This is a genomic window from Levilactobacillus sp. LN180102, from assembly GCF_050106635.1.
GTDB lineage: Bacteria > Bacillota > Bacilli > Lactobacillales > Lactobacillaceae > Levilactobacillus > Levilactobacillus brevis.
The window spans coordinates 1-57,671 of record NZ_JBNIIX010000015.1 but is presented as its reverse complement, the minus strand read 5'-3'; the positions used below and the strand labels follow the sequence as shown (position 1 = coordinate 57,671).

Annotated in this window: 58 protein-coding genes (1 of these 58 running past the window's edge); 7 read left to right on the top strand and 51 right to left on the bottom strand. The window is 46.8% G+C overall.

Annotated features, from left to right (window positions below; genetic code table 11):
* Nucleotides 1-416: the 3' portion of an SDR family NAD(P)-dependent oxidoreductase gene (locus ACP4IT_RS09590; protein WP_011667914.1), read on the top strand. 379 nt of this gene lie to the left of the window's left edge; the window shows 416 of its 795 coding nt (coding positions 380-795); the start codon falls outside the window, past its left edge; the stop codon is at nucleotides 414-416.
* A gap of 238 nt (nucleotides 417-654) precedes the next feature.
* On the opposite strand, the gene ACP4IT_RS09585 is transcribed toward ACP4IT_RS09590, so the two are convergent.
* The 21 genes from ACP4IT_RS09585 to ACP4IT_RS09485 all read right to left on the bottom strand — a co-directional run bounded on the left by ACP4IT_RS09585 (nucleotide 655) and on the right by ACP4IT_RS09485 (nucleotide 21,576).
* The gene (locus ACP4IT_RS09585; RefSeq protein WP_156646923.1) at nucleotides 655-2,061 is read right to left on the bottom strand and encodes an APC family permease; all 1,407 of its coding nucleotides are present in this window, start codon (nucleotides 2,059-2,061) and stop codon (nucleotides 655-657) included.
* Nucleotides 2,062-2,253: 192 nt separating this feature from the next.
* Nucleotides 2,254-4,113: a SpaA isopeptide-forming pilin-related protein gene (locus tag ACP4IT_RS09580; RefSeq protein ID WP_426855584.1), complete on the bottom strand. Its 1,860-nt coding sequence runs from the start codon at nucleotides 4,111-4,113 to the stop codon at nucleotides 2,254-2,256.
* A 333-nt stretch (nucleotides 4,114-4,446) separates the two neighbouring features.
* Nucleotides 4,447-6,678, bottom strand: coding sequence for a lectin-like domain-containing protein (locus ACP4IT_RS09575; RefSeq protein WP_051464035.1), 2,232 nt, complete (start codon nucleotides 6,676-6,678; stop codon nucleotides 4,447-4,449).
* A gap of 239 nt (nucleotides 6,679-6,917) precedes the next feature.
* Nucleotides 6,918-7,559 carry a WxL domain-containing protein gene (locus ACP4IT_RS09570; protein ID WP_011667918.1) on the bottom strand — a complete coding sequence of 214 codons (642 nt, stop codon included), beginning with the start codon at nucleotides 7,557-7,559 and terminating at the stop codon, nucleotides 6,918-6,920.
* A 598-nt stretch (nucleotides 7,560-8,157) separates the two neighbouring features.
* Entirely contained in the window at nucleotides 8,158-8,787 is a 630-nt protein-coding gene (locus ACP4IT_RS09565) for a TIGR01906 family membrane protein (protein ID WP_011667919.1), read from the bottom strand.
* A complete protein-coding gene (locus tag ACP4IT_RS09560) occupies nucleotides 8,780-9,574 on the bottom strand; it encodes a TIGR01457 family HAD-type hydrolase (protein ID WP_011667920.1) in 795 nt (264 codons plus the stop codon). Before ACP4IT_RS09560 ends, ACP4IT_RS09565 begins: the two co-directional genes overlap by 8 nt.
* Before the next feature lie 12 nt (nucleotides 9,575-9,586).
* Nucleotides 9,587-10,258 carry a YutD family protein gene (locus ACP4IT_RS09555; protein WP_051464039.1) on the bottom strand — a complete coding sequence of 224 codons (672 nt, stop codon included), beginning with the start codon at nucleotides 10,256-10,258 and terminating at the stop codon, nucleotides 9,587-9,589.
* An 11-nt stretch (nucleotides 10,259-10,269) separates the two neighbouring features.
* Complete coding sequence (locus ACP4IT_RS09550; RefSeq protein WP_015473566.1) at nucleotides 10,270-11,655, bottom strand: bifunctional metallophosphatase/5'-nucleotidase; 1,386 nt, start codon at nucleotides 11,653-11,655, stop codon at nucleotides 10,270-10,272.
* Nucleotides 11,656-11,714: 59 nt separating this feature from the next.
* On the bottom strand, nucleotides 11,715-12,323 hold the full coding sequence (locus tag ACP4IT_RS09545; RefSeq protein WP_011667923.1) for a metallophosphoesterase family protein: 609 nt from the start codon (nucleotides 12,321-12,323) through the stop codon (nucleotides 11,715-11,717).
* 14 nt (nucleotides 12,324-12,337) lie between these two features.
* Nucleotides 12,338-13,186: an aldo/keto reductase gene (locus ACP4IT_RS09540; protein WP_024855090.1), complete on the bottom strand. Its 849-nt coding sequence runs from the start codon at nucleotides 13,184-13,186 to the stop codon at nucleotides 12,338-12,340.
* 122 nt (nucleotides 13,187-13,308) lie between these two features.
* Nucleotides 13,309-14,712: an amino acid permease gene (locus ACP4IT_RS09535; RefSeq protein WP_011667925.1), complete on the bottom strand. Its 1,404-nt coding sequence runs from the start codon at nucleotides 14,710-14,712 to the stop codon at nucleotides 13,309-13,311.
* A gap of 205 nt (nucleotides 14,713-14,917) precedes the next feature.
* Nucleotides 14,918-16,108, bottom strand: coding sequence for an acetate/propionate family kinase (locus tag ACP4IT_RS09530; RefSeq protein WP_011667926.1), 1,191 nt, complete (start codon nucleotides 16,106-16,108; stop codon nucleotides 14,918-14,920).
* 16 nt (nucleotides 16,109-16,124) lie between these two features.
* Nucleotides 16,125-17,147, bottom strand: a complete 1,023-nt coding sequence (locus ACP4IT_RS09525) for a class I SAM-dependent methyltransferase (protein WP_011667927.1) — start codon at nucleotides 17,145-17,147, stop codon at nucleotides 16,125-16,127.
* A gap of 95 nt (nucleotides 17,148-17,242) precedes the next feature.
* Nucleotides 17,243-17,395: a hypothetical protein gene (locus ACP4IT_RS09520; protein ID WP_011667928.1), complete on the bottom strand. Its 153-nt coding sequence runs from the start codon at nucleotides 17,393-17,395 to the stop codon at nucleotides 17,243-17,245.
* Nucleotides 17,396-17,436: 41 nt separating this feature from the next.
* Complete coding sequence (locus ACP4IT_RS09515; RefSeq protein WP_011667929.1) at nucleotides 17,437-17,859, bottom strand: prepilin-type N-terminal cleavage/methylation domain-containing protein; 423 nt, start codon at nucleotides 17,857-17,859, stop codon at nucleotides 17,437-17,439.
* Complete coding sequence (locus ACP4IT_RS09510) at nucleotides 17,856-18,068, bottom strand: hypothetical protein (RefSeq protein WP_226769752.1); 213 nt, start codon at nucleotides 18,066-18,068, stop codon at nucleotides 17,856-17,858. Before ACP4IT_RS09510 ends, ACP4IT_RS09515 begins: the two co-directional genes overlap by 4 nt.
* Nucleotides 18,040-18,489, bottom strand: a complete 450-nt coding sequence (locus ACP4IT_RS09505) for a hypothetical protein (protein WP_011667931.1) — start codon at nucleotides 18,487-18,489, stop codon at nucleotides 18,040-18,042. The genes ACP4IT_RS09510 and ACP4IT_RS09505 overlap by 29 nt, the downstream gene beginning before the upstream one ends.
* On the bottom strand, nucleotides 18,476-18,787 hold the full coding sequence (locus tag ACP4IT_RS09500; RefSeq protein WP_011667932.1) for a competence type IV pilus major pilin ComGC: 312 nt from the start codon (nucleotides 18,785-18,787) through the stop codon (nucleotides 18,476-18,478). Before ACP4IT_RS09500 ends, ACP4IT_RS09505 begins: the two co-directional genes overlap by 14 nt.
* On the bottom strand, nucleotides 18,780-19,838 hold the full coding sequence (locus ACP4IT_RS09495) for a type II secretion system F family protein (RefSeq protein ID WP_015473563.1): 1,059 nt from the start codon (nucleotides 19,836-19,838) through the stop codon (nucleotides 18,780-18,782). Before ACP4IT_RS09495 ends, ACP4IT_RS09500 begins: the two co-directional genes overlap by 8 nt.
* On the bottom strand, nucleotides 19,768-20,733 hold the full coding sequence (comGA, locus tag ACP4IT_RS09490; RefSeq protein WP_011667934.1) for a competence type IV pilus ATPase ComGA: 966 nt from the start codon (nucleotides 20,731-20,733) through the stop codon (nucleotides 19,768-19,770). Before comGA ends, ACP4IT_RS09495 begins: the two co-directional genes overlap by 71 nt.
* A gap of 105 nt (nucleotides 20,734-20,838) precedes the next feature.
* On the bottom strand, nucleotides 20,839-21,576 hold the full coding sequence (locus ACP4IT_RS09485) for a YebC/PmpR family DNA-binding transcriptional regulator (RefSeq protein ID WP_011667935.1): 738 nt from the start codon (nucleotides 21,574-21,576) through the stop codon (nucleotides 20,839-20,841).
* 278 nt (nucleotides 21,577-21,854) lie between these two features.
* On the opposite strand from ACP4IT_RS09485, the gene ACP4IT_RS09480 reads away from it, so the two are divergent.
* Together ACP4IT_RS09480 and ACP4IT_RS09475 are read left to right on the top strand one after the other, a co-directional pair.
* Nucleotides 21,855-23,333 carry an ABC transporter substrate-binding protein/permease gene (locus ACP4IT_RS09480; RefSeq protein WP_011667936.1) on the top strand — a complete coding sequence of 493 codons (1,479 nt, stop codon included), beginning with the start codon at nucleotides 21,855-21,857 and terminating at the stop codon, nucleotides 23,331-23,333.
* A complete protein-coding gene (locus ACP4IT_RS09475; protein WP_011667937.1) occupies nucleotides 23,326-24,066 on the top strand; it encodes an amino acid ABC transporter ATP-binding protein in 741 nt (246 codons plus the stop codon). The genes ACP4IT_RS09480 and ACP4IT_RS09475 overlap by 8 nt, the downstream gene beginning before the upstream one ends.
* Before the next feature lie 56 nt (nucleotides 24,067-24,122).
* Here ACP4IT_RS09475 and ACP4IT_RS09470 read toward each other — a convergent pair whose 3' ends face one another.
* On the bottom strand, nucleotides 24,123-24,950 hold the full coding sequence (locus tag ACP4IT_RS09470) for a hypothetical protein (RefSeq protein ID WP_426855576.1): 828 nt from the start codon (nucleotides 24,948-24,950) through the stop codon (nucleotides 24,123-24,125).
* A 148-nt stretch (nucleotides 24,951-25,098) separates the two neighbouring features.
* Nucleotides 25,099-26,100 (bottom strand): catabolite control protein A, encoded by a 1,002-nt coding sequence (ccpA, locus tag ACP4IT_RS09465; RefSeq protein WP_011667939.1) that lies wholly within the window; start codon nucleotides 26,098-26,100, stop codon nucleotides 25,099-25,101.
* Between the two features lie 194 nt (nucleotides 26,101-26,294).
* Between ccpA and ACP4IT_RS09460 the strand changes: the two genes are divergently transcribed.
* A complete protein-coding gene (locus ACP4IT_RS09460; protein WP_011667940.1) occupies nucleotides 26,295-27,392 on the top strand; it encodes an aminopeptidase P family protein in 1,098 nt (365 codons plus the stop codon).
* 83 nt (nucleotides 27,393-27,475) lie between these two features.
* On the opposite strand, the gene ACP4IT_RS09455 is transcribed toward ACP4IT_RS09460, so the two are convergent.
* The gene (locus tag ACP4IT_RS09455) at nucleotides 27,476-27,838 is read right to left on the bottom strand and encodes a hypothetical protein (RefSeq protein WP_011667941.1); all 363 of its coding nucleotides are present in this window, start codon (nucleotides 27,836-27,838) and stop codon (nucleotides 27,476-27,478) included.
* A gap of 21 nt (nucleotides 27,839-27,859) precedes the next feature.
* Complete coding sequence (locus tag ACP4IT_RS09450; protein ID WP_011667942.1) at nucleotides 27,860-28,264, bottom strand: DUF948 domain-containing protein; 405 nt, start codon at nucleotides 28,262-28,264, stop codon at nucleotides 27,860-27,862.
* 169 nt (nucleotides 28,265-28,433) lie between these two features.
* Between ACP4IT_RS09450 and ACP4IT_RS09445 the strand changes: the two genes are divergently transcribed.
* Complete coding sequence (locus tag ACP4IT_RS09445) at nucleotides 28,434-29,315, top strand: mechanosensitive ion channel family protein (protein ID WP_011667943.1); 882 nt, start codon at nucleotides 28,434-28,436, stop codon at nucleotides 29,313-29,315.
* Nucleotides 29,316-29,875: 560 nt separating this feature from the next.
* Here the strand turns inward: ACP4IT_RS09445 and ACP4IT_RS09440 are convergent.
* The 6 genes from ACP4IT_RS09440 to murI all read right to left on the bottom strand — a co-directional run bounded on the left by ACP4IT_RS09440 (nucleotide 29,876) and on the right by murI (nucleotide 32,962).
* Entirely contained in the window at nucleotides 29,876-30,172 is a 297-nt protein-coding gene (locus tag ACP4IT_RS09440; protein ID WP_011667945.1) for an ArsR/SmtB family transcription factor, read from the bottom strand.
* 13 nt (nucleotides 30,173-30,185) lie between these two features.
* A complete protein-coding gene (locus ACP4IT_RS09435; RefSeq protein ID WP_011667946.1) occupies nucleotides 30,186-30,344 on the bottom strand; it encodes a hypothetical protein in 159 nt (52 codons plus the stop codon).
* Nucleotides 30,345-30,499: 155 nt separating this feature from the next.
* A complete protein-coding gene (gene cbpB, locus ACP4IT_RS09430; RefSeq protein ID WP_156646910.1) occupies nucleotides 30,500-30,988 on the bottom strand; it encodes a cyclic-di-AMP-binding protein CbpB in 489 nt (162 codons plus the stop codon).
* 21 nt (nucleotides 30,989-31,009) lie between these two features.
* Nucleotides 31,010-31,528 (bottom strand): YfcE family phosphodiesterase, encoded by a 519-nt coding sequence (locus ACP4IT_RS09425; RefSeq protein ID WP_011667948.1) that lies wholly within the window; start codon nucleotides 31,526-31,528, stop codon nucleotides 31,010-31,012.
* A 2-nt stretch (nucleotides 31,529-31,530) separates the two neighbouring features.
* Nucleotides 31,531-32,130 carry an XTP/dITP diphosphatase gene (locus ACP4IT_RS09420; protein WP_024855093.1) on the bottom strand — a complete coding sequence of 200 codons (600 nt, stop codon included), beginning with the start codon at nucleotides 32,128-32,130 and terminating at the stop codon, nucleotides 31,531-31,533.
* Between the two features lies 1 nt (nucleotide 32,131).
* Nucleotides 32,132-32,962: a glutamate racemase gene (gene murI / locus ACP4IT_RS09415; protein ID WP_226769751.1), complete on the bottom strand. Its 831-nt coding sequence runs from the start codon at nucleotides 32,960-32,962 to the stop codon at nucleotides 32,132-32,134.
* Nucleotides 32,963-33,153: 191 nt separating this feature from the next.
* Between murI and ACP4IT_RS09410 the strand changes: the two genes are divergently transcribed.
* Complete coding sequence (locus tag ACP4IT_RS09410; RefSeq protein ID WP_011667951.1) at nucleotides 33,154-33,678, top strand: YslB family protein; 525 nt, start codon at nucleotides 33,154-33,156, stop codon at nucleotides 33,676-33,678.
* Nucleotides 33,679-33,764: 86 nt separating this feature from the next.
* Here ACP4IT_RS09410 and trxA read toward each other — a convergent pair whose 3' ends face one another.
* From trxA to rny, 20 genes are all read right to left on the bottom strand, one after another.
* A complete protein-coding gene (trxA, locus tag ACP4IT_RS09405; protein ID WP_011667952.1) occupies nucleotides 33,765-34,082 on the bottom strand; it encodes a thioredoxin in 318 nt (105 codons plus the stop codon).
* Between the two features lie 88 nt (nucleotides 34,083-34,170).
* Nucleotides 34,171-36,534 (bottom strand): endonuclease MutS2, encoded by a 2,364-nt coding sequence (locus tag ACP4IT_RS09400; RefSeq protein WP_011667953.1) that lies wholly within the window; start codon nucleotides 36,532-36,534, stop codon nucleotides 34,171-34,173.
* Between the two features lie 24 nt (nucleotides 36,535-36,558).
* Nucleotides 36,559-37,095, bottom strand: coding sequence for a CvpA family protein (locus ACP4IT_RS09395; RefSeq protein ID WP_082265227.1), 537 nt, complete (start codon nucleotides 37,093-37,095; stop codon nucleotides 36,559-36,561).
* A gap of 1 nt (nucleotide 37,096) precedes the next feature.
* On the bottom strand, nucleotides 37,097-37,366 hold the full coding sequence (locus ACP4IT_RS09390) for a cell division protein ZapA (protein WP_011667955.1): 270 nt from the start codon (nucleotides 37,364-37,366) through the stop codon (nucleotides 37,097-37,099).
* Nucleotides 37,367-37,510: 144 nt separating this feature from the next.
* Nucleotides 37,511-37,822, bottom strand: coding sequence for a DUF1292 domain-containing protein (locus ACP4IT_RS09385; RefSeq protein WP_011667956.1), 312 nt, complete (start codon nucleotides 37,820-37,822; stop codon nucleotides 37,511-37,513).
* A gap of 8 nt (nucleotides 37,823-37,830) precedes the next feature.
* The gene (gene ruvX, locus ACP4IT_RS09380) at nucleotides 37,831-38,268 is read right to left on the bottom strand and encodes a Holliday junction resolvase RuvX (RefSeq protein WP_011667957.1); all 438 of its coding nucleotides are present in this window, start codon (nucleotides 38,266-38,268) and stop codon (nucleotides 37,831-37,833) included.
* Nucleotides 38,265-38,537, bottom strand: a complete 273-nt coding sequence (locus tag ACP4IT_RS09375) for an IreB family regulatory phosphoprotein (protein WP_024525493.1) — start codon at nucleotides 38,535-38,537, stop codon at nucleotides 38,265-38,267. The genes ruvX and ACP4IT_RS09375 overlap by 4 nt, the downstream gene beginning before the upstream one ends.
* A 111-nt stretch (nucleotides 38,538-38,648) precedes the next feature.
* On the bottom strand, nucleotides 38,649-41,288 hold the full coding sequence (gene alaS, locus ACP4IT_RS09370; RefSeq protein WP_011667959.1) for an alanine--tRNA ligase: 2,640 nt from the start codon (nucleotides 41,286-41,288) through the stop codon (nucleotides 38,649-38,651).
* A 311-nt stretch (nucleotides 41,289-41,599) separates the two neighbouring features.
* Nucleotides 41,600-42,958 (bottom strand): DEAD/DEAH box helicase, encoded by a 1,359-nt coding sequence (locus ACP4IT_RS09365; RefSeq protein WP_011667960.1) that lies wholly within the window; start codon nucleotides 42,956-42,958, stop codon nucleotides 41,600-41,602.
* Nucleotides 42,955-43,920, bottom strand: coding sequence for a DHH family phosphoesterase (locus tag ACP4IT_RS09360; protein ID WP_024855096.1), 966 nt, complete (start codon nucleotides 43,918-43,920; stop codon nucleotides 42,955-42,957). Before ACP4IT_RS09360 ends, ACP4IT_RS09365 begins: the two co-directional genes overlap by 4 nt.
* A 96-nt stretch (nucleotides 43,921-44,016) precedes the next feature.
* Nucleotides 44,017-45,138 (bottom strand): DNA polymerase IV, encoded by a 1,122-nt coding sequence (gene dinB / locus ACP4IT_RS09355; RefSeq protein ID WP_082265226.1) that lies wholly within the window; start codon nucleotides 45,136-45,138, stop codon nucleotides 44,017-44,019.
* A gap of 118 nt (nucleotides 45,139-45,256) precedes the next feature.
* Nucleotides 45,257-45,682, bottom strand: coding sequence for a preprotein translocase subunit YajC (gene yajC / locus ACP4IT_RS09350; protein WP_021742886.1), 426 nt, complete (start codon nucleotides 45,680-45,682; stop codon nucleotides 45,257-45,259).
* Between the two features lie 71 nt (nucleotides 45,683-45,753).
* Nucleotides 45,754-46,899 carry a tRNA guanosine(34) transglycosylase Tgt gene (gene tgt, locus ACP4IT_RS09345; protein ID WP_024525496.1) on the bottom strand — a complete coding sequence of 382 codons (1,146 nt, stop codon included), beginning with the start codon at nucleotides 46,897-46,899 and terminating at the stop codon, nucleotides 45,754-45,756.
* Between the two features lie 19 nt (nucleotides 46,900-46,918).
* On the bottom strand, nucleotides 46,919-47,953 hold the full coding sequence (queA, locus tag ACP4IT_RS09340) for a tRNA preQ1(34) S-adenosylmethionine ribosyltransferase-isomerase QueA (protein WP_011667965.1): 1,035 nt from the start codon (nucleotides 47,951-47,953) through the stop codon (nucleotides 46,919-46,921).
* A 16-nt stretch (nucleotides 47,954-47,969) separates the two neighbouring features.
* Nucleotides 47,970-48,986: a Holliday junction branch migration DNA helicase RuvB gene (ruvB, locus tag ACP4IT_RS09335; protein WP_011667966.1), complete on the bottom strand. Its 1,017-nt coding sequence runs from the start codon at nucleotides 48,984-48,986 to the stop codon at nucleotides 47,970-47,972.
* Nucleotides 48,987-49,001: 15 nt separating this feature from the next.
* Nucleotides 49,002-49,610, bottom strand: a complete 609-nt coding sequence (gene ruvA, locus ACP4IT_RS09330; RefSeq protein ID WP_015473543.1) for a Holliday junction branch migration protein RuvA — start codon at nucleotides 49,608-49,610, stop codon at nucleotides 49,002-49,004.
* 141 nt (nucleotides 49,611-49,751) lie between these two features.
* Nucleotides 49,752-51,770, bottom strand: coding sequence for a DNA mismatch repair endonuclease MutL (gene mutL / locus ACP4IT_RS09325; RefSeq protein WP_024855099.1), 2,019 nt, complete (start codon nucleotides 51,768-51,770; stop codon nucleotides 49,752-49,754).
* A 21-nt stretch (nucleotides 51,771-51,791) separates the two neighbouring features.
* The gene (mutS, locus tag ACP4IT_RS09320; RefSeq protein WP_426855566.1) at nucleotides 51,792-54,470 is read right to left on the bottom strand and encodes a DNA mismatch repair protein MutS; all 2,679 of its coding nucleotides are present in this window, start codon (nucleotides 54,468-54,470) and stop codon (nucleotides 51,792-51,794) included.
* A 28-nt stretch (nucleotides 54,471-54,498) separates the two neighbouring features.
* Nucleotides 54,499-55,293, bottom strand: coding sequence for a TIGR00282 family metallophosphoesterase (locus ACP4IT_RS09315; protein WP_156646902.1), 795 nt, complete (start codon nucleotides 55,291-55,293; stop codon nucleotides 54,499-54,501).
* 131 nt (nucleotides 55,294-55,424) lie between these two features.
* On the bottom strand, nucleotides 55,425-56,984 hold the full coding sequence (rny, locus tag ACP4IT_RS09310; RefSeq protein ID WP_011667971.1) for a ribonuclease Y: 1,560 nt from the start codon (nucleotides 56,982-56,984) through the stop codon (nucleotides 55,425-55,427).
* 327 nt (nucleotides 56,985-57,311) lie between these two features.
* Here rny and ACP4IT_RS09305 point away from each other — a divergent pair, with 327 nt between their 5' ends.
* A complete protein-coding gene (locus ACP4IT_RS09305; protein ID WP_172757682.1) occupies nucleotides 57,312-57,464 on the top strand; it encodes a hypothetical protein in 153 nt (50 codons plus the stop codon).
* Nucleotides 57,465-57,671: the final 207 nt, after the last annotated feature.

The window sequence follows — 57,671 nt, the reverse complement described above, 5'->3', positions numbered from 1 at the left end:
AAATGCTAGCTCAAGACTTCGGTCGGATTATCTTTATCGCCAGTGAAGAAGCCATCATGCCTTCTGGTGAAATGCCACAATACAGTATGACCAAGTCCATGAACCTCTCCTTAGCTAAAAGCTTGTCAAAATTGACCGTTGCGACACACGTTACCGTGAATACCATCATGCCAGGATCCACCCTTACCGAGGGTGTTCAAGCTATGTTGACCACTATGTACGCTGACAGTGGTCTACCACGGGATCAATGGGAAGCTGATTTCATGAAAAACCATCGTTCACGCTCCCAAATTCAACGCTTGATTCGACCAGCTGAAATTGGTCGATTTACTGCCTTCGTGGCCAGCCCAGATGCTAGCTCCTTTTCCGGTGAGGCCTTACGTCTAGATGGTGGCTTGGTGCCAACAATTATGTAAGGCACTAGTCCTATAGCTAGTTTTTTCGGTTGACTTAGCTCGCCACTCATGCGATACTAGTCGAGGTGCCAAACCACGGTGAGGGTACGCGATCGGCGCGCAAGCGTTCCGAAGGTCGCCGCACCTCACCATTGCAGCATAACGGTCAAACGTTGTGCTGTTTTTTTGTGAATTTTTTTCTACATAATAAAACTAGGAGTGCCCCTCGTCATAGGGGTCACTCCTAGTTTTAATTTGACTATTCAGTTCGATTTTGCAGTTTAGAATGGCGCAAACCATAACCAAAGTAAACCCCAACTCCCACCAAGAGCCATAGCCCCACGGAAATCTTGGTCACGTTCGGCAACATAATAATAAAGTAAATGCTGGCTACCCCAGCCAAAATAGGTAGAAATGGGTACAATGGCATCTTAAAGCCATGATTTTCAATATCGGTTCGTCGCCGCAAGGGAATGACCCCAAAGGAAATAAAGGCAAACGCCAGCAATGTTCCCGCATTAATGAGCGAAGCCAATTCTGTCAGCGGCACCAGTCCCGCAAAGAACGCCTGCACAACCGTTGCAACAATAATGGCATTCTTGGGCACGGCACGCTTAAAACTAATCTCACCCATACGAGCTGGTAACAAGCCATCACGCCCCAACGCGTAAACCAGCCGAGAACCGCCAAAGAACATGGTAATCATCGACGTAAAAATACCGATTAATGCCCCAATGGTAATCAACTTATTCCATGTATTCAAGTGAATAAGTTGTAACGCATAGGCGGCCGGATCATCCACATTTAGTTGCCGATAATTAACAATCCCCGTCAGAACTAACGAAAAGGCGACGTATAAGATAACTGATACGACAACGGTTCCTAAAATACCCCGAACAACATTTTTCTCCGGTTCAATTGTTTCGGCTGAGTTAGCGGCTAGCGCATCAAACCCAATAAAAGCAAAGAAGACAGTTGCCGCGGCCGTTGAAATCCCACCTAGCCCCCACGGTGATGTTCGGAACTTTTGCGGATAAAATGGGACATAGTTCGCCGACTTAATGTAAAATACACCAACTACAATAAATAATATAATAATTGCAACTTTGATGACCACTGCCACATTCTCCACGCGTTTAGATAACGTCGTCCCGTGAACAATAATGAACGCCACAATGAGCACGATCAGCGTTGCTGATAAATTGATCACGCCACCTTCCATCGGCCCTGCCTGCAAAGCTCGCGGCAAGTTGAGACCAACAGCGTGTAAAATATTATTATTAAAATACGCTGCAAACCCGGTTGCTTCGGCGGACACCGCTAGAAAATATTCCAAAATCAAGGCCCATCCTAGAATCCAGCCCACAATTTCGCCATAAACGACAGAACCAAATGAATAGGCTGACCCAGCAACTGGCATCGCTGAGGAGAATTCAGCATATGCCATCCCAACAATTCCAGAAACCAGTGCGGCGAGTAAAAAGGCCACGGCCACGGCGAGACCAGCGTGCAAGGCCGCCTCATGCCCAGGAAGAATGAAAATTCCCGTCCCAATCACGGCACCAATTCCTAACGCTACCAAATCACGTGCACGCAGCGTCTTGGATAACCGAGCATCTGCTTTCAAATATGTTGCAATTGACTCTTTTTTAAATATGTCTTTCATAACCCACCCCTATAAGTAATCATTCTGCCACGAATCTTTTAACTGTAATCTAATTAAGTTGCCATTTCAACCCCATTTTATGGTTAATCCCCCTAATTAGCAAATAGCGTTGACCGTTTAAGACCATGAACCCCCAAATTCTCAAAAAAAATGACGCGCCCCATTAAAGGACGCGTCATTTCCTTTATGCAATTAATCTCGTCGTTTCAGCTCATACCAGCCATAGCCACCAATACCTACCAGGATGAGAAGTACCCCTCCAACGACTTGTAGATCTTGACTGGTTGTTCGTTGCTCACCGGTCTGTGGCAGGCTATGTCCACTAGCATAAACCGCACCATTACTGTGACCCATTCGATGTTCCGTTCCCGTGCTTGACGGCGTCATCCCGGTCGACATAGTCCCAGTTGGGGCACCTGTTCCCGTCGAAACCGAACCATTCGTAGTCGCTGTTACCACGTGTTTAGGTGTCACTCGGCTTGACGGTGCTACCTTTGGCTTAACGGTTGCTACCGGCGTGCTAGGCGTCTTAGGATGTCCCGGCTTGGTCGTAATAGGCGTACCTGGAGTCGTCGGATGCTTTGGCATCGTTGGTGGTACTGTTGATTTTATCGGCTTAGTTGGCTTTGCCGGTGGTGTCACACCAGGCTTGGTTGGAGGCGTGACACCCGGTTTTGTCGGCGGTACCGTGGTTCCTGGATTTTCGGGTTTCGTCGGTGGCGTGGTCCCCGGATTGCTAGGTTCCGTTGGATTCGTAGGGGTGCCAGGCTCCGTCGGCTCAGTTGGTGTGGTCGTTCCCGGATTACCCGGCTCCGTTGGATTCGTTGGATTTTCCGGTTCCGTTGGCGTTGTCGTCCCTGGGTTCTCTTTTAAGGGATCGTCTTGCGCCGTTACGCTCACCGCGGCCGTCTGATTAGCAACAATCGTAAATGTCACTGGCTTTTCGCTCACTTGATACCCACTGGGTGCAGCCGTTTCAATAAACTCATACGCACCTGGCTCTAATTTTTCATACGTAATTTTACCCTGTTCGTCTGTCTTTAATCCCGATGCAACGACCGTTCCATCGGCCTTTTTCAACGTGTAAATTGCACCCGCTAAGACCTTACCTTCTGGGTCAGTTTTGGTTAATACAACTGAACCAGTGGCCGTGTTTGGCTGCGTACCGCCACCAGTTGCACCACCGCCCCACGCAATATTAGAATCACTCTTTTGACCATTAAACGAAACAGAGTTTTCCCACCCATTTTGATCAAAATTCGTTGGTGTTGTGTCATAGGTTACTCGAGTAGCATTGGTCACACCGGGAACCGTGATGGTTAGTTGACTACCACTAACTGCTACACTAGGCGTTACATTTGACGATCCCACAAAGACGCCAGTTGGCATCAACTGCCCCCGTTCTGCAGTAGCCGAGCCCTCAACATACGTTTGGCCAGGTCCCATGGTATCAGTTAACACCACGTCATTTGCATCTTTACCGGCTTGTGTAGCATAAATCGTCCATCGTAATTTGGTCGGTCGCCCTTGCGCATCTGACTCAAGAATAATGCCTTGCTTTGCGATCTTATTACTCTGCGCATTATCCCCAGAACTTTCACCAGCTCTAACCGCGAAAGTCAAAGTACCGGCACGGTTGGTCGCTATTGTCCCCAACAAATCTGAAAATGTGATAATCCCGCTGGTTTCACCTGCCTTAATTGTGAAGATCCCAACCTCTCGACCAGCATCATCTACAATTGAAATTACCATATCATTAGCCGCATACATCCCACTTGGCAAAGAAACAACCGCCGTATCACCACTTCTTACTGGTATACCATCTCGAATCCCCCATGTATAACTCACCTTATAGCTTTGACCATTGGTTACTTGACCACCAGCAATCGGGTTCCCGTCAAAGTCAGTTACCTTGGCATCACTACCCGTTAACCCGATAATCGGAACCGTATCAGCTTGAGCCGATATACTTTGCGTCAGAAATCCTCCTGCTAACAAAAAAGTCAACGCGACAAGCAAGCTCCACAGAACTGTGCGCGTTTTTCGTCTCATGTTAACACCTCCTCCAAAAAACAAAACCGACAACTTACTTCCTAACGCTGCCCACACTATACGCGAAAATGATGGGCTGTCAGTAAATAACCCATTCGAATGGTTAATTTTAGCTAGTTCGTGCCCCAAACTAGCTAATTTCACGTTAAGTTCGTTTACAAGCGGATTCGTTGTGGTTCCACCGTTGAAGCGGCTTCGTTATTCTATAGTTAAGAAGCAATGGTCGTTCATTGATTCAAGACAAAAAGATGAAACCTAGTAGCCAACTAGATTTCATCCTTCATTGTGGTGCTTTCTATTCCGCTCAATACTTTTGTTTCGCCCTAGTCAAGGTTAGCTGGGAACATCATCAAGTGACCACGTTAATTCGCCTTGATAGTTTCCAGTCGTCGCGCCATCGTCGATTGAAAGAAACATCCCTGTTTGGTGGTCCCAATCATCGGTAACGCCATAAACATTATGGTTTTTCGCCTGTTTTTTAGTCGTTTCGTGCGTCACAATTGGCGTCATTTCTTTTTCAATTGGCGTTTTTCCTTCGCGAGTCGCATAAACGGGCTTGCCAAGTAAATGATCGCCCACCTCGTTAACAAAGGTCGCAGCTTTCACACTCAAGCGCCATTTAGAACCAGCGCCTCGTGTATCTTGCACAGACAATTCCCAACCATCACCACGTTTTAATTCCTGGCGTTGACCAGTCAGTTGTTTCGATTCAAACGACACGTCACTAGGCGCCGTTAATTCTAAACAGCCTGAACAAGAAATCGTCACTTCTTCTGCATTTGACCGTAACTCACCAGAGGTCGCGACAACTTCAATGACATTATCACCCTTTTGTAATTGGTTAGCCTGTAGCGTAACCTTAAACGTCCCATCTTCAGCCACTTTGATCGGTTCTTTTTGAACCTTACCGTTAATAGTTACGTGTACCCAAATTGGCTCATCGTGTGCAAGGGTAGCAGCACTATCTAAGTCAACTTGACCCGTAATAGTTGTCGCTTCATTGACGGGCAGTGAAAGATGTTGATCACTCGTGACCGTTAACGTTAATTCTTGACTGGGATTAATAACAAAGTCGGGTGTCGTTAACTCACCAATCATCACGTTAGACGTGTATTTACTAGTTGTGCTAGCGACCTCACGCCGATCGTCCACCGCAGCGGCGCGCCCCGTAAATCGAATACTAGCCGTGGCAACATCCTTATTTAGCTTCTCTGCCAAGAAGACATTAATTGATTGGTCTTGGCGATCATCAAGGGAAATGTTTTGCACTTGCCCATTACTATACGTGACTTCGGCCTTATCATAATCAATATCCGTAGGGAGCTTTAAGTAGCTTTGAATATTCGCCCAGTTAGCTTGTTGCCCATCTTGATAGTTGAACTGATAGGATAGCTCGAGCTTATCCTTGGCAAAGACTTCGTCCCCCGCTTTAACTTCCTTCTTTCGCGTAAGATTTTTTAGCGTTGTAGTTGTCTTACCATCGATAAGGTCTGGTGCTTTTTCGAAGACCACTAATTGATTGGAGGCAAACTTAGTAGTTGTCGTACCGGCAAGTCCCCAACGAGCTTTGCCATTTCTATCTGGATCAATCGTGTTAACATTAACATTAACTGTTTGTTCCCGACCATTAAGACGCTCTCCAGTCTTCGGATCCTTATCATCAAAAACATAAGTCATCTGACCGTACGAATTACCTTCATGATTAGCCGGTTGCCACTTTAATGTTAAATGTCGCCACTGACCGTTTGACAAGTAGTTACTATTGCTTTTATCACCAATCATCCCAACATGCTGTATGTGATAGTAGTAATGCATCACGTTTATTGGTGTATTTCCAGTCCAAAGAACCCCAGAGTCAACGTGCTGTATGAAACTAGCACTACTTCCGGGATGATTAGAAGCAATGTGGTCTCCAACCTTACTATTCTCAAATTCCAAATCAAACGAGTCCGCTTGACCTGCTGCACGCCCCCCGCTTTTAATGTTCTGATGTGTGTCGAACTCAAGTGCCCAGCTATTTTGAATACCTCGCTTTGCTAAGCCAGCGGCCTCTCCTTGTGTTCTAACGGTATCTGATGGCCAGACTCCTAAAGTTTCTCCTGGGACACTCCCTTTTTTATTCAATTCCGGCATTGCATTCACACCCCGCGCATCGTTGTGTATAGCAAATGCCATTCCTTCACCTGAGGCTGAGTACTGGTTCCCAAAATATAACCACATTGATGTCGTTTGCGGCTTAGTTAGCTCAAATTCGCTGCCATGCTTGGACCAAATAGAGGCATACTCGCTTTGATGCCGAGTCATTGAGACAACCTGCCCATTTGGAACACTTGGATTATTCCCGGAAACAATCTCGGCCTTACTTCTATTTTGGCTATCCGTTTTTTCTGTTGTCACAGCAGCATCTTCCCCATCCATTACAATCCCCATGGGGGCTGTTTCTAACGCCTTCTTATAATCGGCCTGATTAATACTCCCTGCATCCGCTGCCTGAGCAGTCATGCCACCAGTACCGACGGCCATCAAAATCGCCCCTGCACATATCCACTTCTTTAACACCTTCATCCCTCCGATAATTAGGTCATTTTATTTTCAAACGTTCGCGCCACTAGTCAATGACACCTCAACTTTTTTGATCAATTTCATTTGGTATAAGAATATTCATAAAGACGGTTTCATTCATCACATAACAAAGGGTCTGTAGCGTTTGCGACAAGCGCAAACCGGCAGGCCCAACGAGTCATTCTTCATCACAGGTTCACTGTGACCCAACGTTCTATGAACAACAATCTCCTCCTTATTTGTTACTGTGGCGCGTTGCTTAACTGCCAAGTCAGATTAGAAACATACGATCCTGGTAACTGACCAGCCGGAACTGACAACTTGAAATCACTCAAAGCGTACTCTGTATCCCAAATGCCCAGACCACCTTTGACTGGTGCAGACAAAACTAGTTGATTTTGTCCATCACCGCTCAAGGAAACTGCACTCATCGCTGGCTTAGGTGAAGCGTTATCTGCATTAGCCGGGGCTACCCCAGCCGCCGCAAATGATAGCTTCGCGCCATATAGCGAATTGTTGGTAGCCGAATCCGTAAATGCCGAATTCATTACCTGAACGTTCCAGCCACTGGCAATCCCATCGTTGGCCACTTCTAGATCGGAGTCTACTTTAGCCGCCTGAACGCTGAGATCCGTTGAGCCATTAGGCGTTGCATTACTCCCAAAGTCAATATTTGGCACCTTACTTAATGTCAGTGACGGGTTAGTCGTTGTAAATACCGTCGTTGCTTGACTGTCTTTAGGTGTCAACGTCGCACTAGGACTTGAAGAACCAGAACTTGAGGAACTACCTGCTGCTAATGCTGGTACTGCGGCCGCTAATCCTAAGCCTAATCCGACTACAGCTAAACTGCTTAACCAAATTTTTTTCATTTGGAGAGCCATAATCCACACTTCCTTAGTTAAATCTAGCCGTTAACAGGTTTATACACATTTGTTATCATACCGATTGACAACCTACCCCCACCACAAAATTTAAACCGTGCCGACCACTCTGTTCGTCAGCGTTCAAACTAACGTCACGTGGAGTAACCCTCCACTTGATTCACGAGTATCATACTCACTTCCGCCTTAAAAAACTAGTCAAAAGCCGGAGTTTCGTATCTATTCACTTAGTGATGGTAACCGCTCACAATTTATTTTTAATAGCCTTTTACCAACTGATTGATTGCGGGGGCCACTGATCATTCCCAAAAATCGTCACTCCTACTGGTGCCGATCAGCCCTAGAAACTCCTGAATTATCGTGCGGTCGCCACTGCTATTCTTAACAAATCATTCATACGCACAACTTAATGAGTTTAGTTAAATTATCATCCTCCCCATTATCTTTGGCCCTTTAATCAAACTAAATTTAAGATAACTGATTGCTCAAGAATCAACGTTTCTCCTTCGAAAATCTCCCCAGCCCGTTCTACCCCAAAACAAAAAAAACGTCATTCATTAATGAATGACGTGCCGTTAAATACTTATTGATGCCCTAATTAAGCTTGGTGAATCGCGTGTCTACCACGCCAATACAGCCAGCCTACACCCAGTTCAAATAGAACAAACGCTAAGATAAAGCAATGCAGAAAGAATGTATCCGGTAACGCGTTAATAATTGGGTCCAGATCCGGATCAAACAGCCAATCATTATTTCGGAACAGGACTTGATGAAAGGCAATGAAGAACCCATTAAAATTAATCGTCAACATCACACCCAAAAATACAGGAATGACCGCCGCCACTTGGGCCGGTCGAATCAGTCGCCATTCCTCACCCCGCTGATGTAGTTGCCGTAAGAACCAGCCAGCCGGAATGATCGACAACACTAACACGATATGATTAATCAAAAATAATCGTTTAACATCTTCAAAATGAATCATGCCGGTAAAAGAAGTTGGAAAGTTGGTCATATTTAACTCAGTCACCCACGGCAATTCCAAATAGCGTAGCAACTGGTAATAATTGTGCATAATCCTTGTCGGTGACATATTCACGAGGTGCGTAATCCCTAACCAGTGAATATCGAGTCGATATAGCCAGAATGCATTGATCGTTAAGGTTATCGTTAGCGTTAGTAATGCTAAAAATAACGCCGTGAAACCACTCCAACGGTTTAACCTAGTCACGTGGTCCCACCTCGAAATCCCATCGATCCAGCGCACTTACGGTGTAGGTCGGCTGAATCTTTTGCTGGGCAACTTGTTCAGGAGTCGAGACACCCGTATATGTCAACAACGTATCCACACCGGCATGAATGCCGGCAAGGATGTCGGTTTGATAATTATCCCCAACCATAATGGCTTGGTCCGCCGCTATTCCTAATTGGTGCAATGCATTTTCCAACAGAATCGGTTCAGGTTTACCAATAAAGATCGGGTCCGTTTGGGTAGCATACCGCACCAAATCAACCAGTGCACCCGCACCTGGCATTAGCCCCCGTGCCTTGGGAATATTAGAATCTGAATTCGTGCCAATGAAGGTTGAGCCACTGCGAATGGCAAGAATTGCCTTAGCAAATTTTTCATACGTCACATCACTATCTAGCCCAACCACAACGTATTCTGGATGTTCTTCATCCACCGTAAATCCTTTAGCCGCCAGCGCCTGATGCAGACCAATCTCGCCTACCACATAAACAGTTCGCTTACCGGTAGCCCCTGCACGTTGATCTAAATAATCAGCCGTTGCTAGACCAGCCGTATAAACATTATCCGTGGTGACGTGAATATCGTGATTGTCAGCTAGATTAGCCACCACATCAACCGGAAGTTTGGTCGTATTATTCGTTACGAATTTGAACGGAATTTGTGCAGCCTGTAGCCGTTCTACAAAAGCCTTCGCCTTAGGGTACCGTTTAGCCCCAGCATAAATGGTGCCATCCAAGTCGATTAAATAAGCTTGATACTTTTTCACTGCAACCGCTCCCTACTCTTCTTCCTTTTTTCGAATGGTAAAATGTCGCCGACCTTGACCACCCGTTGCGACGGTCACCGTCTTAGTTGCCGTTGACGTTGGCTTAACCGTCGTCCGCCGTTCTTCCGTGTATGGATGGGTCGTATTCCGCCGCCGATGCCGAGACCGCCGCCGATGGTTATTATTCGCATGACTGGGCTTGTCTCCGGCAGTATCCGCCTTAACTGCTGGTTGTGCAGCCGTTGCGGTTGTTTTTTCAACTTTAGGGCCATTGGTATTACGCCGACGTCGATTTCGCCGCGGTTTGGGTGCTGTTTTAACGTCTAAATTATGCAGGATAAAATAAGCACACCCAAAGTTACACATTTCATATAAATAATCCTGAACGGCTTCAATCTGATTTTGTTTCGCACCGGAACGCTCTTCGGCATAAAATCCCTTCAAGCGAAGTTGTTCAAATCCCCAGTCGCCAACAATATAATCGAATTTACTTAAAATCGTACTGAACCGGGCCGCAAACTCCGTAAAGTCAAAACCGTCACGTACATTAACGACCAATTCATAAGGGTGGTTATTAATCGTCAAATGTGTTTCATCCACCCGCACCACTTCAGCGGCTGGCTCGCGGGTTTCTTTTTGTTGGGCAACTAGTGCCTCCAAATCTTTGCGATCCACCGTCGTCATCCTCTCATTTGTTAAGTTAACGGATAGTGCCGCGCCAAGTACTGTGCGAACACTTCTCGTAATAAGTCGTCATATAAAATTTGGTTCTTACCAACAATCGAAATTGTCGGGAAAAACGGAATAAACAGGTAATGATCTACCATTGCAATGCGATATTGACGGGTAGGTGACAAGGGTTCACCGCGCCACGTAACTTGATGAGTTACCGCATCATAGGCCAGACCTAGGTAATTGAGTTCGCCAAAGATTTTACCGCGAAAGCCCATCCCTTTTTGTGGGAACCGACGTAAAAATAACCGAGCCAGCTCAAATTCTTGGACGAGCCGCCAAAGATCATAACCACTTAGTGTCACCGTCATTACGTGCATATTGTGCGGTAATAACTGATGCAGTTGATTTTGATTAACCACACCACTGGGCAAATCTTGTAGAAATAAGCCAGCGTTCAATATGGCTGCTTGCGTACCCGCATATTCCGCAATAGCATGCAGCCCTTCACGGACCAATCGGGGTTGTCCAGTGGGATCGGCTTCCATCGCTGTCGGTAAATTAGCGACTCGTTGCTCAGACAAGATGGATTCTCCCAGATCTTGTAAACTCGTAATCTCAGCAGTATCGCCATCCGCAACCGGTAACGTTGCCGTTTCCGTTACACTAGCCACCGCTGATTTCACCTGATGATCCGGTGTGATTGACAACTCAATCTTACCGATATACCGCCCAAATTTGCCAGCTGCTGCTAGTAAGCTTTGATGATCATGTTCTCCATGTGGCAATAAGTGATGCGTATGACTGCCGATGATTACCGTAACCTGTGGAAACCGCTTGGCTAGTAAGCGATCGACATCCAGCCCAAGATGGGACAAAAGCACACAGACATCGAACTGGCCAGCGAAGCGATGTAAGAGTGCCGCTAAGGTCGGTTGCACGTCTAAAATCTGCCACCCGGCCAACGGATAGGTTAGATGATACGGCGCCGTCAATCCCAGAACTAATAGCCGCGTCCCAGCCGCCGTTGTTAACAAGCGATGATCAATGGCCCAGTCTGGTAGTTCATGGGTGTCTGGTATGCGTAAGTTACCCAGGATCACTGGAAAATTCGCATGGTCGTACAGGTGGTCTAATTGCGCCCGCACAAACCCCAGTCCTTCATTATTCCCAATCGTGACACCATCATACCCAATTTGATTCATTAACTGGATATTTTGCTGGCCATTAGTCGCTTCACTAACTGGATGTACCCGGTCAACGTGATCACCCAGATCAAAGGTGTACACCGTTGCCCCATCGGCCATCACTTGTTGGCGCGTTGTTTTGAGATACCGCCGAATGCGCGGCCAATTTTCAAAATGCGAATGCAGGTCATTGGTGTGCAAGATTGTTATCCGTTCCATCATCTCATTCTCCTCTTAACACTGCTTTTAATCCTACGGCATCCAAACGGAACGGTCAAGCGCTATTGTTTTTCACGGAACTCCTGAGCCTTACCCGTGACCATCTGTTCAATTTCCGTTGGTGAAAACGGCGTACCAAATGGAACACTGGTAGTCAAGTACCGTTGTTCCGGTGTATCAACACCAACGTTAATATTTTCTTTAACCGGAACAGCATAGTGATGAATGTGCCCGTGCAAGTTAATAATCTGATTAACAATCCCCAACATCATCGGATAATGCGTTAAGTAATATTGCCGATGATCGTACTTAATCAATGCTCCCACATCATGAAAGGCAAATTTGGGTTGACCATGGTCACTAAAATTATGGGCCGCCAAGTATTTAAATAACGCTCGGCTATCATGATTGCCCTTAATCAATTCTAAATGACCATTCAGTTGCGATAAGACATTGAAGACCGCCTCATCGGACTTGATGGCTGGTTTCGTAAAATATAGGGCAATGTCGCCCAAGTGATAAACCGTGTCCGTTTCAGCCACACGGGCATTCCAGTTATCAATAATGGTTTGATTCATTTCATCAACACTGGCAAACGGTCGTGGTGCAAAGTCGCTATCACCTAATAAATCTTTGTGGAAAAAATGCGTATCTGATGTAAAGAATTGCATCTGCTGAGCCTCCTTTATAACGTGTCCAGTGGTTGTTTGGTCGTGGGTGCGGGGAAAGCTTGGTCTAACTGTGCCAATTCTTCCGCCGTTAAGGTTAACGCGCCAGCAGCGATATTTTGCTGCATGTGAGCAATCGAACTCGTTTGGGGAATTGCCAAGGTCTGGGGTTGACGAATCACCCAAGCTAACAAAACTTGATAGACTGTGGCGTGATGAGCTGCCGCAACCTGCTGTACGATTTCGTTAGTGGTCAGATGATGCCCCCAGACATCCCCCTGAGCAATCGGTGAGTAGGCAATCAACGGTAACTGATGGGCCCGCTGCCACGGGAGTACATCATATTCCAATCCACGACTCCCCAAATGATAAAGGTCCTCATTGGCCGCCGCTTGATTGCCACCCGGGAGTGACCACAGTTCGTTAAGATCCGCCTGATCAAAATTTGAAATTCCCCAGGCACGAATCTTGCCCGTCGTTTGTAGCTGCTGCAAGGTGCTTACAGTTTCAGCCAAGGGGACAGTGCCCCGCCAGTGATACAAATATAAATCCAAATAATCCGTGCGTAACCGCTGTAAACTGGCATCTAAACTCACAGCCATTTTTTGCCGTGACGCATTTTCTGGCAAGACTTTAGAAATCAAAAATAAATCTTCTCGTCGTTCATTAGCCAGTGCTTCGCCAACCAGAGATTCAGCACGGCCTGCGCCATACATTTCAGCCGTGTCAATGACCCGGGCTCCGGCCGCGATTCCTGCTTGAATTGCCGCAATCTCTGCCGATCGTTGTGCCGGTTGATCGCCCATATGCCATGTGCCAATGCCGATAGCCGGAACAGTTTGTCCCGCAATGGTCAATTGCTTCATCTTTAACGCCTCCGTTATTTACTTATTACCCCTATCCTAGCACTTCCCCCTATTTTTCGCTGGTTCCAATCCCTTATCTAATCAAAAACAGGATCGGGTATGCTCACCGATCCTGTCCTTGATTAGTTTGAAGTTTTATCAGTTTGCGGCCGGTTGTCTACAGCTTGTCGGTCATGCCAAACTTTTCCAACACTGAGTGCGACCAGCCAAGCCACTGATCCCATTAAGGCAATCAATGTATCCGTTCGGAACAGCAAGATGATCGCCACCATCGCCAGAAAGGCTAAAATAAAATAATCACTCCACGGGAAGAACGGCATCTTAAAATCAGTCGTTAAGCCCTTGGCTAATTGTTGCTTTTTATATTTTAGATGCGCCACGACAATGGCTCCCCAGATAAAGAGAAAGCAAGTGGTCGCAATACTAGAAACAAATGCAAAAACATGCCCGGGAATAATAAAGTTCAAGCCAACTGAAATAGCAATAACCAGCGTTGAAAATCGCAATGCATGAACCGGAACTTGCGCGTGCGACAATGTCCCCATTCGCCGAGCAAAGGCCCCTTTACCTTGATACGTCAGCGAAAATAGCATCCGGCCGGTTGTAAAGAGGGAACTGTTGCAGGCCGAAGCCGCCGCGGTCAATACAACGAAATTAATGACGGCCGCCGCTGATTGGATGCCCACGTTCTTAAAGACTTGAACGAACGGACTACTAGTTGGTGAGACTGCGGTCCACGGGTAAATACACATCAACGCCAATAGGGAACCTAAGTAAAATAAAATAATCCGCATCGGAATCTCATTAATCGCCTTAGGAATAACTTTTCGTGGGTTAGCCGTTTCTGAAGCGGTCATCCCGACCATTTCAATCCCCACAAAACTAAAGAGAACCATTTGAAAGGATAGAAAGAAGCCCTTAGCGCCGTTAGCAAAGAAGTGCCCAGTAGTCAGGTTAGCTACACTGGCATGACCCGCCGGCGTGGGAAAATGAACCGCAACCATGTAAGCCCCCGCCAAGATCAGCGCAATAATAGCCACCACTTTAATAATGGCAAACCAAAACTCCGTCTCGCCAAACGCACTAACGGTAACAGAATTAAGTGTCAGCAAAACACCTAATAAGACAACTCCGATGACCCATTGTGGTAAATGAGGAAACCAAAATTGCATGTATTGTCCTGCTGCTGTAATTTCAGCCATTGCAATCGTAATCCAGCAAACCCAATAGGTCCAACCGGCAACGAAGCTCATATTATCGCCTAAATAACGTTTAATGAAATCAATGTAGGAATGTGCATCTAAGTCCGACAGTAACAGTTCACCGAGCGCGCGCATTAATAGAAAACACATCACGCCAGTTACTAAGTACGCCAGTAAAATAGCGGGTCCTGCCAAATGAATCGACTGCCCGGCGCCCAGAAATAAACCAGTTCCAATCGTGCCCCCCAGCGCGATGAGCTGAACGTGGCGACTTTGAAGTCCCCGCGAAAATTCTTGGGTTTCATTTGATTGACTTTTTTTCATCTTAATCGCCCCTTTGTTGAAATACATTATACACGGCTGATAGATTAACGCTAGCGACCACCTAATGGCATTTTTCCAGCCAAGACGGCCTCAACCGCGGTATAAAAGAATTTCATTCATCTTATACATATATAAATGATACTTGTTCAACTTTAGGTGAAAAAAAGACACGCTGGCTTTCTGCCAACGTGTCAGTCAATCGATCTTATTTCCGTAACCGCTCAATATCACGGACAATCATTAATTCCTCATCAGTTGGAATTAAGAGTGTCTTAATCTTTGAACCTGCCTTACTCAAGTCGCGTTCTACGCCACGAATGTTGTTCTTTTCAGAATCAACACCAATTCCAAAGTAAGCCAATTTATCCGCAACCTCTTGACGAATGGTAATATCATTTTCACCAACACCGGCCGTGAAGACAATCGCATCGGCACCACCTAATTCGGCTAGGTAAGCCCCAACGTAACGCACAATCCGGTTGATGAACATGTCCCGAGCTAACTTGGCCCGTGGATTCTTAGCTTGAACCTTTTCCAGGTCTCGCATATCAGCTGATACACCAGAAACACCCACTAAGCCTGACTTCTTATTCAGAATGTTAATCATATCATTGGGCTTTTCAATGTTCAGCTTTTCCATCAAGTAAGCGACTAATGAGGCATCAATATCCCCAGAACGGGTCGCCATTTCAATCCCAGCCAATGGCGTGAAGCCCATGGATGTATCATATGACTTGCCATCCTTGATCGCTGTAATTGAGCCACCAGCACCCAAGTGCATCGTGATTAACTTCAGGTCTTCTAATGGCTTGCCCAACATTTCAGCAGCACGATGGGCAACGTAACGGTGGCTTGTCCCATGGGCACCGTACTTCCGAGCGCCGTACTTTTCATAGTATTCGTAAGGAATGGCATACATGTAATTTTCTTGAGGCATTGACGTATGGAATGACGTGTCAAAGACCGCCACGCTCACCACGTTAGGCAAGATCTTCTTAAAGGCCTTGATGCCCATGGCTGCAGCTGGATTATGCAGTGGCGCGTATTCTGCCAAGTCTTCAATCTTTTGTAAGACATCGTCATCAATGATGGCTGAATCTTTGAATTCTTGCCCACCAGCAACGACACGGTGACCCACACCCGTGATTTCATCAAAGTTTGTAATAATCTTGAGTTCAGTCAATTGGTCTAACATCAATTGAATAGCTTCGTTATGATCGTTGATATCTTGATGAGTTTCGTACTTTTGCCCATCACCATACTTGATTTCAACTAACGAATTACCCAAACTAATCCGATCAATGGCGCCTTCGGCAATAACTTCTTCTTCCGGCATCTGGAATAGTTTGAACTTTAATGTTGAACTTCCGGCGTTAACGGCTAATGATTTTCCCATGTAGTAACTTCTCCTTTTATTGACGATCCGTCAGTAGGTTTTGTTCTTCCCACTCGACGATTTCTGCGACAAATTTCTGAAACGCTGACTGATCCTTAAATGATGGGAACTCACCCAACATCACCTGCTCAACTTGCTTGGCATTAGCGCCTGGCTTTTGTAAGAACAAGATTGCCTTTTGTGCATTCGCATTGGCAAATAACTCACTTGGCAAGTTCAGCAGTCCTTGTAGATAGACATTATTTGGCAACCATTTCAACAAGCCCTTGGCCGCCTCAGTTTGAAACAGTTGAGTTGGTACCAAGAAAACACCAATTCCACCCGGCGTTAGCTGATTAACTGCTTGTTCCAACAATAGGTGGTGAACGAATGAGTGGCCTTCGGTAGCATGCGTTTGAAAGTTAGCCGCATTATCATCGATTGGATAATAACCAATCGGCAAATCAGCCACAATCAAGTCGCTGGCCGGAACCAGCAATTGTTCCAAAGCATCTTGGTGAATGAGCTCAACCGGTAACCGTTGTAAATCACTCGACGTCTGCGCAATCGCTAGCATGGTATCATCATTGTCAACACCATACGCCGCAATCTCACCCGCAATCACATCTTTCAATTGCGCCAATACCGCTGTCAACAAATTCCCAGTCCCCACCGTTAAATCAAGCACCGTCAAATGTTGTTTATTCTTTTCTAAACGTGCAACCAAATACCCCATAATATACGCAATCGTATCTGGCGTTAGTTGGTGGTTGGCTTGAATGTCATCAACTCGAATTGCCTTTAACATGGCCAATTGAACGGCCCGGCGAACCGTAGGCGCATCAAAACTTTGCCAATCGACTTGCTGATAAAGCGCCGTCAATTTAGCCACAGTTGGTGCGTCTGGTTTCCCGTCTTCAACTTGAACTTGCCCGTTGAGGAGATTATCTCCCGTTTCAACGAAGGCATCTAAATAAGATGTGCTTAGCACTGCTTGTAAGGTGGTCGTCGATTCATCTAACACCTTAAAGAGTGCTTCTGTCTGTTCTTGTGACAGCACGCTTCGCCTCCTTGTGAAATTGACCTGATTCGTTGTATCCGCTATCTATAGTACCGATTTTTCGAAAGTTATTCAAGCAATCTTTGTGGCTAATCCTATTTTAACGGCTTTACAGCGGTATGACTCGGTACTTTTTTCACATGCTTGGTCGTTTGCTGCTTCAATCGTCGCGTGGCTTGGTTATACTCCGTGATTAACCGCGTTGTGCTCTCTCGCCGGGCAGCTTGACCACTGACAACCAGTACCACTAATAGACTAATCCCCGCTAAGAAGAATAGTGCCCACAGCGTTAAGAATCCTTGCCGCGTAGATCCAGTAACACGTGCTGTGATGGTAATCCCTCCTGTTGAATCGTCATTTTTACCAATCCCGAATAAGGTGTTGCCTGCCACTTAACCGCCACCACATGTTTCAATAATGGGTAATAACCTTGTCCCCGGCTATTGGTTAATTTTAAAATCTGGCGGTGTAATGAGACATGCACAGTCGTTTGCCGCTGTTGATCCCACAATTTGAGAATAGTTCCGGTCGTCGAGCAAAACTGGTATTTCCCAGGTTGCTCCAAAACCCGGACCGCTTGATACCAAGCAACTGGATCATGTTGCAAGGGGCGCACCAACCGGCGATCCGTCCCGGTTGCCAATAAGAACAGGCCGCTCGCAACGACTAAAGCTAGTACGGCTTCAATCAGCGTAAATCCATGACGATTCATGGCTGTGCCTCAGCCCAAGCTAGCAATACTTGATCATGCCGATATCGAGCCTGCGTCAACTGCTCCTGACGTTGCTGGGCCAAATGTTCCGTTGTCAGTAACACGTGTTGGGCCGTTGTCACTGTCAAAGCGACAATACTTAACGCTAATAAGGCATCTGGCAGTAACCAGCCTTGTCGCTTAGTGCCGTTTTGATGTTGCACCCACATAAAAAATCGCCCCTCCTAATTGAAATGTCTGATACCACCACAAATGATTGGCCGTACTGAGCCACTCAACCGTCAAGGCTGGCGCTGCACCGGTCGCTGAAATTCCCCATTCATACGCACCCCCCCGCCACTTCAACGATTTGGGTGGCGTCAAACGATGTAATTCATGGTAGGGTGCCATCTGATAAAGCGTCAGTTCACCTGTCTGGCGATTGATTTTAACTGCTACCGGCCGTCGCTGCTGTTGCGCAACCTGACGACCCGCTGTCCACATTTGCTGCCAAGTAGACCAGAAGGCACGTTCAGCCATTCGCTGGTATTGTCGATGGCTTTGCGTTCCAACTAAAACGGTTAAGCTCAAGGTAATGACTAAAACAAGGAGCGTTTCATATAACGTAAATCCCCGTCTATTTTGATTCATGAATCGCCTGGTCATCTTTGATATGAATGCCCTCGCGTTTGGCTTGGGTTACCTGTTGGGGGGTCAAATACTTAGCCGCTTTAAGTTCTTGAAAGCTAACGGTCTTCGCGCCCTCATGATCATCCAAGTAAGCCGTTACTTGGCCCTGCACCACCGTCAGCATGGCCCCACCGTGGATGTGTTGGGCATGGCGCCGCTGACCATTCAAGTTGGGCAAAATAATTAGGACCAATAGGGAAATAATAAATAAAACAATCGTCATCTCAATTAGCGTAAACCCTCGTCGCCGCTTAATCATGGTAAACCTCCTGTAAATTCTGATACATCGGTAACAGTAAGGTTAAGTAAGCGCCCACGACCATCACAGCGACCACCCCCAGTAAGATTGGTTGAACTAGTGCCAGTAGTCGTTCACTTCGCGCGACCAGCTCACGGTATTGCAGCTCACTATATGCTTGTAATTCCCGACCCAATTGTGCGTGTGTACTACCTTTTTGAAGAAAGACGACTAATTGGACCGGAATATATGGCTGCCCACGCAACCAGTGCAACGGCGACTGACCAGTCATTAATTTCAGCTCCAATGCCTGGGCTAACTGGCGTAACAGCGCCTTATCGGGTAACTGATTTAAAACGCGTAACATTTGTTTCACACTCAAGCCACTTCTAATCAGTTGACTTAAATTGGCCGTCAGATAATAAGCATAATATGCCTGAACTAGTTGACCAACAAACGGAACTCGTAAATACAGCGTTGCCAGCCGTAACCGCGGCTGGCGATGCCACCACTGCCAAGCTCCTACTAGTCCTAACAAACAGCTACCACCGAGTCCCAGCCAACCGTACCAACCTCCTTGATTGCCAATCGATTGAACCGCTAAGTCCCCCTGAAGCTGCGGTAAAATGCCCACCTTCAACGTCACAAATAGGCCAAGCATACTCACCAATAGCCCTAGTGGATACATCAATAGTTGCTGAAAGCGACGACGCTGGGTTGCTGCCAAACGTAAAAATTGGGCCGCTTGTTGCAAAGCCGGTTGTAGATCACCATGGGCCAGCGTCAATCTTAATTGAAAATACACATTGGCTTGTAAGTAGGGTGCCAACACGTCAATTAACGGTGTGCCCTGTTCCAATTGCTGTTCAATCGTGGCTAGGCTACGGGGAAATTCGCCGGCCACAGTTCGTAGAAACGTAATGGCTTGCTTCAAAGAAAAGCCACTGGCTAACTGATCCGCCAACAACTGGCAAAACCGGGCCTGTGTCGCCAATGACCACTTACCCGGCTTGGAAACTCGCCGCTGTTTTGGCTGTAATATGTCCAGACTGCGCTGCTGTTTCAAGTGCATGCCGCCACCTTTCTGAAACGGTTGTCGTTTCTTGCCAAAGATCTGATTCAGTCAAGATATCCAGCAAAACGGCCGGGCCCTGCTGGATGCGAGGAATTAGTCGCTGGTAGCAAGCGGCCGTTAAGACTTGTTGTAACTGTGTGGCATCTACTCCGAGATCTAATAACCGATTCACCGTTCCAGCGGCACTTTTGGCATGAACCGTACTCAAAACTAAGTGACCACTCAACGCTGCACGAACCGCAGCCTGTGCCGTCACGGCGTCCCGAATTTCACCAATGATAAATGCATCCGGGCGATGACGTAAGCCAACCTTAATCAGGGTATCATAGGCCATACCAGCGGCTTCATTGACTTGTAATTGAATAAATTGCGGTTCCTTGATCTCCACTGGGTCTTCAATCGCTAGGACGACCGCTGTCGCAGCTAGCTTTTGCGCTGTTGTGTACATGGTGGTTGTTTTCCCCGCACCTGTGGGCCCGGAAAATAACATTAACCCGCGTTGTTGCGCCAATTGCTGTAGAACTCCGGCCTGTTGTGGCACTAAATAGGCATTTTGCGTCTGCTGATAAGCGTAAATTAACCGGATTACGAGTGACTCCTGATGCGCATAATCCCCAACGGTTGAGAACCGCAACTCGACTGGGTATGGCTTATGCCAGGTCAGTGCGCCTACCTGTGGCCGGCGACGCTCACTAACCGTCATATTGGCATGAAATTTGAAGTAAGCAATTAGTTGTTCCCCCACAGTCCGCGTCACGGTTTGCCACGTCACTACTCCCGTGACGCAACGTAAGCGAATTTGGAGTCCTGCTTTCACAGGCAAAACGTAAAGATCACTTGCGCGCTGCTCAATTGCCGTCGCAATCATTTGTTCAATCAACGTGTCGATCAATCTGCCTCACCTCCGGGTGCTTTTAGTTATCTCCGCAATCGCCATCGGTTAGCATTAAAATGCGTGAAAAAAAAAGAGACCCGCAGGCCTCTTTTTCTTCAAATCTTATTCAACACCTTCAGGCAACACCGCTGCTTCATAAATATCTGAAACATCATCGTTGTCTTCAAGTTCGTCAATTAAACCTTGGTATTGAGAAGCCTTAGCTTCTGGAACTTCGGTCGTGTTTTGTGGGAACATCCGCGCTTCAGCCGTATCCAAGGAATAACCCTTTTCTTGTAAAGCATCACGCACAGCCGTAACTGATGAAGGATCCGTATAGATCTTAAATGCGTCATCAGTCGTTTCCATGTCGTCTGCCCCGGCGTCAAGTGCGTCCATCAACATCGTATCTTCATCCGTATCAAGGTCTTCACGGAGGATCACAATGTAACCCTTCCGATCAAACATATATGAAACGGACCCTGCTGCACCCAGTGAGCCACCATGGTGCGTGAAGGCAGAACGGATAGCAGCCGCCGTCCGGTTCTTGTTATCCGTTAAGGCAGCAACCATGATTGCTGTCCCGGCTGGACCATAACCTTCGTAGGTGATTTCTTCGAACTTAGCGCCACCAACACCAGAAGCTTTATCTAAAGCCCGCTTGATGTTTTCTTTAGGCATGTTAGCTGCCCGCGCCTTGTCCATTTCCAAACGAAGTTGAGGGTTACCGTCGGGATCAGGACCACCTGCTTTTGCAGCTTGGTACAAATCACGTGAGATTTTTTGGAAAATTTTTCCACGTTTTGCATCCTGAGCATTTTTCCGGCCCTGGATGTTATGCCATTTAGAATGTCCTGACATCGTAACTCCTCTTTTCTAAAATTTATTCGAATATCCGTATAAAACAGACACTGTTTATATTAGCACTTACTCAACATTCATTCAATTACTAGGCCCATAAAATCGCTATTCATTTGAAATGTATAAATTTTTATAGATTTACCGTGTTATACGGACGTTACCGCTTTCATGTGCGAATAATTAGTGTATAAAAATAGATATATCAAAATAAAACTTGTATAAATACGCACTATCTATTATACTCGTTAGCAATAACAAAATTATTGAGGAGCTATTATATGAAAAAACACGTCATTTTAGTCCTTGCGTTACTACTGACGATGGTATTTGGCATGAGCACACTGACCACGAGCACGGCGCATGCAGCCACCGATAGTTCACTAACCAAGCTTCAAAAAAAGGGGACGTTGGTCATGGGAACCTCCCCCGACTACCCACCTTATGAATTTCAAGCTACTGTTCACGGCAAGACTAAGATTGTTGGAATGGACGTAGCAGTTGGTGAAAAGATTGCCAAGGATTTAGGCGTTAAATTGGTCGTTAAATCCATGTCCTTTGATTCTTTACTTGTGGCTTTACAAACAGGGAAAGTGGATATGGTAATCTCCGGGATGAACCCCACCGCCGCTCGGAAAAAAAGCGTTGATTTCACCCACACCTACTATCAGGGTGGCTATAGTATCGTCATCAACAAGAACGATAGGGGCATCTATAAAAATAAAGATTCCTTTGTCGGCAAGACCATCGGGGCCCAGACTGGTTCAACGATGTATAACGAATCTAAAAAGCAAACCTCAGGCACAACCGTTAAAGGTATGACGTCCGTTTCCGACCTCATTTTGGCCCTGCAAAGTCATAAGATCCAAGGGGTCGCCATGGAAAAGCCATCAGCTCAAGCCTACGTTGCGAACAACAAAGAACTGGCGGCGATTCCCAGCGATTTCAATCTAAATGCTTCGGATACGAGTGCCGCAGTCGCCTTCAAGAAAGGCTCATCGGCCCTCGTTCATGCAGCCAACAAATCTGTTGACCAGATTAAAACACAAAATCTAGTCAACAAAACTTACTTGCCAGCGGCTGGTAAGTATTTAAAAACTAATACCGTCAACACCAGTATGTGGCACTATTGGAAGGCTTTTCTAACTGGGGTTGAATATACGTTAATTATCACCGTTTGTTCCGTCTTCTTTGGTTTCATTCTCGGGGTCTTACTCGCCCTTGCCCGGATGGGTCAAGGTGGCGTCTTCCGGACCGGCTTACGTTGGTTAGCAACGGCTTACGTCGAATTTATTCGGGGAACACCCATGATGGTCCAGGTCATGTTCGTCTACTTTGGTTTAGGCCTCATCGTTAATTTGCCTGCACTGACCTCGGGGATTATCGCCATCTCCCTTAACTCTGGTGCCTACGTTGCTGAATACATTCGGGGAGGCATTAATTCCGTTGACGCTGGCCAGACTGAGGCTGCTCGTAGCTTAGGGATGTCCAGTGGTGCCACAATGCGTTACGTTATCTTGCCCCAGGCATTGAAGAATATCTGGCCATCATTGGGAAACGAGTTTATTACCTTAATCAAGGACAGTTCGATTGTTTCAATCATCGGGGTCTCCGAATTGATCTTCCAAAGCAATATTGTTCGGTCTGATACTTACCGTGGTGTTGCCCCAATTGCCGTTATCATGGTCCTTTACTTCATCTTGACCTTTACGGCTTCGCGAATTTTGAATTACTTCGAAAGGAGAATGCAACATGACTAAACCAATTATTGAGGTTAAAAACCTAGCTAAAAACTTTGGCAAAAACACGGTTTTAAAGGATATCACTGAAGACGTGATGCCTGGTCAAGTTATCGTGGTTATCGGCCCGTCTGGTAGTGGTAAATCAACCTTTCTTCGCTGTCTCAATCTCCTTGAAACACCAACCAGTGGTGAAGTCGCCTTTACCGGTGAAAATCTAACGACCTTAGATGCCAAACGAGTCAATGAACTCCGCGAACAAATGGGAATGGTCTTCCAAGGCTTTAACCTCTTCCCTAACATGAGCGTTCTCGAAAATATTAAGCTGGCACCCATGAAAGTCAAAGGTGTGGATGACAAGACCGCAACCCAACGAGCCCATGAACTTTTACAACAAGTTAATCTGGATGATCATGCCGACGCCTTCCCTAACAGCTTATCTGGTGGTCAAGCACAACGGGTTGCTATTGCCCGTGCGCTTGCGATGAACCCCAAAGTCATGCTCTTCGATGAACCTACTTCCGCACTTGACCCTGAAATGGTTGGCGAAGTACTCAATGTCATGCAAGATTTAGCGAATCAAGGAATGACGATGGTGGTCGTCACCCACGAAATGGGGTTTGCTAAATCCGTTGCCGATCAAGTCTGGTTCATGGCTGACGGCTACATCCAAGAAACGAATACCCCAGATGAGTTCTTTAGTCATCCCCAAACCGAACGTGCTCAAGATTTTCTATCAAAAATTTTAATTTAAAAAAAGCCACACAATTAGGAATTAACCCGATTGTGTGGCTTTTCTATTCACATCATTTAGGCGTTGCGGAATGTGCGATGACCCAATAATACAACCAAGCCAACAATTATTTCTGCGATACCCATAAAAATAATGACAGCCAACCCATTATGCCCAATCGTGGTGAGCAATGCGGCCACCGTTTGACTAGAACTGGTTACCACTAACGGTAACCCAACATAGCTCACCGCACCGGCTATAGTTGTCAACAGCCCGCCTAACGTTAATCCTGGCCCCAGACTAGCAAAAACGTGGTGAACACTTAACGCGTAAAAGAACGTCACGACTAGAAGTAATAACGTCGCAATCATCACCCACAAATTCACCTTCTGAGCGAATTGAACCTTGATTGCCGCTTGCTTCATCGCCGGGGTACCAAATGCCGCCTTAGCCAATTTTTCAGCCTGTTTCGCTATACGACTAATCACCCGATTAGAGGCCGTGGTGCCCATGGTAACCGCCTGACTACTAACCGCACTCGATAAATCAGCGTCATCCACTGATGTCGTGGGTGTTTGCCCATACAATTGAGCGACGCCCATCGCCAAATACGGTTGCGCCAGACTAGTTGTAATCGGTGACCCGGAGATCCCGTAACTTTGCAATTCATCATTTAATTGATTAATCACCATTTCCCCGGTTGTGGAACGAGAAACAACGCCGGCTGTGTACGTGGCATTAAAGATCGTAATCTTTAACCCTAGCGTCAAGGTCAGCAACAGGATTAAAAGCGCTAACCATCGAGCTAACGCTGGGCGCCGTTGATAAGAACTCGCCGACTGGGTTTCTTGTATCTCTGGTTCTTCAGTGGCATGATACCGTGCCATTCGACTATTGGCGCTCACTCCAGCACCTCCCATAAAGCAATTTCATTGTTTTCATTTTAGCACATCACCATTTTATCTGGGTTAAACTGACCTTAACCGTCTCTAACCTTAACCTTTTCCCAATTTTTGCCAAAATAAAAGGCACCGGTCCCCCGGTGCCTAGATATCACTTCGTTGAGCTCCGCTTCATTAACCCATAAGGTAAGATCACCGTGTTTTCCTCAACTGTTTCGTTATTCATCAGCTTCGTCAGCAACCGCATCGCCACCGCACCAATATCGTACAGTGGTTGTGTGATTGAGCTCATCTTGGGCCGAACCAGTTCCGTTAGCTTGGTATCGTTACTGGTAATCACTTCAAATTCACCAGGAACATCAACCCCCGCATCAGTCAAACCGTTCATTACCCCAGCGGCCAATTCATCATCACCCACAAATGCTGCCGTTGCACCCGCAGCAGTCAAGGCTGGTTCCAGTGATTGGCCCGCTTTATAGGTGTAGTCGGTTTCAAAGACCAACTTTTCATCATAGGTAATCCCAGCATCTTTCAATGCTTTCTTATAACCCTTTAACCGGTAATCATGATTGATGGCCTGATCCATTGGGCCAGAAACGAAGGCGACTTTTTTATTGCCGTGATCAATCAAGTTTTTAACGGCTTCTGCCACCGCCGCAACGTAATCAATGTTAACGCTTGGTTGGGCCTTTTCAGCATCCACGGAACCAGCCAATACAACTGGTGCCTTAGAACGCTTGAATTCTTCACGCAATTCGTCCGTAACCTGATTACCCATAAAGATAATCCCGTCAACTTGCTTAGCCATCAAGGTATTGAGCACTTGAACTTCTTTGCCACCATTTTCATCAGAGTTCGTCAAAATGATATTATACTTGTACATCATCGCAATATCATCAATTCCTCGCGCTAATGAAGAGAAATAGGCGTTCGTCACGTCAGGGATGATTACGCCCACCGTGGTCGTTTTCTTGCTGGCTAATCCACGTGCAACGGCGTTAGGCCGGTAGTCCAACCGATCAATAACTTCTAAAACCTTTTTCCGTGTGGCCGGTTTGACATTCGGATTGCCATTAACGACCCGGGAGACGGTAGCCATTGAAACTGCCGCTTCACGGGCCACATCGTAAATTGTTACAGTTTGTTTTTCCATAGCGATAGCCCTTTCTTCCTTGTTTTGATTTGTTTTCATCCGTTTTCAAGCAACTTGACCAGTATACAGAACCTCGCCGATTCGTGCAACATTGAAAACGTTTTCAAATCAAAGAATACCTTAATTTCATAGAATTTTCAAGCCAGATTGCTGCATATGGTATAATTAAAGTACTTTTTGAAGGGGTGAATTGAATGACGAAACTTGAACAAATCCAGCAATGGACCGCACAACACCACGCTAGTATGACTTATCTGAGCAATCCCAAGACCATCGAGTACCTGACGGGCTTTGGGAGCGACCCAATCGAACGGGTTCTGGCCTTAGTCGTCTTCCCCGACCAAGACCCCTTTATCTTTGCGCCAGCTCTTGAAGTCGAAGTCATCAAAGAAACGGGATGGCAATTCCCAGTCATTGGTTACTTGGATCATGAAAATCCTTGGGCTATGATTGCGGACCAAGTTAAGCAACGCCACGTGAACCCAGAACACGTGGCCATTGAAAAGGGTCAACTACAAGTTGCCCGGATGGAAGCCCTCGCAGCGCAGTTTAGTGCACCTAGCTTTGACCTTGACATCACCAGTTTCATTGAACACATGCGCTTGATTAAGTCTGCCGATGAAATCAAGAAGTTGGAAATTGCCGGTAAGTGGGATGACTTTGCCTTTGAACATGGCTTTGCAGCAGTGAAGGCCGGTAAGACGGAGCAATCAGCCGTTGCCGAGTTGCAGTACGCTTTGATGAAGGAAGGCATTATGGAAATGTCTTTCGGTAGCCTCGTTCAGGCCGGTGCCCACGCCGCTGAACCACATGGTGCCACTAACGATACCAAATTTCAAAACAATGAACTGGTCCTATTCGATTTAGGGACGGTCTATGACGGTTACATTTCTGATGCGTCACGAACCGTTGCTTTGGGGACACCAAGTGCTAAAGAAAAGGAAATCTACGACGTCTGTCTGGAAGCCCAATTAACCGCACAAGCCGCCGTTAAACCAGGGATGACTGCCGCTGAGCTGGATAAAATTGCCCGCGACATCATTACCAAGGCGGGTTACGGGGAATACTTTATTCACCGGCTCGGTCATGGCATGGGTATGAGTGATCATGAATTTCCTTCCATTATGGCGGGAAATGACTTGGTTCTGGAACCAGGCATGTGCTTCTCCATTGAACCAGGCATCTACATTCCTGGCGTTGCTGGGGTACGGATTGAAGATTGTGTTCACGTTACCGCTGATGGTAGCTTACCCTTTACACACACGTCAAAGGAACTCACTTACGTGGGATAATCCTTTAAAGGACTGGTTAACCAGTCCTTTTTATTTTGGGCAATAAAAAGGGATTAACCGACTCGTTAATCCCGCAATCATGCTTATTCAACTGGCTTTTCTGGCACATCATCAGCACTAGGTGTCGCTGCATCGGCCGTTGCCGTTGCTTCATCGCTACTCAAGACAATATCGTCATCCGCATCAGCGGCCGTTTCATCACTAGCGGCATCATGCCAAGCTGGTGCATCTGCTTTGTTAGCCAAGCGTTCGTCCAAGGCTTCCTTAAAATCGTCAGCAGCGTCAGCAGCATAAAAGGCGTAATCAATGGCCCGATCCTTTAAGGCATTGTAACGGTCACGCGCAGCGTCCTTTAAGGCTTCGCGTTGTTCCAAATCTAAGGCGTGATAAGCCGCATAGGCTGCCCCACCCAATACCAATCCTGCCAATAACTTGTGTTTTGCCATATTGATGACTTCCCTTCGTGATTAGTTCTTGTTTTTGCGATTCCGATACAAATCAAAAGCGGTCTTGCTGACACGTGCGGCCATCGACGTTTTTGCCGTCTTCTTAGCCGTCACGCCCACGCGATCCGTTAAATTACGGGTCGCCGTATTCAGATCTGAGACACTTTCACCGAGATCAGCGGCAGCCTGAAATACGGGATCAATCGTGGCAACCTTTTTATTCACGTCCGTCAGCAGTTCATTCGCATTAGCCATAATATCCTCGGCTTGGTGACTAATGACATCAATATCTGACGTCATCGACTTCATTGAGCGATTGACCTCACCCAACGTTTTATTCATCTTTACTAAGAACATGCCAATGAAGAGAACCAAGATCAAAAACGCAATTGCTGCGATCAGGCCCGCTACTTGTCCACCGGTCATGACAACCCCTCCTTGTGCTTCATTACTTACCAATAGAATAGCATTCTCACCGCTTACACGCAATTAATACTCTGCATTTCACCACCATTTATTTACAGTGGGCTGGGCGTGTCTTAAAAAATCTGCTAAACTGAGGGATAAATGACTTCAGCTAAAGGAGACGCAAATCGTGACCAGCTTAGTAACCTCCACCGCCACTTCGAGTAAGTGGCTGCAACATTATTTAAGTTCCTTTGACTGGGAAAAATTCTGGCACCTGATCACCAGTCGCTTTTTAAGTTTAATTTTCCTCACCCTGTTGTTCTTCGTGATTAACGTTGTGGGCAAATGGATTCTCCATCGCTCATTTAAACGCTACCTCAAGCCCGCAGCAGACGGTACTGGCAGCAATCGGCTCCAGACGATTAGCATGCTCAGCCTCAATCTTTTTCACTATACGGTGCTCTTCTTTTGGATTTACGCCCTGTTATCAACCTTGGGTGTGCCCGTTGGGACGTTAGTCGCCGGCGCTGGGATCTTCAGTCTAGCTTTAGGACTCGGAGCCCAAGGCTTTGTCAGCGACCTTGTCACTGGTATTTCCATTCTATTAGAACAACAATTCGATGTGGGTGATACAGTCAAGATTGGCACGATTGAGGGCACCGTCACAGCCATGGGCTTGCGAACGACTCAAGTCACCGGGGCGGACGGTACCATCAATTTCATCCCCAATCGAAACATTACTATTGTGGCGAACCGCTCGCGCAACGATATGCGTGCCACCGTCAATATTCCAATTGCCCCCACCACACCGGTCGAACAATTGCCAGCAATCATTCGAAGCGTCAATGAGCGCTTAATGCCGGAACATCCCAGTGTCATTGGCGAACCGGCGTTAACTGGTGTCGTCACCTTGCCCACTGGCGAGTTGGTCTACCAGGTGATTGTCGTTGCCAAGAGTGGAAGTCAGTTTGCTCTTCAGGCAACCTTTTTGACTGCCTATTTAAAAGCCATTCGGGAGGCCGGTATTCATTTACCGACCCATACGCCAGCACCAGTTGCTGGTCAATAATGCGTCTCAGAAAAGGGACTGCGATATAAGCCCCTAAAAATTAGGCGACCAGCGAAAATCTTTGAATTCTCGCTGGCCGCCTTTTTGTGATACTGTGAGATAGTGTCGATGGCTTTTTGTATAAAGGCTATTATGTTAAAGCCCATTTTAAACCAATTAATTCCCACTAGTTAACAATCGTGCGTGCCACAACCCCAGCAGCCATGATCATCACTGGCGCCACCATGACTAAGGTTCCGGTCCACGGTAATAATGCCAAATTCTGTCGTCAGCGCATCGACCTGTCTGTCCAACGATTTGAAAAAACTGCGGCAGGAAGAGCCCCCCGTATATCGACGCATAAAAGAACCCCAGCGAGGTTAGTATCAAAATCCACTTGGTTTGAGTCCCTTGTCTGTTCATTGTCCATTCCTTACCTTCTGCCATGAACGTCTTTCAATCGCGATTAAAATAGTTCAAATATTTTTGAACTATTTTACCATACCATCCCGGTTAACGGCTGATAAGCAAAAACCGTTATAAAAAAAGTGATACCGTTTCGGCACCACTTAACCACGTTACTATCGTTGCCTATCCGCAAAAAAATCCGTGACGTAAGTTTGAAATACTACGGGGTTCAACTGCACGTATTTTTCACGGGCTTCTTTACGCGCCGTAATTAAACCTGCATTCTGTAACAACTTAAAATGATAGGTGCCTGACGTCTTACTAATCTGGATGGCCTGTTGGACTTCACCACAGGCCACCTCATGGTCAAGCTGTTTTAAGTAATGGACGATCTTCAAGCGGACCGGATCAGCCAACGCTTTAAAAACTTTAAGCTGTTGCTGCGGATCAACTTGCTGTTTTCCTGCCATTAGCTAACCTCCCTTAACGGTCCAGTCGCCACCAGTCGACCGTACAGAATATACTCAGCGCGAATAAAATAACAAATGAGGCAAAATGCCCTGCCCCTGTGGCGGCCATAATAGCTAAACCAATGGTAAAGAGCCACAAAATTGCAATGAAAACGCCTAGAATAATTTTCATAGATCACGTCATCTCCCATCCGAATTTATTTCTTTTTTGTTTTCATTCAATCGAGTCCAGATATTAACCACAACCTAGATCACCAAACACACAAAAACGTGAACTAAAGTTATTTTAACCATCAGCCCACGCTCCTAGATTAGTGACATGCTACTTCAGTCGATATTGTCCGATAAGACTTGTCGTGGTATCACCTCATAATTCTCATCCAAATTATGTGCCAAGTAATTAACACGTTTTAAGATCTCTCGGCGCGTAATAATCCCTTGAAAAACCTGCTGTTCATCAATCAATGGGATGAACGGTTCATCAACTAAGTAACTTAAAATGGTTTCCAACCGTGCTGGATCATCCACCCAATGTTCTACTGGCCGCATCGCATCTGCTACCGTGTAGTTACTTAATTGTTCAACAGCCGCGCCTGGAACCTTTAACAATTGGTCGGTAATCGCGGCTAACGGTAATAACCCTTGCAGGTGATCATCCGCATCCAACACAGGAATCCGCGTATAGCCAACCTTAGATAACACCATCAGGGCGTGTTCTAGCGTATTGGTGGCCGTCACATTGGCTACCACCTCAGCAGGAATCACATAACTTTTCGGGTTCTTGCGTAACATCTGCTCGACAGCAGGGTCAATCATAGGTGAGTCATCCTTTCTGCGTTAGGGCCGCTTAAAACTAAAATCAAGATCGGTAACTGGTTGGGCATCGCGTGTATAGTATTGCACGTCCCAGTGATCCGCAGTTACCGTAACCACCGCACAGGTGCCGCCCAATTGGCGATACTCACCTCGCGGCTGACTGATACTTCCGGGATTGACAAAAACGTGCCCACCAACTACTTCCGCCGCCAATTCATGCGTATGACCAAAGAACACCAGGTCTGCTTGCACTTCATCCGCATGCAGCTTTAGCTTGGTTAAATCCCAGTGCACGGCATCATAATGTCCATGGGTCAATAACACCTTACAGCCATCAACTGTAGGCGTTTCGACTAGCGGTAATTCACTATCGAAGTCCATGTTACCTTGAACCACATATGCCCCTTTGAACCAAGGATCGGCTGCTTCCATCTCAGAATCACCACAGTGAAATACTGCATCCGGCTTTAGTGCCTGCCGTAAACTAACCAATATCTCACGATCACCATGATTATCACTAACTACCAACCAACGTGCCATGCTTAGTCCTCCCACCATTGATCAAACTGCGGCAACATCGCTGCTGTGGCCTTGGCCCGGTGACTGTGCTGATTCTTCTGGGCTAATCCCATCTCAGCAAAGGTCTGGCCTTCAGCGGGGACGTAGAATAAGGGATCATACCCAAAACCATCGGCTCCCCGCGGTGCTGTCAGAATTTCACCACGAACTTCACCCGTTGCCACTAACTTTTTACCATTAGGCTTAATCAACACGAGTGACGTGTGAAAAGCCGCCCCGCGCTTCTCGGCGGGAACATCATGCAACTCTGCCAGCAATTTCGCATTATTCTTAGCATCATCGTGATCCCCCGCATAACGCGCGGAATAAATACCAGGTGCCCCGTTCAAAGCATCTACCATTAAGCCAGAATCATCCGCTAGTACGGGCAACTGAGTTGCTTGGGCCACTGCTGTCGCCTTTAAAGTTGCATTCTCAGTAAACGTCTGACCCGTTTCAGCAACCTGATCCAGTGTCGGAAAATCAGCCAGCGTTTTGACCTGCAAGCCTTTCGGTTCAAAAATAGCGCGGAATTCACGGGCCTTCCCCGCATTATTGGTGGCAATTACAATTGTGTTTGTCATTTTAGTTAACCTCCATCGGGGTTGTCAGCTGAGCAATAGACACGTGCTTCGCTGGCATCGGTTGCTGATCCAACCACTGACTAGCTAATGTATCAAAGTGAGCCGTCTCCCCCGTGGTAAAGAACTGGGCCGTTCCACGCGTTGTGGCTGGGTTAAGTAACCCGTGCGTCTTTAAGATAGCCGCCGTTTGTTCCGCAGTTGCTAAGCCGGGATCCACCAAGGTCACCTGTGAACCCACAGCGTGCTGAATAGCGCTTCGCAATAATGGAAAATGCGTACAGCCCATCACCAACGTATCAATTTTCTTATCCATAAGTGACGCCAAGTTTGCCGCTACTACGGACCGGGCATGCGTGGTCGTTAAGTCATTTTGCTCAGCCAGCGTCACCATTTCCGGACAAGCCACACTAAAAATTTGACTATTAGGTGCTGCTGCTAAAATATCTCGCCGATACTGGTCACTCTTAACCGTTCCGGCCGTTGCAATCACCCCAATTCGGTGATTACGGGTTGTCTGCACCGCGGCCTGCGCACCCGGTGCAATAACGCCGATTACCGGAATGGGCAATGTTTGCTGCATCGTTGTTAGAGCCGCTGCGGTTGCCGTGTTACACGCAATCACCAACGCTTTGATTCCTGCTTGTTGGCGTAAAAATTGTGCAATTTGTTTGGTAAACATTGTGACCTCAGCCACCGAGCGTGGTCCATATGGCAAACGCGCCTGATCGCCCAGAAATACTGTATTTTCAGTGGGCAACAACCGTTGAACTTCCTTTAAGACGGTCAAACCACCGACCCCTGAATCCATTAGACCAATCGAATCATTTTGCATGAAACAACGCTCCTTCTCGATTTACTTGAAACTATATTATCGCCTTTTTATGAACCGGTTTCAAGTTACAGCCATTTAAAACTGTCATACAGACGTAAAAAATTGTTAAATTTCTGTCATCAAGAACTTCGCGAAAAAATTACGGTATAATGAAATTATATGAAACTATTCGGATGAAGGAGTCTACCATCGTGAAAAACTTATATCAAACCGCTATGCAGGATGCTGCCGGCGAAGCAAATTTTCCACAATTATTACTGCGAGAAGCACTTTTACCGGAGTTATTAGGGGAAGATCAGGGTGCCATTACGTATTGGGCGGGCAAGTCACTCGCCCGTCGGTTTCCAGTCGGTAACCCACAAGACGCTAGTGCGTTCTTTGCCCAAGCCGGATTTGGCACGCTAACGATGGTGAAGCAAACGGCCCAGTCCACGCGGTGGCAATTAAGTGGCGACATTGTCCGCTTACGTAAAACCCTTAGTGGTGACGAAGCTTTCACGCTGGAAGCTGGGTTTCTCGCTGAAATGATGGCCCAACAACTGGGGGTTGCTGCCGAAGCTGAACTCGTCGATACACCACGCAAACTGCAAAACCAAGCGGTAACTTTTGAAGTCTACACCGATCCCACAGACGTTATTCCGGACTACGATGCGCCACAACCGCTGACCATTAATCATCCAGAGTCGATGACTGATGACGACGCCACCACGGACTAAGCGTCAAAATATTGGGAGTCGAAGCAGGCGTTCCATTTCAAATTCTAATGAAAAAGCGTGTCGGATAATCCGACACGCTTTTATTATTACAGGTATTGATCCAAGATCTTCTTTAATTGATCCTTTGAGTGGTAACCCACAATTGAGTCCACTACGGTGCCATCTTTCTTAACCAGCAACGTTGGGATACTCATGATCCCAAAGGATTGTGGTGTATTTGGGTTAGCGTCAACATCCATCTTGTTGAATGTGACTTGATCGCCCATTTCGTCGGCTAATTGTTCGACGACAGGTGATTGCATCCGACAAGGACCACACCAAGTTGCCCAAAAGTCAGTTAACGTCACGCCCTTAGCCGTATCTGCTTCAAAGGTTTTATCCGTTGTTTCTACTACTGTTGCCATAACCAATTACCTCCCTAGTTCTCAATACAAGCTTTAGTCTACCAGAAATAACCAAAATCACAACTAAATTGCTTACAATTTGTTAGCCTTACTTAAAGTGCACAACCGTTGAACCATCGCCACCGGCATTAGCCGGAGAAAAACCGAAACTTTTAATTCGATTATTACGCTTCAAATAGTCCGTAACACCCTTTCGAAGTGCCCCCGTCCCTTTCCCATGAATGATGGTAACGGACGGATAGCCAGCCAACAGGGCCGAGTCAATGTAACGATCAACCTCTGCCATGGCTTCTTCATATCGGTGCCCTCGCAAATCCAACGTTGCGGACATGCCGCTTGATCCACTACGTTTGACACTAGCCCGTGGTTGTTTAGCTGATTTAGCCGGATCTTGGGCCTTTTCCAAGTCATTGGTCGCGATCTTCATCTTCAAGATTCCTAGTTGAACCTCCCAATGCTGGTCGTCCAACTGCTCCATCAAGACACCAACCTGTCCATATGACTTCACTAAGACGCTATCGCCCTTATGAAAGTCAAGCTTAGCCTTTTCTCGCCGCAGTACGCGATTTTTCTTCAGCTTACTATCCTGCTGTAAGGCGTTCAGTGCCCCTTGAGCAGCGATCAATTCATCTTCCTTGACCACGCTCTTACCAGCAGCCAACTGCTTTTTACGGAGATCTGAAATAATCTGATTAGCCCGCTTACGGGACTCATCGACTAATCGGTTAGCTTCGCGCTTAGCATCTGTCATCAATTGATCCTTCTGGTGCTGGTAAGCATCGAATTGTTTTTTCAGTTGGGCATGCAGCTCATCCGCCTCGGCTAATTCTTGACGTAACCGTTCCGCGTCCGCATCCGCATGCCGCTTTTGTTCCGTCAAATCAGAAATCATCGCATTTAGGTCCTGACTGTCCTGATCGGTCAAGCCACGTGCCGCAGCAACAACCTGTTCAGGCATCCCCAACCGAGCGGCAATATCCAAAGCATTGCTTCGTCCTGGAATCCCAATCAGCAAGTGATAAGTGGGTTGTAACGTCTCACCGTCAAACTCCATACTAGCATTAATCGTTTCTGGTCGGTTGTACCCATAGGCTTTAAGTTCCGGGTAGTGAGTGGACGCCATGACATAACTCCCCAGTGTCCCCATTTGATCCAAGATGGCAATCGCCAGTGCGGCCCCTTCTTGTGGATCGGTTCCGGCACCCAACTCATCAACAACAATTAGACTGCGTTCATCGGCCTGCCGCAAAATAGCAACAATGTTTTCCATATGCCCTGAGAACGTACTCAAGCTTTGTTCGATCGATTGTTCATCCCCAATATCGGCAAAAATATCATCGAAAATACCAATGACACTATTTTCATTGGCCGGGATAAAGAGACCCGACTGCCCCATTAATTGAACCAAGGCCAACGTTTTGAGCGTAATCGTTTTCCCACCCGTGTTGGGTCCAGTAACGATGATGGTCTTGTAGTCGCGACCAATGGTAATGTCGTTAGCAACGACTTTCTTGGGGTCAATCAATGGGTGCCGTGCTTGACGCAAATTGACCTGATTGTCCTCTGACAACTTAGGCTCCGTTGCCTTTAATTGATGGGCGTACTTCGCCTTGGCATTAATAAAATCAAAATGCCCGAGAATTTCTGAATTACGCAGAATTTCTGCTTGATAGGGGTCTAACAATGCCGTTAACTCTGCCAGAATTCGCTGTTCTTCATGCCGTTCATCAATTTGGTTTTGACGCAAGCGATTGTTAAGACCCACGACCGCTTGCGGTTCAATAAATAACGTCTGACCACTTGCGCTTTGATCGTGGACAATGCCACCGAACCGTTGTTTATACTCTGCGCGGACCGGAATCACATAACGTTCGTCACGAATCGTGACAATGGTCTCACTGAGATACTTGGCGTCCTTGCCCCGGGTATATTGGTCCATCGTCTGACGAATTGCCACTTCTGTTTGGGCAATGTGTTGTCGAATCTGCCGCAAGGCTGGTGACGCCTCATCGGTGATATGACCGTCACCCTCTAAGGAGGTTCGTAATCGCCGAGTCACGTCGGGTAACGTCACCAACTCTTTGACCACGCGATCTAAGCGCCGCAAGGTAATTTCTTTTTCCGTCAAATCGCGGAAAAACTTAACCACCGAGCTAGTCGTCCAGAGCACCCGACTGATTTGCGCCAACTCTAACCCATTCAAAGCCGCTTCCATAGCTAGTCGGTGTAAATGTGGCCGAATATCATCCAATTTTGGTAACGGAATGCCATTTTCCAATCGGTAAATATCCGCACCATCGCGAGATTCATCTAACCAAATCTGTAATTGTTTTGCATCTGCTGTGGGGGCTAGTTCGGCCAGCTCATGCTGTCCAGCTGCCGAGACCAGATACCCTCGTAGCGCCTGTTTAATGCGCTCGTATTCCATAATCTTAAGTGTTTTTTGATTCATCGGATTCTCCTCTCCCGAATCAGTCTACTGTTCGTGTTCAGTCAGCCACCAGTTATAGACCTGTTTGGATAAAAATGGGGTCTTCTTAACGATCCATTGCGCCACTGGCGACTGCTGGTAACTGGTTTGAAAACTGGTATTGGGTAATAAGATCAATAGGTTCAATGTCAAAAAAATCACGACATAGCGAATCACTAAATTAATCAGGCCACCCGCTAACGAGTTAACTTGATGAATGACCGGTAACCACGTGACCTTGTTAATCCCATAGGCCACTCGCCGAACGATAAAATAGCCCACGGTTAAAATCGCCGAAAAGGCTAGACCATTAAGAAAAAAGCTACTGCTTTGGCTAGCAGTCACCGCACTTACCGAACTGTTCAACGAAACCTTACCAATAAATTGCCCAATTCCAGCCGCCAATGGTTTGGCGCCAAAGCGGGCAATGACCCAAACAATCAAATAGCCCACGGTTTTAATCAGTTGCAAAACGAGTCCTCGGCGATAGCCCCGCCGAAAACCCAGAACGAGGATTGCTAAAATTAGTAAGCTTAAGACCAAATTAGTCCTCCGTTTCTGTCGTCTCGTCAGTTGCCGTAGCCGCCGTATCGTCTTGAGCGGCAACCATTTTCAATTGGTCGGAGACAGCATTAAACGCCATCAAAATGGCTGCGTCTTCTTTACTCATATTAGGTGATAATTGTTTTAATTGTGTGAACTGCTCATTCAAAACTTCTGTCACCGCTCGCATATGTTCGTCAGTCGCCTGACCAACGATCGTATACGTTTTGCCGGCAATAACCGCTTTAAAGCGATGTGTGTCTTCCGTCATGGTTAAATTCCCCCTGTTTTACACAATGCCTTATTTTACCATTAATCCGTTGGCGGTCGCACCCCTTGCACGCAAAATTGTAATGAACTTAAAATTCGGCATACAAAAAAGGACGGAATGTCTTCCGCCCTTTCATCATCGTGATTAGTCTTTGCTACCAGCGTTAGGATCAATGGTCCCGTCCGCTAAGAAAGTATTCAAGACTGATTCAACCATGTCCCATTCTTCATCGGACTCGATCAATTGCAAGTCACCACCGGATGGGTTAGCTGGATCATCATCAGCAGGTAACGCGTAGGCTTGGATATCAACTTCCTCGTCGTCGCTCTTACCAGCTGGGTAAATCAAAATATATGACTTACCAAAATCGTCAGATTCGAAGGTAAATAAAACATCGTATAATTCTTCATTACCGTTTTCATCAACTAATGTAATTTGTTCTTGGTCTTCGTTCATGGGAAACCTCACTTTTCTCGGGTTAATTTACCGTGCCGATCTAAATAGTTCTGCAGGATTAACCCGGCTGCTAATTTATCAATCACTTGCTTACGCTTACGGCGTGACGTATCAGCTTGTTCCACTAACATACGCTCCGCCTCAACGGTTGTCAACCGCTCATCTTCAAAATCAACGGGTAAGTTAAACCGAGCCGTCAACATGTCACCATAGCGCTTTGAAGCCTCAGCTCTGGGACCTAATGAGTTATTCATATTCTTAGGAAGACCAACCACAAACCCTTGCACATCATGACTGGCAATTAATTCGCCAACCCGATCAAGGCCAAATTGTTCTTCGTCTTCATTAATCCGAATAATCTCAACACCTTGTGCCGTCCAACCTAGTGCATCACTAACCGCAACACCTACAGTTCGTGACCCAACGTCTAATCCCATTAACTTCATGACTTTTTCACCGATCCATTCTGATTCAAGTATACCCGAACCAACTCTTCGATGATCTCATCGCGCTCATGCTTACGAATCAAGTTCCGTGCATCATTGATACGCGGAATGTACGCAGGATCGCCCGATAGCAGGTAACCGACAATCTGATTAATGGGATTGTACCCTTTTTCCTCTAGCGCTTGGTAAACCGTCACTAACGTATCGTGAACATCCTTTGGTTGATTAGCGCCAAAGTCGAAATACATCGTTTTGTCTAATGAACTCACTATAAAACACCCCCGTACTTCCTCACTTTGATTTAATTTTACTCGATTGCTTGGCAAACTACAATTAAGGTCACTTAATGTAATCTATTCGTAATACTGTAAAATGTTGGCTTACTTTTGTTCAGCCAACCAATCGGCTGCTGCCGTCATCGCATCTGGTAGGCCTGCTGGATTCTTACCACCCGCTTGAGCCAAGTTTGGCCGACCGCCACCACCACCATTGATCTTAGGTGAAATGGCCTTAATCAGGTCACCAGCTTTGACTTGCTTTTGCTTATCCGCACTCACTGCCACAATTAAATTGGCTTTACCATTCACTTCTGCGCCTAAGACCAGCACATCAGACAAGGCTTGGTCGCGCCACGTATCTGCCAAAGCACGCAATTGATCCATTTTGGAAACTTGAACGGTTCCACTGATCAATTGGTAATTACCAGCTGTCGTGACGTGGTCAAAGACAGCCCCAGCTTCTTGGCTGGCTAATTTACCTTCTAAGGTTGCTTGTTGTTGTTCTAAGGCCTTTACTTGGGCTTGTAAGGCTTGGACCTTCTGTTCAATTTCATCGACCTGAGTGACCTTTAAATCGGCTCCTACGGCATTTAAAATCTCATCGTGGTCATGCAAGTAAGCATAGGCCGCTGCAGAAGTTACCGCTTCAATCCGACGAACACCAGCACCCACCCCAGATTCAGAGGTAATCTTGAATAAACCAATTTCATTAGTGTTCTTAACGTGATTTCCACCACAAAATTCAGTGACAAAGTCCCCGGCACTAACCACCCGGACAACCTTTCCATACTTTTCACTAAATAGCGCAATGGCACCCATCTTTTTGGCTGATTCAATGTCTGTTTCAACGGTTGTTACTGGCAATTCTTCAAAAATCTTCTGGTTAACCAGTGCTTCGGCCTTGGCCAAATCAGCTGGATCTACTTGACCGAAGTGGGTAAAGTCGAATCGCAGGTAATCGCCCTCAACCAGCGAGCCCGCCTGTTGGGTGTGTTCCCCAAAGACTTCCCGCAAGGCCTTATCCAGCAAGTGAGTCGCCGTATGGTTTTTTTCAACCTTACTGTGGAAGATCGTATCAACCTTCAACTGATAGGTGGCACCGGTTTCCATCGGCGCAACCACCGTTAAGGTATGCAGATTCTGACCGTTTGGGGCATGTTGAACATCCGCAACGTGGGCCACCACATGACCAGCTTCGTCCAAGATGTCCCCTTTATCGGCAACTTGACCACCCATTTCAGCGTAAAATGGCGTCACATCAAACATTGCTTCGGCTGTGCCACTGGTGACGTGGTCAACCAGTTCGTCCCCTGCGACCAAGACCGTTAGCTTACTGGTCGTGGCTAACTGCGTGTAGCCCACATATTCACTTGGCGTCTTAACATTGATCAACAGATCATGTTGTAACCCCATTGCTTTTTGCTTGCCCCGCGCATTACGGGCACGATCTTTTTGCTTTTGCATTTCGGCTTTGAAGCCAGCCTCATCAACGGTAATTCCTTGATCATCAGCGTACTCTTCCGTCAATTCAACTGGGAACCCATACGTATCATAAAGTTTGAAGGCGTCGGCTCCAGCAATTTGATTACCGCCCTGTTGCTTCAAATCGGCAATCAAACTGTTCAACAGATTCAATCCATCCGTCAACGTTTCGCCGAATCGATCTTCTTCTGAACGAACCACCTTAGCGATGTAGTCACTTTGCTCGAGAACTTCTGGGTAATAAGCTTGCATAATTTGACCAACAACCGGTACTAATTGGTCCAGGAAAGCCCCCTCAATGCCGAGCTTTTGTCCGTTCACAATGGCCCGCCGAATTAACCGCCGAATAACGTAGCCACGGCCTTCATTACCAGGCAAGGCCCCATCACCAATGGCAAACGTAATGGCCCGCGCATGATCGGCAATTACCTTAAATGAGATATCATCTTCGGCATTAGCCCCATAGTGCTTTCCGGCGCTTAAGGCCGCTGTTTTTTCAATCAGTGGCATAAACAGGTCGGTTTCAAAATTAGTTTTGGCATTTTGGAAAATCGACACAACCCGTTCCAGGCCCATCCCCGTATCAATGTTTTTCCGTGGGAGCGGTTTGTAAGTGCCATCCGGTTCATGGTTGAACTGGGAGAACACGATGTTCCAAACTTCCAAGTAACGTTCATTTTCGCCACCAGGATAATTTTCAGGATCGTCAGCGGCTAAGTTGTTAAAGGCTTCGCCCCGATCATAGAAGATTTCAGAATCTGGACCTGAAGGCCCCTCACCAATATCCCAGAAGTTATCTTCGACGGCAATGATGTGGTCGGGAGCAACCCCTACCGCTTCCCAAGCATCCTTAGCATCCGTATCCTTGGGGTAAACCGTCATATACAATTTATCAGGGTCCCAACCAAACCAGTCAGGTGAGGTCAGTAATTCCCACGCCCAGGCAATTGCTTCTTTCTTGAAGTAATCACCAACGGAGAAGTTTCCGAGCATTTCAAACAACGTGTGGTGCCGGGCCGTTTTCCCAACATTTTCAATATCGTTAGTCCGAATACTCTTTTGCGAACTGGTCAATCGGGGGTTTTCGGGAACCACTTGACCAGAGAAATACTTCTTCATTGTGGCTACACCAGAGTTAATCCAAAGTAAAGACGGATCATCCTTGGGGACCAATGACGCGCTAGGTTCAATAGTATGCCCTTTGGACTTGAAGAAGTCCAGATACATCTGCCGAATTTGACTGCTTGTTAATTCTTTCATCGCTGCAATAACCTCCCAAAAAATGTCAAAAACACCGTTGCCCGTAAAGACGCCGAAGCGCGGTACCACTTTACTTGCAACGATGTTTTAATCGTTAACCTCTTAAACTCATAACGCTGAGTCGCGTTGTTTGTGAGGGAGCACCAAGGCCATCGTGACTCGTTTTTCGCAGCATCCAAAACGTTTCTGAAAATCACGCTGACGTGGCATATCCTCAGCTCATATATTATTGAAATATATTTAAACAGTTAGTTTATTTGTCTCCACTAGAAAGTATAGAGACCCGATTAGTCCTTGTCAATTGCAGAATGTTATTGATAACGATCGGATTCACGCTTACGCCGTTTCCGTTCACTTCGCGCACTCTGCCGTTGCGCAATCCGCCGTTCCTGATCTTTCTTGCGGTGAATTGCTTGCTTGATCTGATGCTTATACCCTGGCTTGATCTTTTTCTTCTTCTTCTTGACTAAACCAATCAGAGTTGGATCTAGCTTTTCCGTACTCTTAACCCGTTTTTGCCGCCGATTTCGGTCATAGGAATCCACAATTTCACCATTACTGATTCGTTTAGGTTGGAACTTAATCCCCATGGCTTCAATCTCGGCAATCTTGGCTTCTTCATCTGGTGAATACAAGGTAATCGCCGTTCCTGGCATACCTTGCCGCCCCGTCCGGCCAACCCGGTGAACAAAGAAATCCAAATCTTCAGGAATATCATCATTAATGACGTGTGAAACACCTTCAATATCAATACCCCGTGCCGCCAGATCCGTTGCGACAACGAATTGGAATTGAAGATTCTTCACTTCACGCATGACCCGTTTACGTTCACGCGGCTTAATCCCCCCATGAATCATGGCAACCTTTAGCCCTTGCGATTGCAAAAAGTCATGAATCTGTTCAACCCGGGTCTTCGTATTCGCGAAGATTAAAACCAGATAGGGTTCCCCCATCGTAATTAATTGATAAATTAATTGGTTCTTGTTTTGACCCTTGGTTGAAATCAACCAATTATCAATTGTAGAACTAATCACAGTTGCCGTTGGAATTTCTTCAACAACCGGATGATTCATATATTTACGCAAAAACGGATCTAACCGTTGGGGAATTGTGGCTGAAAAGACCATCATTTGCAGGTTTTTCGGCATTCTACCAGCGATTTTGTCCACTTGATCTAAGAAACCCAGATCCAAAGTCATATCGGCTTCATCGACCACAAACTGACGAGTCGTATGCACGTCCAACGCCTGTGATTGAATCAAATCTTGCACCCGACCGGGCGTTCCAATCACCAGTTGCGGTTGGTAATGCCGCAGCTTTTCAATTTGTCGTTGTTTATCCGTTCCACCAACGTAGTTTCCAATGCGAATTTCAAAGGGGGCTTCCGCCGCCAATTGTTCCGCCGCCGTACGAATCTGGTAAGCCAGTTCACGGCTTGGCGTGGTAATTACGGCTTGTACTTGGTTCTCAGAAGTCAATTGATTAAAGATGGGTAGCAAGAACGTATGGGTCTTACCACTCCCGGTTTGTGACTGACCAACGACATCGTGGCCAGCACTAATTACTGGGATTAGTTTTTCCTGAACAGCGGTTGGCTGTTGAAACCCAATCTTTTGTAGCGCCGTCATCAGATACGGCTGCAAGTTAAAATTTTTAAAATCTGCGGTCATTCATTTTCTCCTTTAGTGTCCGCCACTAACTGATCCAGTTCGTGGATGACTTGGTCAATTTCGGCCTGGTCTTTAGCCGCCGCACCACTGGCCAGCGCGTGGCCGCCCCCGCCGTGGCGCTTGGCTAATTCATTGATCGAAGGCCCCTTCGATCGTAGTCGTACGCGGAAGGTCTTGTCCTTGGACTCTACAAAGATGGCCCAAGCCACGACTGATGTGATCTTACCTGGCAGTGGCACAATGGCTGACGTGGAATCACTAGCTGCCAAACCAAAAGATTCGACAATTTCATCCGTCAACTTGAGGTACGCTGCACCACTGGGCAAAATTTCCAAGTTCTGATAGGCATACGCCGACAGCCGGGCCATCTCTGGTGAAATTTCATCTTCGGCTTGATTAACCGCCGTCATTGAAAAATCATAAGCTAATAGCTTACCCGCCACGGCAAACGTGTTGGCTGATGTTGCCGGATACATGAAACGTCCGGTATCCCCTACGATGCCTGCATAAAGTAGGCGCGCTGCATCATCGGGCATCGTCAAGTCAGTGTGATTTGCTTCAAACCAATCATAGATGATCTCTGAGGTACTGGACGCCTGTGGTAATACCCACTGTAAGTCACCGAATGCGTCATCATTAGGATGATGATCAATCTTAATGACTGCGGCCCCGTTTTGCCACCGTTCGTCATCTACTCGTGGTTGGTTTGCCGTATCCACGACAATCACTAAGGCCTGGTGATACGTGTCATCACTAACCTCTTGGTCGGCTTGCCCCATCCAGTCAAATCCCGGATAGTGCTTACCCACAGCCACCACCGTTTTTTCAGGAAAACTAGCGCGTAAAATAGCCCGCAATGCCAACTGGGCCCCAATACAATCCGGATCAGGACGCTGATGACGGTGAATAATAATGGTTTGATACTGTTTGATTTTTTCTAAAATGGCTGTTTCAATTGCCATGTGGTTCACCCATTTTCTATCCGATTTTTCGACGAAGACGCGTCGATACCGCGTTTTAGTATACAAGTTTTGCCGACTAATTACAAAGAAAGTCTGCTAATTCAATCGATCCGAGTCAAATAATGGCAACCGCACATTTTCAAACGTCTGCGCGGCCAACCCCGTAATCGTAATACCAAGTAGCCGAACTTGCTCATTTTCGCCAGCAACACTTTGATATAAGTCCAGTGCTAAATCGTAATAGGTCTGCGCATCGTTTGCCATAAAATCGGCTTGGGTGTAGCGCTTAGTGAGGGTTTTAAACGCACTGGTTCGCAGCTTTAACACCAAGGTTTTACCGTGCCGCTGTTTTTCTTGAACCGTTGCCGCCACCATTTCGGCCAGTCGTTGTAATTGATTTTCAACTTCACCTAACGTGGTCAGTGGCGGCCCGTATGTCCGTTCCTTGCCAATAGATTTACGTTCACGCTGGTAGGCAACCGGCCGCTCATCAATTCCCCGGACCCGCTGATACAAAACATAGCCAAATTTGCCAAACTCATGAATGAGGGCCAACTCCGACCAGTGATACAGGTCGGCTCCGGTATGAATGCCCAACTCATGCATTTTAGGTACCGTCTTCTTCCCAACTCCCCGAAACCGTTCGATCGGTAACGCCATCAAAAAATCATGAGCGTCTTCCGGCAAAATAACGCTGACGCCAACCGGTTTTCGAAAGTCCGAAGCTTCCTTAGCCAAAAACTTGCTATAGGAAATGCCCGTTGAGCAGGTTAAATGGGTCTTTTCAAAAATCTCAACCTGAATCTCGTGAGCGACCTGGACGGCTGAATGTAAATGATGTTTATTCTCAGTCACATCCAAATAGGCTTCGTCAAAAGCCACTGGTTCAATTTTGTCCGTGTATTCGTGGAAAATTTCATGAATTTGGTCAGAAATTTGTCGGTACAACGGAAAGTTGGGCGGTTGAAAAATGGCCTGCGGGGCTAATTTCAATGCCTCGTTGGCATTCATGGCTGAATGTACCCCCAACTGCCGGGCCGCATAATTGGCTGTGGCAACCACGCCGCGTCCACCGGTTTTCCGTGGGTCTTGAGCAATAATTAACGGGTGTTGTTTAAATGCTGGATGGTCACGCTCCTCAATTGACGCATAAAAAGCATCCATATCAACGTGAATAATTTTTCGTTGAGTAAATTGAGCTGGAATCAACGTCACCACCTCCTCGAATAGTTAAATTATACCCGAACGGGCGTTTGCCTTCAACTTAAAACCCGCATATCTAACCCCTAAAAAGCCGAAAAAAAACGGCCTCCAGGAGACCGCACTTTTATGACACTTATTTAGCTGACTCATCGTCAGTCTTTTCAGCTGGTTCATCACTGGCTGATTCGTCAGTATTTTCAGCTGGCGTGTCTGCACTAGCACTAGTTGTGTCAGCACTGACAGGTGCCGTGACAGCTTGTGGTGCCTGTGACGTTACTTGAGCGATTGCTCGTAAGTCAAAGACCAAGTAGATCCCGTCACAATCCAAGGTAACCGTTTGGTCAGCTTGGTTGATTTCATCGATAACCCCGTGTAACCGGCTAATCGTGATGACATGGTCACCCTTTTTAAGTTGGCTCATCATGTCCTTATGCTTCTTTTGCTGCTTTTGTTGTGGCCGCAACATTAAGAAATACATCAAGCCTAAGAAAACAACTAGAATAAGTAATGTTGAGTACCCACCACCAGCGGCAGCACCAATTGCAAGATTTCCTAACACATTTGTTCACCCCTTTATGCTCTATCTATTGGACAACTTTACCAGAATCCGGGGAATCCGTCCAATTATTTCTAGAAATTCTTCGGATGTTCGGCATTGTAGCCATACGTTTCAAAAACCTCTTCGCGAAGTTCCGTCAAATTATCATCCATAATCGCCTGACGAACACGCTTCATCAATTGATGCAAGAAGTAGAGATTATGATAACTAGCCAGACGTTGGCCAAAGGCTTCATCCGCTTTAAACAAATGACGTAAGTAAGCCCGGGTATAATTCCGACACGTGTAACAATCACAGTCCGGATCTAATGGTCGAAAATCATGGGCGTAAGCCGCATTCTTCACGACTAATCGACCATGGGTGGTCATGCACGTCCCTTTACGAGCAATTCGAGTTGGCAACACGCAGTCAAACATGTCAACGCCACGCATAACCCCGTCAATCAGTGAATCTGCTGTTCCAACTCCCATTAAGTACCGGGGTTTATTGGTTGGCAACAAGGGCGTCGTGAAGTCTAAAACCCGGTTCATCTCAGCCTTGGATTCCCCAACTGACAAGCCGCCAATGGAGTAACCCGGAAAATCTAAACTGACCAAGTCTTTGGCAGATTGGCGCCGTAAATCCTCAAAACCAGCCCCCTGAACGATACCAAACAAGCCTTGAGTGGCGGGGTTAGCATGCGCCCGAAGTCCCCGTTCAGCCCAACGACTCGTACGTTCTACCGAATGCTTGACGTAGTCGTAACTTTCAAAAAATGGTGGGCACTCATCTAAGCTCATCATGATATCTGGGCCCAGCTTATTTTGAATGTCAATGGCCTTTTCTGGTGACAAGAATAGGCGATCCCCGTTAAGTTCATTACGGAAATGCACGCCCTCTTCGGTTAACTTCCGGTGCTTAGCCAGTGAAAAGACTTGAAAGCCACCGGAGTCGGTCAAAATCCCCTTGTCCCAGTTCATAAATTTATGCAACCCACCAGCCTCTTGCACGAGGTCTGGGCCTGGTTGCAGCCACAAGTGATAAGTATTGGCCAAGATCACCTGTGAGCCCATTTCATCCAATTCTTCCGGGCTAATTGCCCCCTTGATGGCTGCTTGGGTCCCCACTGGCATAAACATCGGCGTCTTAAAGGTTCCATGTGGGGTAATCAATTCGCCAAGCCGGGCGCCAGTGTGCTTTTCAGTTTTAATCAAATGATACTTAATCGCGGGTTCCATGAATCATCCTCCAATTGCATTACTTGATAAACATTGCGTCGCCAAAGCTAAAGAACCGGTACTTTTCTTCAATGGCATGGTGATAAGCGTTTAAGATCTGATCGCGGCCCGTGAAAGCAGCGACTAACATAACGAGCGTAGATTTAGGCAAATGGAAATTCGTAATGAAGGCATTGACCACTTGCCACTGATAACCCGGTTTAATAAAAATATCCGTCCAGCCAGAATCCGGCTTAATTTCACCCTTAAACTTCGTCCCAATCGTTTCTAGGGTACGAATTGACGTCGTTCCCGTTGCGATAATCCGACCACCATTGGCCCGAACCTCATTCAACGTTGCCGCAGCCGCTTCATCTAGACGATAAAACTCACTGTGCATCTTATGATCTTCAATATTAGCCTCTTCAACTGGTCGGAACGTCCCTAAACCGACGTGTAAGGTGATGTAAACCAGTTTAACCCCCTTAGCAGCTACCTGATCCAACAACTCTTGTGTCCAATGTAGTCCCGCCGTTGGTGCAGCGGCAGACCCATTTTCCTTCGCGTAGACTGTCTGGTAACGGTCCGGATCATCTAACTTCTCTTTGATATATGGTGGCAGTGGGGTTTCACCCAGCTGTTCCAAGATCTCCATAAAAATTCCATCATAGTGAAATTCGATCAGCCGAATCCCGTCTTCACGTTCTTCCGTCACCGTTGCTGTCAATTGGCCATCACCAAAGGTAACCGTTGTTCCGACACGTAAGCGCTTGGCCGGCTTCATTAACGTTTCCCACACGTCACCTTCAACATTGTGCAATAACAGGACTTCCACGTGTCCACCAGTTTCTGGCTTAATGCCGTACAGCCGGGCTGGCATGACCCGTGAATTATTCATCACAACGGCATCCCCGGCGTGTAGTTCATCTAAGATATCGTAGAAGTGCTTATCTTCTAACGTATTAGCTTGATGGTCCAACACCAGTAGCCGCGACGTATCACGTTGCTTAATGGGGGTCTGGGCAATGAGTTCATGTGGTAAATCGTAATCAAAATCGTCTAGCGTATAAGCCATAATCAGTTCGACTCCTTTAGTTGTTATCTGGCATGGTGCGTCCCAAGTGTTGATAGCCGGTAGCCGTCACAACTCGACCACGTGCCGTTCGTTTTAAATACCCCCGCTGTAAGAGGTAGGGTTCATACATCGCAGCAACTGTTTCGGTTTCCTCACCAATGTTGGCCGCCAAGGTATTCAACCCCACCGGACCGCCATTGTAATAGTCAATCATCGTCTCTAATAGCTTAATATCGGTGGCATCTAGGCCTGCCGAGTCCACCCGTAACAGATCTAGGGCATGGTCAACAATTGCCAAATCTATCTGGTCGTGGTCTGGGGCCACTTCCGCGAAATCACGAATCCGTTTTAACAACCGGTTGGCAATTCGTGGTGTTCCTCGCGAACGCAAGGCAATCTCATGAGCTCCCTCAGTCGCAATGGCCGTATGAAAGATATCAGCTGACCGCAGTACAATTTCCTGCAAATCAGTTGTTTCATAATAGGCCATATGCTCCACAATACCAAAACGATCACGCAATGGGGCCGACAATAATCCTGCTCGGGTCGTCGCACCAATTAACGTAAAGGGTGGCAGAGGGAAATGCACGGGATGAGCAGTTGGTCCCTGTCCCACCACGATATCAATGTAGAAATCCTCCATTGCTGAATACAACATTTCTTCAACAATCTTAGGTAGTCGGTGAATTTCATCGATAAATAAAATATCTCCGGGTTGCAACTCATTCAGTAACGCCACCAAATCACCCGGCTTTTCAATCGCTGGCCCACTAGTGGTGCGAATCTGAACACCCATTTCGTTGGCAATCACCATCGCTAACGTGGTTTTCCCCAGGCCCGGTGGTCCATATAGCAGAACGTGATCCAACGATTCTTCGCGTTGTTTAGCCGCTTGAATATACACCGACAATTCATGTTTAATCGGTTCTTGCCCAATGTATTGCGCTAAGACTTGGGGCCGTAACGACTTTTCAACAGAATCTTCATGGTCATCAGCCGTTTCTGGGGATACGACGCGTTCATCATCTACCATTGCTTTTCCCCCTTCCTATTTAGTCAACAGCCGCAATCCTTCACTCAAGTAATCATTGGTTGTTTGACCATTAAACTGACGCAATTGCGCGGTGATTTTCTTAACCGCCGTCTCCCGGTATCCCAGTGCCGTCAACGCTGCCAAGGCATCGGCTAACTGCGGATTTTCAGTGGTTGTCGGGGCCACTTCTGGTGTGAACAGGGTATTATCATCAGTAGCCGGTGCTAAATCATCTAACTTATTTTGCAAGTCTAACACGATTTGACCAGCCGTCTTCTTCCCCACCCCAGGGAACTTGGTTAAGAATCCAGTATCGTTGGTTTTAATTGCCATCATCAGTCCCTGATGATCCGGATTAGCCAAAATGGCCAACGCACTTTTAGGGCCAATACCGTTGACATTAATTAATTTTAGAAATAATTGTTTTTCAGCAAAATCACTAAACCCGTATAAGGTTTGTGCCGTATCGCTGACTGCCTGATACACATAAATCGTAATTGCTGTGGCACTCACTTCATAACGATAGGGGTTCGCCGTATTCACTAAATAACCGACGCCATTGACATCTACCACTACATGGTCCGGATAGACCGCTGTAATGAGGCCGTGAAGGTATTCGTACATTCCAGTAACTCTCCTTTAAGAAAACGTATGTTTGCTTCTCAAATTGTACCACATCAGGTTGCAAAACTGGTAATTTTACTGGTTCAGCCTGCAACCCAATCATCTAGCCACTTACACCCATTACCGGAAATCCAACAGGCCTTACGCCTCTTCCCAATCATCCCCACTGTGGTGTGGGTCCTGAATCCGCTTGAATAATTTTTCCAAATCCTGATCCGTGAAATGAACCAAGACTGGTCGGCCATGTGGACAGTTGAAAGGATTCTCAGCTGTTGCCAATTTCTGGAGTAACGCCCGGGCTTGCTGATCGTCAAGGTGATGATTGGCTTTAATTGCCCGTTTACAACTCATCATAATTGCCGTCTTTTCCCGAAAAGCAGCGACCGAGATTTTGCCATCTTTGAGCACCCAATCAATCATTTCTTGAATGGTTGCCGTCTCTTGTCCTGCTTTGAACCACGTTGGATGTTCGTGCACAATGAAGCTGTTTGGTCCAAATGAGTCTAAGTGAATGCCCACACTTGCCAATGTTTCCAAGTGATTCGTCAACTCCAAGACATCCGTCGTTGGATAATCTAATACGATTGGCACCAATAATTTCTGTTCATCATCACTGACTTCACCAATTGCCTGACGGTAAAATTCATAATTCACCCGTTCTTGGGCTGCGTGTTGATCAACCAGGTATAGGCCATCATCCGCTTCTGCTAACAAGTAAGTTCCGTGAACCTGTCCCAAATAGCGCAAAGTTGGGAACCGTTGTGCTGGTGTTGCTTGAACGGGTTCAATTGGTGCTGTTGCCTCTACGGCAGGCTGGTCGACAGCAGCAGAGGCCGCAGATTGTCCCAATGGCGCGGCGACCTGTTCTTGTCGATATTTGGCATCAAAGCGCTGAACTGCTGGCGTCGCAAAATCGCGCTTATCATGAACCACTACTGGCTCAACGGGGACTTCCTCCGGCGTTTGTAACGGTGCGGGCTGTCCCACTGACGTTGCGACCGGCGCAGCGTCACTTGGCTGGGCAACACTTTCACTAGGCATCTGTTGGGCACCCAGAACCTGCCGATCGGACATGTCGTACTTGGCCGAAACGTCATTTAACGCCATCGTCAGTTGATCCGTTGTTTTAGTTTCCGGCTGTTTAGTTTGGACCTCATCAAACACATCTGGAATCAGATTTTCTTGGGACAAGCGCTTGAAGACGGTCTCTTGAATGAGCTGGGTTAACTCAGCTTCTTGGCTGATGCGCACTTCTTGCTTGGTTGGATGCACGTTCACATCCACTAAAAGTGGATCCATCTGGATGTCTAAAACCGCCAGTGGGTAGCGACCAACCATTAACTTGGAGCCGTATCCCGCAATCAACGCCTTACTCAATTGAAAGTTGTGGATATAACGCCCATTCAACAAAAGTGAAATATACTGCCGACTTGCACGCGTCAGCTCCGGTAAACTTACATATCCCGATACCCGAAAGTCTGGATTTTGCCCACTAATCGCCACCATTTTGCGGGCACTCTGGACACCATAAATACCGGCAATGACTTGTTGTAAGTCACCACGCCCAGTTGTCCGGGTCAGCTCGCGACCATTATGGACTAATGAAAAAGCAACCGTCGGATAACTCAGTGCTAAGCGATTAACGATATCCGTAATCCGCGCTAATTCCGTTGCTGGTGACTTCAGATACTTTAACCGAGCGGGAACGTTACCAAACAGCTCTTTAACAATCACCGTGGTTCCCTTACGCGCTTCGGCCGCCTTGTGTTCTTGAATAATTCCACCGACATTATGAATCTCAGTTCCGACACCGCCAGTTGACGTAATCAAGGTCACGTCGGCGACAGACGCGATACTGGGCAACGCTTCACCACGAAAGCCCAACGACTTAATCCGAAACAAGTCACGCCGATCCGTAATTTTACTGGTAGCATGCCGCTTAAAAGCCATCTCACTATCTTCATCGGCAATCCCATCACCGTCATCAACAACGACAATACGCTGTAGGCCGGCTTCTTCTACCGTAATATCAATTTGCGTGCTGTGAGCATCGATGGCATTTTCCACCAATTCTTTAACCACTGAGGCTGGTCGCTCAACCACTTCACCCGCTGCAATCTGGTCAGCTAGAACTGACGCTAATTCATGAATTTTTGGCACTGCCATCCGCTCCTTTCGTCATTATTTAGTCAGCTTTTGTTGCCACTGGTAGACCTGATTCATAATCGCCATGGGGGTCATCCCCATGAGATTCAACTGACTGATCTGTTCCAATACCTTAGCCTGAGCTGGGCTCAACTCTGGGGCATCTGAGAACAATGATAATTGTTGGTCCGTTTCAGAAATTGCTGTCGCCTTTTCTTGCGGTTCTGGCGCGCTTGCGGCAACGTCCTGCGCTACCACCGAATCACTTACCGGTGCTTGGGCAGGCTCAGCCGGTGCACTACTTGACTGAGAAGCAGCCGCCGCTGGCTGATTAGCCGCACTCTGTTCCAGATCTGTCAAAATAACTTCGGCACGTTGAAGCAGCTTGATTGGCATTCCTGCTAACTTGGCCACGTGAATACCGTAAGATTTGTCCGCAGGGCCTGGTTGCATCTGATGTAAGAAAACTAAGTCGCCATCTCGTTCAACGGCACCCACATGAACATTCTTTAATTGCTTGAGTGATTCATCTAAAGCCGTTAGTTCGTGATAGTGCGTTGAGAACAACGTCTTGGCGTGAACGCGATTATGAACGTACTCAATGATCGCTTGTGCCAAAGCCATCCCATCATAGGTCGCCGTTCCCCGGCCAATTTCATCAAATAGAATCAAGCTGTTAGCCGTGGCGTGACTCAGTGCCCGATTGGCCTCTTGCATTTCGACCATGAATGTACTCTGCCCCGAAATTAAATCATCGGCCGCACCAATCCGTGTAAAGATCTGATCGAAGATGGGCATTTCAGCTGCTTCAGCTGGGACAAAGCAACCCATTTGCGCCATAATCACCGTCAAGGCTAATTGGCGCATATAGGTACTTTTACCAGACATATTGGGTCCCGTAATCAGCAAAATATTGGTTTGGTCATCCATCGTAACATCATTGGGCACATAAGATTGTCGGCCTAATACCTTTTCAACCACCGGATGCCGACCTTGGGTAATCTTTAGCTGATGACCACTCACTAGCTTAGGCTGAACAAAGTGATAGTCTTCGCTGACGACTGCAAAGCTCTGCAAAACATCCAAACTGGCGATAACTGCGGCTAATTTTTGCAGTCTCGTAATGGCCGCTTTAACCTGTTCGCGAAGTTCCACGAACAACTTATATTCCAAAGCCACCGATTTTTCCTCAGCCTCTAAAATCAACCGTTCTTTTTCCTTTAATTCTGGTGTCGAGAACCGTTCTGCATTGGTCAAAGTCTGTTTTCGCTCATAACGGTCGGCTGGTAATTTACTCAAATTGACCTTAGTCACTTCGATGTAGTAGCCAAAGACATGGTTGTAGCCAATTTTTAAATTATTAATCCCAGTAACTTCACGTTCATGGGCTTCCAATTCGGCTAACCAGGTCTTCCCATTACGCATAGCGTCACGATACTCGTCAAGTTGCGCATTAAACCCGTCACGAATAACGCCACCATCGGCAACGGATAAGGGCGGTTCTGGCACAATCGCAGCACGAATAGCATCAGCCACGTCACTGACTGGATCTAAGCCTGCCAAAGTGGTATCAAAGACTGGCTCGTCAAGTTCTTCAATGGTATGTTGAATCTGGGGGACTTGTTCGAGGGACGTTTGCAGCTGGATCAAATCACGCCCATTAACGCTCCCAAAAGCCACTCGACCAGCCAATCGCTCAAGATCATAGACTTTGACTAACTCTTCTTGCAAGCTATTTCGTTCAAAGTAATGATCCAGCAGCGCGGCCACGCGTGCTTGCCGGTTTTCAATCTGTTGACGATCAATTAATGGGCGATCTAACCACTGCTTTAACAGCCGCCCACCCATGGCTGTCTTAGTTTCATCCAGCAACCACAGTAGCGTTCCTGATTTTTTTTTGGTCCGCAAGTTTTGCGTCAGTTCCAGATTCGTTTGCGAAGCGTGATCCATCTTCAAAAAGGCCGTTGGTTGATAAACAACTGCCCGTTGCAAATGCGCTAAACTTCGCTTTTGTGTCACCGTCACATAGGTCACTAAGACACCCACAACTTGTCGTAATAAATCCGTGGTTAAGTCCTGCTCGACGTAGCTAATCTCTGAGCTAGTTTGGATGGCATCTTGCGTCGAAATCATCATGCCTAACTGCTTCATGCGTTGGCGTAGTCCCTCGGCAACCGTGGTATCAACCACGACTTCTTTGGTTTGTAGACTCATCAGCTCGTTCAACACAGCATCCTCGCCAGTGATCGCAGCAGCTTTCAGCTCACCGGTTGACAAGTCGGTGTAGGCCAGACCATACTCGCCTGAATCAGCCAACGTCAAGGCCGTCAGATAATTATTACGCTTGGCACCAGCTGCGCCAGTATCCGTTTGTGTCCCCGGCGTAACCAATTGGATTACTTCGCGCTTAACCATCCCTTTGGCAAGCTTGGGATCTTCCATTTGTTCACAAATGGCAACCTTATAGCCCTGATCTACCAAAATATCAATGTAGCTCTGGACGGCCTTATGGGGCACGCCACACATTGGGATGGGATTCTTAGCGCTGTGACTCCGGGTCGTTAGCGTCAACTCCAATAATTGTGACCCCTTGACTGCATCCTCATTAAACATCTCATAGAAGTCACCGAGACGATAGAATAAAAAGGCATCGGGGTATTGATCCTTAATCTTCTGATACTGCTCCATCATAGGGGTTGTGCTTGTTTTAGTCATGAAAAATGGTTCATCCTTCCATCATCGATTAACTTTGGTAGGGGTGCTGCGGGCTAATCAGGATTGGCCGAATTGCCGTTGCATGCCCTGTTTTATCATTCAAATCAATTATGGCGCCGGAAAGTAATCCCGGACCAGCCGCCTGTACCGTGTAACGCGTTGGTCGTTGATTCTCAAAGCGCTCAATCACACTGTCTGCTTGCATGCCTAAGATACTATCAGCAGGACCGGTCATGCCGGCTTCCGTCATAAAGGCCGTCCCGCCAGCTAAGACTTGCGCATCACTAGTTTGAACGTGTGTGTGCGTACCAACAACCGCGGAAACCTGGCCATCATAGCGCATAGCAAAGGCCCGTTTCTCACTCGTCGTCTCGGCATGAAAATCAACAAACACAAAGTCTGTTTCTAACTTAGGAAACAAATCATGCATCTTAGCAAAGGGATCGTCTAAAGGATTCATAAAGACTCGGCCTTGCAGATTAACAACGGCCAATATCTGCTGATTAACTTTTACTTTAGTCCACCCTTGTCCGGGGGTGACGCCGGGAAAATTGGCTGGCCGAACTAGGCGCTTGGCATCACCAATGAAGTCATACAATTCAGCGTTATCCCACGTATGATTGCCCATCGTCACTACATCGGCGCCATCCTTGAGAAGCTGCTTATAAATGGTTTGACTAATCCCGCGGCCAACCGGGGTTGAATTTTCCCCATTCACAATCGTCACCTGTGGTTTTAGGTCCCGCTTGAGCTGTGGCAGGTACTCATGAATCATCGCCATTCCTAAGTTCCCAACAACATCGCCGACAAACAAAATTCGCATTTTCGTTCCCCTATCTAGCCTTCGTGGCCACTGACCCATGAGCCAGTTCTATTAAATACCCTCTATTTTACCATGCTTTGCGTCTCAACAGACGTAAAAAAGCTAGAACCAACTGGCCTAGCTTCTCTGACTTATTTTGCATATTCAACTGATCGTACTTCCCGAATAACAGAAACCTTGACGTGACCTGGATAATCCAAGTCACCTTCAATCTGCTGTTTAATGTCTCGTGCCAAGACCACAGCATCCGTATCCGAAATCCGATCGGGCCGTACAATGACTCGAACCTCTCGTCCCGCTTGAATGGCAAAACTATGATCCACGCCGTCAAATTCATTGGCGATGGTCTCCAGTTTATCCAAACGGTGAATATAGCTTTCTAAGGAATCCGAGCGTGCACCTGGACGCGTCGCTGAAATGATATCAGCGGTGCTAACCAGTTCCGCAATCACAGACTGCGCGGCCGTTTCTTCTGCTTGAGCGGCGATTGCATTGACGACAACGGAACTTTCACGATACTTCTTTGTCAGTTCCATTCCCGTGGTAATGTAAGAATTATCGTCTTCATGCTCAGCAGCACGACCAATATCGTGTAATAATCCTGCACGTTTTGCTAACGTAACATCCTCACCTAATTCAGCTGCTAACACCCCAGTGATTTTAGCAACTTCGATTGAATGGGCCAACGCGTTTTGCCCATGAGAAATCCGAAAGTTCAAGCGACCAACGAGCTTGACCAACTCGGGATGCATGGAATGAATGCCCAGGTCAAAGGTTGCTTGCTCGCCAAGCTCCCGGACGTGTTCGTCCAGTTCTTTTTTGGCCTTTGCCACCATTTCTTCAATCCGGGCTGGATGAATCCGCCCGTCTTGAATCAATTTTTCCAACGCAATCTTGGCCACTTCCCGCCGTAATGGATCAAATCCACTCAACACCACTGCTTCCGGCGTATCATCAATAATTAAATCAATACCCGTTAGCGTTTCGAGTGTTCGAATGTTTCGCCCTTCACGACCGATGATCCGGCCTTTCATGTCATCATTTGGTAACGTCACCACAGTAATCGTAGTTTCAGTTACCATATCAGCAGCACTTCGCTGAATAGCTGACACAATCAGATCCTTAGCGTTGGCCTGAGCCGTCTTACGCGCGGTCTCTTCACTTTCTTTAATCATCTTTGCTCGTTCGCTGGCCAAAGCTGTTTTGGCTTCGGAAATAATCAGCTCACGCGCATCATCCTGGGATAAGGCGGCAACGGCTTCCACCGCTGCCTGGCGTTTTTCAATCAGTGAGTCTGCTTGCTGTTGCTTCTTAACTAAATTCTGCTCTTCAGCACTGAGTTTCTTGTCCCGTCGATTTAGCGAGTTTTCGCGTTTTTCCAGAGAGTTATCTTTCCGGTCCAACGTTTCTTCCCGTTGAATCAAGCGATCTTCTTGCTTCTGAACTTCGGCACGACGTTCTTTCAGCTCGGTTTCGACCTCCGCGCGGTACTTGTGACTGTCTTCCTTGGCCTCTAACAGAGCTTCCTTGGTCGCAGTCTCAGCCTGCTTCTTAGCTTCAGCTAAGACACCAGCAGCGGTGTACTTAGCTGCATCTAGTTTCCGCTCGTGAACGGACTTACGTAAATAATACCCGCCCACAACACCAACAACGATAGCGATGATTGCGAGGATTACAATTGGAACACTCATGATTCCACCTCCGCATCATCAAAAATGACTAATAGTTAAATCAGACGTTTTAAGATGTTCATTTGCTAATTTGACACAACCTTAATTTTAATGGTTGCCCTCAATGCTGTCAACTAAACTCGCCGGAATCCACCAGTATCCACGCAAATAATTCATTAATCACGGGTTTGCCGGTTAAGACGGTTAACCTTAGGTCGGTTAACTTCTAAGAATTAAGAATTTTCTCGAACTAAAGTGATCTTTACTAACCCGACTATTCAGGGGTTATTTCAATTACGTTCAAAGTTGCAGCAACTATGATTCTTAATAAGAAAGGAGTGCTGCCACATGAAGGCGATTATCTTGGCTTTTTCAGTTATGCCGCTTGATTGTCTCTGGATCGTTACTTCGCCACACTTCGGTATGAACCAAATTATCGGTCTGATTATTCTCTTAGGCGTTACCGGCTATCTGCTGAGCAAATTGCAACGTCAACAATAAGCTAGCGTACCACTTCTTTAAATGGCTCTATGATATTTGGTGTTGATGGATAAAATCCATCGACGCCTTTTTTTCAAAACAAACTAAAAAGGGCATACTGCCCTGTGCTACAATCAAGTCGACGAAAACCAATTGAAAGCGAGTGAACAGTATGTCCCAAGACCAGTCTACTAGACTTTTACTTCAAATTAAAGATAAAAATATAAC

Coding starts and splice junctions, on each gene's coding strand:
- ACP4IT_RS09585 (WP_156646923.1), bottom strand. CDS start 2,061: ATGAAAGACATATTTAAAAAAGAGTCAATTGCAACATATTTGAAAGCA.
- ACP4IT_RS09580 (WP_426855584.1), bottom strand. CDS start 4,113: ATGAGACGAAAAACGCGCACAGTTCTGTGGAGCTTGCTTGTCGCGTTG.
- ACP4IT_RS09575 (WP_051464035.1), bottom strand. CDS start 6,678: ATGAAGGTGTTAAAGAAGTGGATATGTGCAGGGGCGATTTTGATGGCC.
- ACP4IT_RS09570 (WP_011667918.1), bottom strand. CDS start 7,559: ATGGCTCTCCAAATGAAAAAAATTTGGTTAAGCAGTTTAGCTGTAGTC.
- ACP4IT_RS09555 (WP_051464039.1), bottom strand. CDS start 10,258: ATGACGACGGTGGATCGCAAAGATTTGGAGGCACTAGTTGCCCAACAA.
- ACP4IT_RS09550 (WP_015473566.1), bottom strand. CDS start 11,655: ATGATGGAACGGATAACAATCTTGCACACCAATGACCTGCATTCGCAT.
- ACP4IT_RS09545 (WP_011667923.1), bottom strand. CDS start 12,323: ATGCAATTCTTTACATCAGATACGCATTTTTTCCACAAAGATTTATTA.
- ACP4IT_RS09540 (WP_024855090.1), bottom strand. CDS start 13,186: ATGAAGCAATTGACCATTGCGGGACAAACTGTTCCGGCTATCGGCATT.
- ACP4IT_RS09535 (WP_011667925.1), bottom strand. CDS start 14,712: ATGAAAAAAAGTCAATCAAATGAAACCCAAGAATTTTCGCGGGGACTT.
- ACP4IT_RS09530 (WP_011667926.1), bottom strand. CDS start 16,108: ATGGGAAAATCATTAGCCGTTAACGCCGGAAGTTCAACATTAAAGTTC.
- ACP4IT_RS09515 (WP_011667929.1), bottom strand. CDS start 17,859: ATGAATCGTCATGGATTTACGCTGATTGAAGCCGTACTAGCTTTAGTC.
- ACP4IT_RS09510 (WP_226769752.1), bottom strand. CDS start 18,068: ATGTGGGTGCAACATCAAAACGGCACTAAGCGACAAGGCTGGTTACTG.
- ACP4IT_RS09505 (WP_011667931.1), bottom strand. CDS start 18,489: ATGAATCAAAATAGACGGGGATTTACGTTATATGAAACGCTCCTTGTT.
- ACP4IT_RS09500 (WP_011667932.1), bottom strand. CDS start 18,787: ATGATTAAGCGGCGACGAGGGTTTACGCTAATTGAGATGACGATTGTT.
- ACP4IT_RS09495 (WP_015473563.1), bottom strand. CDS start 19,838: ATGCACTTGAAACAGCAGCGCAGTCTGGACATATTACAGCCAAAACAG.
- ACP4IT_RS09485 (WP_011667935.1), bottom strand. CDS start 21,576: ATGTCAGGACATTCTAAATGGCATAACATCCAGGGCCGGAAAAATGCT.
- ACP4IT_RS09480 (WP_011667936.1), top strand. CDS start 21,855: ATGAAAAAACACGTCATTTTAGTCCTTGCGTTACTACTGACGATGGTA.
- ACP4IT_RS09475 (WP_011667937.1), top strand. CDS start 23,326: ATGACTAAACCAATTATTGAGGTTAAAAACCTAGCTAAAAACTTTGGC.
- ccpA (WP_011667939.1), bottom strand. CDS start 26,100: ATGGAAAAACAAACTGTAACAATTTACGATGTGGCCCGTGAAGCGGCA.
- ACP4IT_RS09460 (WP_011667940.1), top strand. CDS start 26,295: ATGACGAAACTTGAACAAATCCAGCAATGGACCGCACAACACCACGCT.
- ACP4IT_RS09455 (WP_011667941.1), bottom strand. CDS start 27,838: ATGGCAAAACACAAGTTATTGGCAGGATTGGTATTGGGTGGGGCAGCC.
- ACP4IT_RS09450 (WP_011667942.1), bottom strand. CDS start 28,264: ATGACCGGTGGACAAGTAGCGGGCCTGATCGCAGCAATTGCGTTTTTG.
- ACP4IT_RS09440 (WP_011667945.1), bottom strand. CDS start 30,172: ATGGCAGGAAAACAGCAAGTTGATCCGCAGCAACAGCTTAAAGTTTTT.
- ACP4IT_RS09435 (WP_011667946.1), bottom strand. CDS start 30,344: ATGAAAATTATTCTAGGCGTTTTCATTGCAATTTTGTGGCTCTTTACC.
- cbpB (WP_156646910.1), bottom strand. CDS start 30,988: ATGATTGACCCTGCTGTCGAGCAGATGTTACGCAAGAACCCGAAAAGT.
- ACP4IT_RS09425 (WP_011667948.1), bottom strand. CDS start 31,528: ATGGCACGTTGGTTGGTAGTTAGTGATAATCATGGTGATCGTGAGATA.
- ACP4IT_RS09420 (WP_024855093.1), bottom strand. CDS start 32,130: ATGACAAACACAATTGTAATTGCCACCAATAATGCGGGGAAGGCCCGT.
- murI (WP_226769751.1), bottom strand. CDS start 32,962: ATGCAAAATGATTCGATTGGTCTAATGGATTCAGGGGTCGGTGGTTTG.
- trxA (WP_011667952.1), bottom strand. CDS start 34,082: ATGGCAACAGTAGTAGAAACAACGGATAAAACCTTTGAAGCAGATACG.
- ACP4IT_RS09400 (WP_011667953.1), bottom strand. CDS start 36,534: ATGAATCAAAAAACACTTAAGATTATGGAATACGAGCGCATTAAACAG.
- ACP4IT_RS09390 (WP_011667955.1), bottom strand. CDS start 37,366: ATGACGGAAGACACACATCGCTTTAAAGCGGTTATTGCCGGCAAAACG.
- ACP4IT_RS09385 (WP_011667956.1), bottom strand. CDS start 37,822: ATGAACGAAGACCAAGAACAAATTACATTAGTTGATGAAAACGGTAAT.
- ruvX (WP_011667957.1), bottom strand. CDS start 38,268: ATGAAGTTAATGGGATTAGACGTTGGGTCACGAACTGTAGGTGTTGCG.
- alaS (WP_011667959.1), bottom strand. CDS start 41,288: ATGAAAGAATTAACAAGCAGTCAAATTCGGCAGATGTATCTGGACTTC.
- ACP4IT_RS09365 (WP_011667960.1), bottom strand. CDS start 42,958: ATGACCGCAGATTTTAAAAATTTTAACTTGCAGCCGTATCTGATGACG.
- ACP4IT_RS09360 (WP_024855096.1), bottom strand. CDS start 43,920: ATGGCAATTGAAACAGCCATTTTAGAAAAAATCAAACAGTATCAAACC.
- tgt (WP_024525496.1), bottom strand. CDS start 46,899: ATGGAACCCGCGATTAAGTATCATTTGATTAAAACTGAAAAGCACACT.
- queA (WP_011667965.1), bottom strand. CDS start 47,953: ATGGCTTATACGCTAGACGATTTTGATTACGATTTACCACATGAACTC.
- ruvB (WP_011667966.1), bottom strand. CDS start 48,986: ATGGTAGATGATGAACGCGTCGTATCCCCAGAAACGGCTGATGACCAT.
- ruvA (WP_015473543.1), bottom strand. CDS start 49,610: ATGTACGAATACCTTCACGGCCTCATTACAGCGGTCTATCCGGACCAT.
- mutS (WP_426855566.1), bottom strand. CDS start 54,470: ATGACTAAAACAAGCACAACCCCTATGATGGAGCAGTATCAGAAGATT.
- ACP4IT_RS09315 (WP_156646902.1), bottom strand. CDS start 55,293: ATGCGAATTTTGTTTGTCGGCGATGTTGTTGGGAACTTAGGAATGGCG.
- rny (WP_011667971.1), bottom strand. CDS start 56,984: ATGAGTGTTCCAATTGTAATCCTCGCAATCATCGCTATCGTTGTTGGT.
- ACP4IT_RS09305 (WP_172757682.1), top strand. CDS start 57,312: ATGAAGGCGATTATCTTGGCTTTTTCAGTTATGCCGCTTGATTGTCTC.